A 57,671-nucleotide genomic window follows, 5' to 3' on the forward strand; every position below is an offset into this window, starting at 1 on the left:
ATCCCTCCGGGTCATCCACCAGGTACCCCGGATGCACCTTGAAAAACTTCGCCAACAACTGCCGCGTGGTGTTCGTCAGGTGCGGCCTCACGCCGCGCTCAATCTGCGACAGATAGGCCTGGCTGATCTTTCCACCCAGCTCCGCCTTCACCGCGCTCACAACTTCCTGCTGCGTCATGTCGCGCCCCAGGTTACGAAGCGTGCCTTCCATCGACCGCAAATACCGAAGCTTTTCACCTAGTGTCATAGTCGTCTATTGCAAATTGCAATAATAATATAGCAATTAGTTATATTGTCAAGAAAAATAATCGCCCTATTTTCATACGTTTATGAGCCTTATGTGGACCTTGAGCTATTTTCGAGGTGCCTGAATCGGCCGCGCCACAGATCTGCAAGGACCTGCCCCTGCCGGCCCGCCAGCTTCAGTGGTCGGTAGCCCTCATAGCGGCCAGGGCGAAAGATGGACAACGCAAGGGCGGCGTTTGCATTCGCGCGAAATCAGCGCGAACATTTACTCGTGACGGGTTCTTATGAACCACCGTGATCTCCACTTCAACGCTTCCTCTGTGTCCGCTATTCTTCTCGTCGGCTGCGCTTCTTTTCTTTTTTGTGGCTGTGACTCCGTTTTCATAGGTGGCTGCACTCTCTCAACTCCAGTTCCCAAAGTCGATTCCGTAACTCCGTCCCAGATCGACTCCCAAAATCTTCCAGTGACCATAACGGTCATTGGCAGCGACTTCCAAACCTGGTCAAAGATTCAATGGGGTTCAACTTCACTTCCGACCACCTTTGTCGACTCCCGTCATCTCTCTGTCCTCCTCACTCCTGAGATCCTGAACTCGGTCACCATCAACAACGGCACCGGGTCGATCTTTGTGTTCACGGCAGGCCAAACCACAAACACCAACTTCAGTTGCGCCGACGGCGGATCCTCCTCAACCTTCTTCATCTTTATTAACTAGAGCTCGGCCTGCATTTGCACGCATTCCTGCGGGTTGCGGATGGCGATCGCTTTTGCTAATGGCTAATTCTGCCGGCACCCGCCTCCTTGTTATCCTATTTCCTATGTCCGCCATCGACGACGTCCTCTCCGCCAACTCGCGCGCCGCCCTCTCCTACGAACCCAACAAGGTTTCGCCACGTCCCGGCAAGCACCTCGCGATCCTCACCTGCATGGACACGCGCATCACCCAGGCCGCTCTCGGTCTGCAACCCCAGGACGCGCACATGATCCGCAACGCCGGCGGCATCGTCACCGACGACGCCCTGCGCTCGCTCCTCGTTTCTCATTACATGCTGGGAACAAACGAAGTGATGGTGATCAATCACACCGACTGCGGCATGATGAAAGCTTCCGAAGAAGAAATGCACGCCAAGATCGAACGCGAAGCCGGACTCCCTCCCAGTTCACCCGTGCGCTTCTACGCCTTCCAGGACGTCGAAGCCAACGTCCGCGAGCAGGTCAAGAAACTCGAATCCCACTCCTGGGTTCGCCACGACCTCACCATCCGCGGCTTCGTCTTCGACGTCTCCACCGGCAAACTCAGAGAAGTTCACCGATAAACACGCCATCCACTTCTTTTTGTCATGCTGAAGAGCGCAGCGACGAAGCATCCCTTTAAGTACGAGGGACTCGTGTTCCATGCAGGCGCCTTGCGTACCCCACAGCTGCCGCAGTTAGCAGATGTGGGCACCTCGCAGTTCAAGTCCTTGCGCAAAATTCGAAGCCAAGCGCCCACCACTAAGTCAGCCTTACTTTAGGGGCATCAATTGTTTGTCCCTCGCGAAGTCTTGGCCAATCCTTCTACACGTGTCTGCTCTGCCTCTTGTCGACGGGACTGTTCGAGTTCTCCGCTTCCCCAAAATAGCAAGCGCAATCCGAGTACGACGAGATTGATTCCCACGATTGTCGGCCAGATTCTTTCTCCGCCGGCGAGCCAGTCATACCAGAACAGCGGAATGGCAACCATTGGTGCCAAAACTCCGCCCAGAAGCAGCAATCTAGCTCCTTTTCTGGTGATGGTCCGGTGTTCGTGCTTCTTGTTTACGATTGTGTAGAGAGGTTCAATCGCTTTACCCCGCTCGTCATAAATCTCACAGCGGACGTGCTCAATCCTCTGAACTAGTTCCCGGCAGAACTGTTTGGCCTCATCAAGGCTCTCGAAGATGTAGCAGCTTTGCTCGGCAGGTTGCGGAACCGGCAGGCCCTCACAATTCACATTCACCGACGTCCTAACGTCCAACAGCAGCACCGCGAATTGTCCTGCGTGGAGCAACTCTACCCAGTGCTTCGGGCAGCGCCGGGGATCGTAAAGAGTAACGTTCTTCATCGTCTCGTGCGGATAAGGATGCGGTTTTGTCCAGCTTACGCTAAAGACGAGTTGCCGGTGAACTGAACAAAGGCTTGTGAACCCCGCAATCAGTGCAGAGACGGTGATCAGGCTGGGATAGTCTCGCTCCTCTCGACGAGTTCCAGTTCGCGTACCGGAGTCACGGCGTGAAGAATCGGCGTTGTTGCCAGCGTAGTCACCACTGCCATTATTACAAGCATACCGAATAGGGTTGGGGAAATGACTCCCAGATCCAATCCGACGTTAAGGACAATCAGCTCCATCAGACCGCGGGTGTTCATCAGGATTCCCAACGCCGTCGACTCACGCCAGTCCAGCCCCGTCAATCGCGATGCAAAGAAAGCGCCGCCGAACTTGCCGAGCGACGCCACCGCGATAATCACTCCGCACATCGTCCATTCACCCCACCCATGCACCAGCCCGATCTGGGTTCTCATGCCGGTAAAGGCGAAAAAGACAGGAACGAAAAGCACTACCACGAGGTCCTCGAACTTGCGAACAATGTCGTGCGCCAGTTGTGAATCGTGCGGGATGGTCGTTCCGATGAGGAAGGCTCCGAACAGTGCGTGAATGCCGATGCGGTCTGTCGCGAGCGCAGCCAGCAGCAATGCTGCACAAACCACTACAACGGTGTCCTTCGTCGTGCTCAAACGCTTCTGTTCCTGGCGGCGAATGAACCATTGTGCGGCTGGTCGTACCACCAACAGAACCGAGGCAATAAATGCGCCCGTCAACGCCAGCGTTACCAGCACCTGTCCTGACTTTGCATGTGCCACGCTGACAACAAAGGCAAACAGGCACCATGCTGTCACATCGTCCACCGCTGCGCAGCCCAGCGCAATTGTGCCCATTCGCGTCTGGTGCATCCCCCAGTCCGTGAGAATTCTGGCTAGGACAGGGAACGCCGTGATCGACATTGCGACGCCAATGAACAAAGCGAAGACGGTAAACGGGACATCCTGCGTTGCGAGCCGTGGATACAGCCACAGCGCGAGCACGCCTCCGAGTAGGAAGGGGGCAATGATGCTGGCATGTGAGATCGCGACTGATGCATGGCTGCGGCTACGCAACAGGTTTGTGTCCAGTTCCACGCCCACCAGGAACATGTACAAAATGACCCCAATTTGCGCCAAAACTGACAAATACGGTGCCACTGCATTCGGCAGCAGGTGGCCGGCAGCTCCCGGGGCAATCCGGCCCAGCAGGGAAGGTCCCAGCATGATGCCCGCAATCATTTCGCCTATCACCTGTGGTTGATGGAATCTCTGGAAGATTGCACCCAGGACGCGAGCCGAGATAATGATCACGACGAGCGCCAGTAAGACGTGCATCAGTACTCCGGCGCCTTGCCGTGATGCCGCGCTGCCAAACCGCGCAGTCGCAGCCGGAGCAGCCGCCGATAACGATCGGCCTGCGGACCTGATCAATTCAAAGACGCCGATAGCTGCGCATATCAGTACTGAATAGGCGAGAAGACTTTTCTTTTCGAAATGCATTTCCCTCACTTATCTCATCGAGAGAGCTGACTGAGAGTGGTGTGGACTCCAATACGTGTGCGGTTACAAGGCAAACCCAGCTCCAAACTTACCGCTTTGGAGTCCACCTTTCCCACGAAGCTTCAGCGATCTTAAGCTGGAGAATTTTGATGCCTGGTGCACGGCGAGCGCCATACTGTCCTGACAGTATTTTGTCGGGAAAATAGGGTGACCCACCCGGTTCTGTTACGCCATGTTACGCTTTGAACGGGGTTCCTTGGAAAATTGTTGTAGTGCACAAAGAGCGAGAGAATGGTCCCTTTCTACGTTTTGTTTCCCGTGTCGCTGCTGGCCGGTTTTGTAGGTGCGATGAGTGGCATGGGTGGCGGAATTATCTTGATTCCTGCCCTGACACTGCTGGGCGTTGACATTAAACACGCAATCGCGATCAGCATTCTTTCCGTTATTGCAACCTCCAGCGGTTCAGCCTCTGCCTACGTTCGCGATCACATTACGAATCTCAAAGTGGGCATGTTTCTCGAGATGTTCACAATCGTCGGTGCCCTGGCTGGTGCAGCTATTACTCTCCGGGCATCACCCCGCCCTCTGTACATCGCCTTTGGATGTGTGCTGCTGGGTTCCTGGCTTGCACTCTTGATTGCGGGGCATGAATCCTGGCATGAGGGACCGCAGGACGCTATCTCGAAGTGGCTGGAACTCGAAGGCAGTTACTACGACCAGGCGCACGGTGAAACGATTCGTTACCGGGCGCGGCGGGCTTACCTCGGGGCGCCGCTGATGTTCGGGGCAGGGATGATCGCGGGCCTGCTGGGAATAGGCGCCGGAGCCGTCAAGGTGCTGATCCACGACCTCGTAATGGGTCTCCCGCCGAAAGTTTCCACCACGACGAGCAATTTGATCATCGGCGTTACTGCGCTCGCCGGAACCAGCGTGTATCTGGCCGCGGGCATGATCAATCCCGGATTGGTCGCGCCTGTCGTTATTGGAGTTGTCTCGGGAGCATTTCTCGGCACCAGGCTTCTGGTGCGATTGTCCAACAAATCCATCCGCTACTTCTTTCTGGTTGTTCTTATCGTACTTGCGGTCGAGATGATTGTCCGCGGTATTCGGGGGGTCTAGTGGAACAGCAATCGACCATCAGCGTGCGTCGCGAGTCTCGGCTTTCGGCGGATGCTCAACGAAGAATGGATGTGCTGCTGGGCTACGTCCTGCTGGTTGGTGTCGGCGTTAGCATGGCCTTAATCGTCGTCGGACTGCTTTGGCATTTTGTCCGAAGCGGCAATCTCATACTTGACCACCAGTTGGCCGGAATGAATCTCTTTCAGTTCCTGACAGAAGAAATTCACGTCGCGCTGCGTGAGCACATTCGACCGCGAACCCTGGTGGATTTCGGGGTCGTTGTATTGATGTTCACGCCGTATCTCCGTGTTCTCGCCTCGATGATTTATTTCATGGCGGTCCAGAAGAACTGGAAGTACTCCGTTTTCACCGCCATCGTTCTCGGTGTGCTCACGTTCAGCCTCTTTCTCCGCTGACACGGGTGTGTGGCATCGGGTCGGGTACCCGTCCAAGTCCTTGCACCCGGTACCCGGCACCCGGTACCCTTTCCTCTTGACCCGTCTAAAACTATAGGGTTCATCCTGACTCTAGTCTGATGATGACCGTCACCAAACTCGCGCGTCTCTGCGGACTCAGCCGCACCACGGTTCTGTACTACGAATCCGAAGGCCTGCTCTCGCCTTCCATTCGCACCGACGCCAATTACCGCGTCTACGGCGAAAGGGAAGTCGAGACTCTTCGACAGATTCGTCTTTACCGGGGCGTCGGCATGAGCGTCCGCGACATCCGTTCCATCCTCTCCGGCCCGAAGAACGATGTAGCTTCGGCGCTCAAGCGGCGGCTGGCGGACATCGATAAAGAGATCCGAATCTTGCGCGGGCATCAGCAGGCAATTCTGAAATTGCTTCAGATCAAATCTCTACGAAAGAGCACCAAGAAAATGACGAAAGATAAATGGGTCGCAGTCATGAAAGCCGCCGGCTTTTCCGAAGCCGACATGCACCGCTGGCATAAGGAGTTCGAGCGCTCCGCCCCAACCGACCACCAAGAATTCCTGGAATTCCTCCACATCCCCGAAAAAGAAATCGCCTCCATCCGCGAATGGAGCCGCAAGTCATAACAAAGTGCGCAATCGAAGGCTCAACGAGTGCGCGTAAGCGCACGTTAGAAAGTAGCCCCGGGCGTAAGCCCGGGGTATTTCTGCCGCTAAAGGGAGGAGTCGGCTTTAGCCGACGGCTCTCACCGCCGGTACTATTTCCCCAACAAATACTTCTCCACAAACATTACCGTCGCATAGAACTGAAAGTCCGCATTCTGCTTCTTCGAAAACCCGTGGCCCTCATTCTTCCCGACGAGGTACCACACCGGGGTGTTCTGCGCCTTCAGCGCCGCGACGATCTGGTCCGCTTCGCTCTTCGGCACACGCGGATCGTTTGCTCCGGCGACCACGAACATCGGTTTGGTTATGTTCTTCACGTGATTCATCGGCGCAATCTGTTCGAGGAATTTCCTCATCTTCGGGTCGCGTTCGTCGCCGTATTCCACGCGCCGAAGGTCCCGTCGATAACCTTCAGTGTGCTCGAGGAAGGTCCGCAAGTTCGAAATCCCGACTACATCGAGCGAGCACGCAATCAGGTCGTTGTAACGAGTTGCCGTAGCCAGCGTCATGTGCCCGCCGTAGCTTCCGCCCGTCACCATAATGCGACTGCCGTCAACTCCCGGCTGTTCTTTCAACCAGTGCAGGAGGGCTTCAATGTCTTTGTACGTATCCTCACGCTTGAAGCCATTGTCCATCGCCACGAAGGATTTTCCGTATCCCGTCGATCCGCGCACGTTCGGGAAAACCATGGCGACCCCAAGTTCGTTGAGTAGGTAGTTGTAGCGCCCGAGAAATCCCGGACGGAATTGCCCCTCAGGTCCGCCATGAATGTTCACAATGATCGGCCGCTTTCCGGGAAACTTGCTCGCAGACGGTGCATACAGCCAGCCAGAAATCTCGCGCCCATCAAACGATTTCCATTTCACCAGTTGCGGCTCGACGTTGTTGTTCGCGTTCAGACCGCCGGTTTCGCTCGTTGTCCAGCGGTCGAGTTTTCCGCTCGTCAGGTCGATCGAGTAGACGTCGGACGGCGATTTCGCCGAGGTGATATCGAACGCAAATTCGTGATTGTTCTCGCTCCATGAGATTCCGCCGATTGTGCCCAGTGGAATCTTTGGCAGCGTCATCTCTTTGCCTGTGGCTACATCGGCCACGTGCAACGTCGAAAGCCCGTTCTCATTCAGTGAATACGCAATCAGTTTGCGATTCCACGATAGCTTTGCCGAATCCACGTCCCAGGGCGTACTGGTCAGGTACTTCGGCGCCTTCGTCGCAAGGTCGATGTAAGCCAGTCGCTGGAATTCGTTATCGCGGTCGCTCGTGACGTAAATTCCTTTGCCGTCGGCGCTGAATCCCACGGCGTTGTATGCGATTTTGTCGCCACCCTTAGGCGTGATCAGGGTCTTCTTCCCACTCGCGACGTCCTCCACCCAGAGGTAGCTTTCATTCACCGAGATGTACTCTTCGACAAGCAGTGTCCTGTCATCCGGAGACCAGTCGGCAATATTCCAGCCACCACCCTGGTTCTCGACCAGCAACTTGTCGCTCGATTTATCAGCTGGATTCATTACGTAGAAGTCGAGATCGGTGCCGTTGCGACGCGTCGAAGCATAAGCAATCCTGTCACCCTTATTCGACCAGGTTGCGCCCAGGTTGCGCGACTTTCCGTCCGTCAGCAACGTGACGTCGCCGGTGCTGTTATCGAACCGGTAGTACTGGAACCACTCACCACCGCCGATATCCTTGCGGAACAGGAAATAGTTCCCCTTGTGCGGTTGATACGATGCCTCCAGGACGCGATCCGGAAAGAAAGTGACCTGTGTGCGCGCACCACCGGGAGTCACTACCTGATGGACCTGCGGCACATCGCCAAAGCGCGTTGTGATCAGCATTTCGCGTTTCGCCGGATGCCAGCCCAACACCGCCGCAGTTCGAAATTCCGTGTATCGACTCGACTTCTCGGCGATCTCCATCGGAATCGCCGGAATGCCATCAACCACTAGATTCTCATTCGGCGTAACCGCGACGTTCTGCGCCAACGTTTGTGTGAAGGATAGAGTAAGACTAACTATCAAAGAAGAGAGCGACAGCACAACCCGAAGGGCTCGATTCATGCGGTTCTCCCGGAAGCTCAGGATTTTGACGCAGAAATAGTAGCTGAGGAGACGCCAGGAAGAAAGCTTCGGGTGGACCGCGCGTCATCGCATCGGGAGCACACGCTCCCAGCGACCAAGAAGGCGCTAAACGTACCTTCGACTGAACACTGAAGTTTAGTTGCTGAGCACTACACTTTCGCCGTCTCCGCCTGCTCCAGCGCCTTCAACGACTCCGTGTACGGAGCGTTCGCCACGCCGCGCTCCGTAATGATGGCCGCAATGTACTTCGCTGGAGTCACATCGAACGCCGGGTTCCGCACGTCGATTCCCGTAGGCGCAATCTGCTTCTCTCCAACATGCGTGACCTCACGCGCATTACGCTCTTCGATCGGAATCTTGCTCCCATCCGGCGTCTCCAGATCTACGGTCGAGAACGGCGCCGCAACATAGAAGGGAATTCCATGCTCTTTAGCCAATATCGCCACCGAGTACGTGCCAATCTTGTTCGCCGTATCTCCATTAGCGGCGATTCGATCCGCGCCGACAATTACCGCCTGGATCTTTCCCTGCGACATGATGTGTCCGGCCATGTTGTCGGAGATCACCGTCGTCGGAATTCCGTCTTTCATTAGTTCCCAGGCCGTCAGCCGCGAACCCTGCAGGAACGGCCGAGTCTCATCGGCGAAAACGTGCAGCTTCTTCCCGCTCTCCACCGCCGCGCGAATCACTCCCAGCGCGGTCCCATATCCTGCGGTCGCCAGCGCGCCCGCGTTGCAGTGCGTAAGTATCGATCCTTCGGCCGGCAGCAGCACTGCACCATTGCGGCCCATCGCGCGATTGATCTCGATGTCCTCCTGGTGCATCAACCGTGCTTCGTCAATCATCCTCTGCCGAATCTCCGCCAGCGGCTTGCCCGACAGCTCCTCGAACCGCCTCTGCATCCGCCGAATGGCCCAGAACAGGTTCACTGCCGTCGGTCTCGTCTCGCCAATCACACGGCAGATGTACCCAAACTGGTTACGCACATCGGCAATATTCTCGGCCTTGATCCCTTTCACGCCCAGCGCAATCCCCATCGCCGCCGCCACGCCGATCGCCGGCGCGCCGCGAACCACCATCGTCCGTATCGCGTCCGCCACTTCCTGGTACGTGGCGCACGTCACATACACTTCTTCCGTCGGCAGCTTCGTCTGGTCGATGAAGCGCACTCCGGCATCGGTCCATTCCAGCGTGTTTACCATTCGTGCAGATCCCGCTTCAAACGTTGTATGACTCTCACAGTGTAAACGGTTCCTGAGCAAACCGCGCGTCCTCAGGGCTTCCGCAGCAAAGGCAGGAATCGCGAAGCCGTTTCCCTTCGTATCTTCGTGCCTTCGTGGTTCCTTAATCCGCGGTCGACGTTACTCCAGCTTATGCTGCGCTCGCAGTCCTCTCGCCATCTCGATGATCTGGATGTTGTACCCATCGGGATCCTGCAGCAGCGCCCAGCGCCCAAACGGTTCGGTTCGTGGCTCAATCTGCAGTCTTCCGCCACGACGCTTCAACTCGCTGGCCGCGCGCACGATGTCGTCGACATAGATGCCAATCGACATTCCCGTTGTCGGGCTGACCTTTACTTCCTCGCCTTCCGGATGCAGGCCGATGATGATATCTCCTGCCTCGAACTGGCTCCAGTTGTCCTGCTTGAACAGCAGCTTTAGTCCTACAACATCGCGATAGAACGCGACGCTACGTTCCATGTTCCGAACCACGATCATCACCAGTCCAAGCTTGCCAACTTCCATGAGTGCCTCCGAAATACCGTAACCGCGGATTCACGCGGATCTTCTCGACTTCCAATCTTACAGGGCATTGTCTTCTTCAGAATGCCTTGAGAACTCCAGTGGTCTTTGACTCCCATAATCCGCGTTACTCCGCGAAAATCCGCGGTTGCCTTTGCCTCTCAATCGTCAATCCGACATTCGTCAATCGTCAATTCTTTTATTCGTGTCCTTCCGTTCGATGCACGTCGCAGCGATACCCGCCCTGTATCGTGACGGCGATGCGGTCGCAGTAGTCGCACTTCACCGAGACGGCCATGATCATCGGTTCGTCCTTCAGTTTGCCCGCAGCCTTTAGCCGCAGGTGCTCTTCGCGAACGTCCTGGGCGGTGAAGATCGACACGAACGGCGCACCTCCAGCGGCTTTCTCCACCGAGGAGCGCCCGTGGGCTTCCTCGCGCTCCACCAGGCACGCGACACCGACGACGTCGAACCCGAACTCCTTCGCTGCCTCGATCGCCTGCACTGTCGAGGATCCGATCGTGCAAACGTCGTCTACGATGACCACTCTCGCGCCGGTCTGTCGAAAGCCTTCGATGCGCTGCGCCATTCCGTGCTGCTTCTCCGCCTTGCGCACGAGGAACCCATGAATCATCCCTGCGTGATGGAGGTTCTTATGCGCTTCCTGTCCGCTGAGGATCGCCACCGAGCAGACGATCGGATCGGCTCCCATCGTCAGTCCGCCAATCGCCAGCGGATTCCATCCGCGTCCGCGAATCTCATCGAGGAACACGCGTCCGGAGAGATATGCGCCTTCGGCATGCAGCGTGGTTGTGCGGCAGTCGATGTAGTAATCGCTGGTTCCGCCACTGGAGAGCTTGAACTGTCCAAGCTTGAAAGAGACCTGGGCAAGCAATGTGAGAAGGTCGTTACGGGCGTTCGACATAAAAGCAGGATAGCAAAAGAGGTTCGAGGTACAAGGTGCGAGGTACGCAGGAGAACTCCAAGTCCCAAGTTAGATGGTCGCGCTCGTGGCCTGATTGCGAGGTCCCCCACCCCTTATTTTGCGAATCTTTGTTTTCAAGATTTTGCGGAAATTTCCCCGATAGAATATTGAGCCCGAAGGTCTTAAATCTAAAAACATCCAGAGATCGTTTGTTTTTAGGATTTTGCGCGCGAAAAGTGTGATTTTCGCTGCGTGTTAGCGAACACTGTGGCCGTTCTTCGTTCCTCGTTGTTCGTGAAAACTTGGGGGCGGAGCCAGGCCAGGGCACCACGGGAGTCCGAAAGTCATCCGAGGATGACCGGGGTGGCCCAAGCCAAATTGGGTGAGCGTCGGGTGCGGCCGTCACCGCAGCGACGAGTGGGGATGTGAAAGAGCGGAAATGCAACCGAAGAACCGATGATCGGCTGAACCGAACAAACGGACTTCAACTGCTAAAACCAACGGCGCCCACCAGGGGCGCCGCTCGATGGAAGTCTGTCCGATTACATTATAGCAAATCGAGGGGCGATTTCTGAGGTTTTGGTCGGAACTATATTTCGAGTGCGCTGAATATTTTGCGAGGAAGTGTGATGTCTGCGCTATTGACAGGCGATAGCGCGGTCATCGACCGTTCTCCGATTTCCGTTTGTGAGGGGCGGTCCAGTGGCTGCTTCGTTGAGGGAAACAAGCGCCTCAGTATGTTCGTCTATTGGGACAGCCCCACGCGTTTCAGGAGGGACTGGAAGCGCGGGTTGCTGCGAAGCGGATCGTAGAGAGGATCGACTTTAAGCCATGTCATTGTTGTGTAGTGCTGGTCGTAGGCCCTTTCGAGCAGCGTGATGGCTCGTTCATCATGTCCCAAGGCAATGAGGCCGGGAATGAGAAGATTGGGATTCGTTTTGTCGCGTCCGTAGAGCTGTTCCATATGCCGCAACAACTGCTCAGCCTTCTGCCTTTGGCCCGCGAGTGCATAGAATCTCGCCAGCCTTGCGTTCCCCCACAGAGCGTTCTCCTCCAGTTGCTTCTGCGCATCCGCGATCGCCTCATCGAATCGCTCTTGCTGAGCATAGACATCAGCAATTATGTGAGCCCGCGGGAATTCGGGATCGATTGCCTGCACGGCGAGGAACTCGGCGACTGAAGCGTCGTACTTTCTCGCATAGTAGAGGCTTACGGCGTAATCGGTGCGGATGATGAGCGAGAAGGGATCCAACTGGCGTGCCCGGGCGTATTCGGCTGCGGATTCGTCGAACCTGCCCATGTAACTGAGAAATTCGGCATACCAATGGTGCGCGGTCGCATAATTTGGATCTAATGCAATCGCGCGCTGATACTCCCGTTCTGCCGCATCCCAGTTCCAGTCGTAATTCTGGTAGATAAGAGCCAAGGAGGTGTGCGCCTCGGCGAGGCGATTGTCGAGTTCAATCGCCTTGAGGGCAGCGGCGCGCGCTTTTTCGATGTTCTCCCTGGGCGGGCGCGGGATATATGCGGCGAGAAGGGCGTCGGCATCGGCCAGTCCGGCATATGCCTGAGCATAGCCGGGATCCCGGCTGACTGCTTTTTCAAAGTACTGCGCGGCCATGGACATATCCGGAGTGGTCCGCTTCTTTAAATATGCAAGGCCGCGCAGGTAATCATCGTGCGCCTGCGGATCGACCGTCTGGGCGGTCGTCAACCGCTCGCGGTCGGCCGGGTTCAGATTGAGCCGGACATTGTCCGCGATCTGTCTTGTGACTTCGTTCTGCAACTCGATGACATCCCGCTGCTCGCGTTCGTAGCTGGCGGCCCAAAGATAGCGGCCCGTGGAAGCCTGCACAAGCTGCACCGTAATTCGCACCTTGTCCCCGAAGCGCAATACGGAACCCTGCACCAAGCCGTCTACGTGGAGCTCCTTCGCGATTTCGGGCAGCGATTTTTCGCTCCCTTTGTACTGCATCACCGAATCGCGCGAGATAACGCGCAGGCCGGGAAGGGAAGCGAGCTTTGTGCTCAATTCGTCCGAGAGCCCCTCGGAGAAGAATTCTTCATCAGCAGAACTCGACAGGTTCTTCAGAGGAAGTACGGCAATTGAGCGGATTGGGGCCGCGGAGGTTCGGTCGGAAACGAAGTAAGCCGCAGCAATTGCAGCGACGATGAGAACGGATACAACGGTTGCGCGCAACCACTTGCGTTTCGAGGGCGCCGCGAGTGGAGACACAGGTGGACCCTGGGAGGGCGGCGCCGGTTGTTGCTCTGTGTCGAGTCGAGTAACCGGATAGGTGAATCGGTAGCCCCTGCGACCAACCGTCTCGATGAATTTCGGGTTTGCGGCTGTATCCCCGAGGGCGCTGCGCAGCTTGTTCATTGCGCTGCTGATGCCACGGTCGAAATCGACGAATGTTCCGTCCGGCCATAGTTGCTGGCGTAACTCATCGCGAGTTACGAGTTGGCCGGGCTGTGACAGCAGTATGAGGAGAATTCGGAATGGACGGTCCTGCAGCCGGATGCGGGTGCCATGCTTGCTGATCTCGCCGGCGCGTACGTCGACCGTATAGACTCCGAACTGAATCGGGTTCGACACCGGAACGGCAGGCTCCGCCATCTCTTGGGAACTCCCCTTCAGGGGAGCGAGGGTGGCAAGTTTACCACGAGCGGATACTTCACCCGCAAGTGACGAAAAGGTCAATGTTACCGTGTATCAGCCACTTACACGGTGATCGAGAAGTTCACGAAGGTTGATCGACCCAGTGTTGACAGTCGCGACACGACAAGCGATAACCGGACACTACTCAGCCGGGGGGAGGGTGAGTCGTGAGCCAAAAAGCGCGAAACTGGGGTTATGTAATCTTTGTATCGGCAGCCGTTATTCTGGCTGGGGTCAGAATGACGGCCAAGGCAGGTAGCCGCCAAAACCAATTGTTCCATGCCAACGCCAGTGGGGTCGCGGAGAGCTATTTCGCGACAGGACACTTTGACCCCGAAAGTTACTTTTTCAAGAGCCTGGGGACCAACGGGCGAAGCTGTTCATCTTGTCACCAGACCGACCAGGGCTGGACGATTACACCGGATCGCACGCAGGAACGGTTCGAGAGGTCCGGGGGAACGGACCCGATCTTCCGACCGGTGGATGGAGCGGTGTGTCCAAGCGCCGATGTTTCCACCGTGGATGCCCGCCGCATGGCGTACAAACTGCTGTTGACCCGCGGCTTGATCCGCGTCGCGACGGCGATTCCACCGAATGCGGAATTTCAATTGGTGAGCGTAGACGATCCGTATAACTGCTCCAATGCGAGCGACATCGCGATGTTTCGCCGCCCAGCGCCGGCGACGAACCTTCGGTTTCTGAGCGCCGTTATGTGGGACGGCCGCGAATCTCCCAAAGGACGTTCGCTTCATGACAACCTCATCAGCCAGGCAAGAGACGCGATCATGGGACATGAGCAGGGAGCGGTGCTTCCGACTGATGAGCAACTGGAAGATATCGTTGCGTTCGAGAGTGCGATCTACAGTGCGCAGGTAGCGGATTCAAAGGCCGGCTCACTGACCAAAGGCGGTGTGCGTGGCGGACCGGTCGAACTCAGCGCGGAGGCATTCTTCATCGGGATCAATGATCCGCTGGGACAGAATCCGACGGGAGCACAATTCGATCCGACGGTTTTCCGGCTCTACGAGAAATGGGCGGGTGGAGGAAAATGGTCTCCGGCGAGGCAATCGATCGCGCGGGGCGAACAGATTTTCAATACGAAACCGATCGCCATTGATGGCGTTGCGGGTCTCAATGATGTGCTGGGCGAGCCGGTGATCATGGGGACATGCGGCACGTGTCACGACTCTCCAAATGTTGGCGACCATTCGGTAGCTGTACCGCTGAATATCGGGATTGCTGACGACACGCGGCGAACTCCCGATATGCCGCTTTATACTTTTCGCTGCATTGCGACCGGACAAATTTTTAAGACTACCGACCCGGGACGCGCGATGATCAGCGGCAAGTGCAGCGACATCGGGAAGTTTAAAGGGCCTGTGCTGCGCGGACTAGCCTCACACCCGCCGTACTTCCACAACGGCTCGGCAGCAACGCTGGGAGATGTCGTGGATTTTTATGACACGCGGTTCAATATCGGGCTGACCGAACAGGAGAAAAAAGACCTAGTGGCGTTCCTGCAAACACTCTAAGGCTCGCGAAGTTGGACGATGGAGCCGAGCTCCGAATCAGGCTGGCAGTGAATCTGCGGCCTTGCTTTTGCCTGCCGCCAAGCGTAGTAGCCCCTGGCTATTTCGCTCAGGCGGCTTTGGTGCCGGGGGCGCGAAGCATCACGTCGATAGTCGAGATCAGTTCGCGGGCGTGGATCGGTTTCGGTGAGAGCAGGTCGACGCCGGCGGGTTTCGTGGTGCGCTGCGGGTTATCGGCGAGCATGAGCGTGGGAACGTCGCGCAGGCGTTCGAGGCGTGCAGCAAGCGGTGCTTCCTCGGGGCTGTCGAGGATGACCATGTCGACGCGGCTCGAGGAGAAGGCGCGCACGGCCTCGTCCGGCGTGTCGGCCGGGATGCAGATGTAACCGTTGGCGCGGATGATCTGTGAGAGCTGCTGCAGTTCGCGTCGATTGGTGTCGACACAGAGGATGGCGTTCATGGTCCACCTCCACGGGGGGAGTCGAGGAGTGCCCTAAGTAAGTAGATGCACCAGCGATGGGGTAGGTTGCCGAAAAACGGCAAAAGGAAAAAGCAGATCCCTCGCCGCGCTTGGGATGACAAAGTCTCGGGGAGCATCGTGGCCGGCGCTCCCAACTACGTAAGCATGCCGTGTTGGGCGACGGAGATGTTGTCGCGGGTGGAGTTCTTGACCATGTACATCATTTCGTCGGCCTGACGGATGATTTCGTGCGCGGACTTGGCGTCTTCGGGATAGGTTGCGACGCCCATACTGGCGCGGACGTTGAGGTTGAGGCCCTCTTCGCGGCAGAAGAGCGAGTTGCGGAAGACGTCGCGGATACGGCGAGCGACGACGAGCGCTGATTCCTTTCCTGTCTGGGGAAGCAGGACGACGAATTCGTCGCCACCATAGCGAAAGGCATAGTCGATCAAGCGCAGGTGCGATTTGATGGAGTATCCGATTTCGGCGAGGAGTTTGCTGCCGATGAGGTGACCGTGCGTGTCGTTGACGCGCTTGAAGTGGTCGAGGTCAAGGAAGAGCACGCTGAACTCGTATCCGAAACGTGCGGAACGGTAGACCTCGGCCTCGAGCGTCTTATAGAGATGACGCGCGTTGTAAAGGCCTGTGCAATCGTCCGTGATGGTGAGTTCCTGAATGCGTTCGACGGCGCGAGCGTTGTCGATGGCGATGGCGGCGTAGTCGGCTAGCGAGTTGAGCGCGAGGACTTCGTTTTCCGCGAAGTGCTTCATATCGACATTTATGAGCTGAATGACGCCGAGCACTCGCTGCTTGGATTTGAGAGGCAGGCAGATGATGGAGTGCGTCTGCCACTTGGTCATCTCGTCGATGCGCTTGGCAAAGCGCGGGTCGGTGTAGACGTCGGGCACCAGGAGAGGTTCGCCGTGTTTCGCGACCCAGCCGGCAATGCCTTCACCCATTTTCAGGCGAACGGTTTTGAGAGCTTCGGAGGCGTCGCCGACGGCGATGGCGAAGTAGAGTTCTTCCTTCTCTTCGTCGACCATGAGCAGCGACCAGGTGTCGGGCTCGAAGTAGGCCGCCATTTTCTCCATGATGGTTTGGAGGATGGAGTCGAGGTTCAGCGAGGACGTGAGCGCCTTGGCTACGTCGTGGAAAATGGCGAGTTCCTGCTGACTCTTGTTCGAATCCGGACCGGGTACCGATGACATGGAGGTCGTTCGCCCTTGTACTGCGAAAAATGAGGGTCGATGGCTGCGTATTATAGGTTGCGCGGCAGCGGCGAGCAACGTGATGTTCCTCTAAGGTCACTACCTAAGGCATTGCACCTTCGTTTGCAAAGTATTGAGTTCGGCACATTTGCGGGTACCGCTTTAGGGGCTAAAGTCGTTGACGCGCGTACTTGGGAAACCTATGATTCGGGAAGGCAGAAAAGCCCGAAAATGAAGCGCATCGGTGCGTCCCGAGGAAGCTCCCATCTCTGCTGAATGCGGCAGAAGTGGGACACGGAGAGACGTGAGAGGTGCGCTCGAGGTGATCGCGAGTGGGATCCTTTGGCGATAAATTGAAGCGGGAACGGGAACTCCGCGGAGTGACGCTGGAGGAGATTGCGAAGGCGACGAAGATCGGGACGCGGGCTTTAAAGGCGCTGGAAGACGAGCATTTCGAGCAGCTTCCGGGGGGAATCTTCAACAAGGGATTTGTGCGTGCGTACGCGAAGTTCCTCGGACTGGACGAGGAGCAGGCAGTCGCGGACTTTGTGGCCGCGCAGGGGGATCGCGATGCGCAGAAACCGGACCTGATGGCGTCGCTGGCGGTGAAGGCAGAGGCCCAGCGGCGAAGCGAGATCGCGGCAAGCGGCGGAGAGAAGAGCGGCTCGACCTCGACCTGGGTGACGCTGGCGATTTTGGTTCTGCTGACGGCGGGAGGGGCGGCTGGGGTTCGGTATTACAAGCTGAAGAAGGAAGCAACAGCGGCAGAGGCGAGGCGGACGCGCGTGGAGACTCCGGCGCCGCAACCAGTTGCAGCTCAGCCGGCGGAAACCGACGCGAGCCTGTCGGCAGCGCCGATGAACTCGGCAACGGCGGATCCGAGTCAGCAACCGGGGACTTCGGCGACGGGAGCAACGTCGCAGCCGGGCGTGACGCAGGGAACAACGGATCCTGTGGCGCCCGCGACCCCTTCATCGTCGGGAACTACGCCAACGAATTCAACGACAGCACCTGCTTCCAGCGCGGGCGGCGCGACGACGAAAGGCCCGCTTGAATTACAGATCCATGTGAGTAAGGCGACGTGGGTGTCCGTGCAGGCAGACGGAAAGCCAGCGACGACCGAGACTCTACGGGACAGCGCAACCAAGACAGTGACTGCTCAGGATCGAGTAGTGCTGACGACGGGTAACGCCGTGGATGTGATATGCAATGGAAAGCGACTGGGGATTCTTGGGACGGATAATCAGAGATCTCAGGTGAAGATTTCGGCGGATTGCAAAGTGAATTGAACCGACGCAGGTTGCAAGTCACAGGTCGCAAGAAGCGATTGGCAATTACCCCAGAGCGGGACGCTCCGGCGATTACCAGCGAGAGGCCGGCGCTGCCAAGTGGATCAGAGTGGAAGGTTCATCTTTTTCATAAAGGGTGCGTAGCGTGGATCGTGCTCGAGGGATCTCAGTAGGGGGTCGCCTTTCATTTCGGTGAGGCCGCCGTCGCGCTGGGAGTAGGCGCGTTCCAGCCATTCGAAAGCTTTGTCCTTGTCGCCACGGAAGGCGTAGACCTGGGCAATCTGATAAGCGTAGGTGGCGCCATTGTTAGTGATGAAATCCGTCAACGCCGCATCTGCTTCCTTTGACTGGCCCGTAGCGTGGTACCCAATCGCGAGTCCGAATCGGCGCCAGCCGGGGTCCCTCTCGAGCTGAAACTCAGCGAAAGCGTCCCGTGGGCGAGATTGTCGCAGATGGACGCGACCGAGGTAAGCGTGCGCGACGGGGAACGCCGGGTTAACTTCAAGCGCTTTTCTCAGAGCTACTGCCGCGTCCTCGTAGTTACCCGCATAGTACGCGATGTTGCCGAGATTGAGGTAAACGGTGGTGTTGAGCGGATCGATGGTGGCCGCTTGCGCGATGATTTGGCCGGCTTCTTTCAGGTTTCCGAGTGAAGCTTTGAGTCGTGCGATCTGCCAGATGGTGTCGGCATCTCCGGGGTCGAGTTGTTTGGCGCGCTCGAAGGAGGCTTCCGCCCCCACCCAATCCCAGTCGTGGACCATCTTGATGAAGCCCATGCACTGGTGAGCTTTTCCGAGATTGGCATCCAGCCGCAGGGCACGCTCGCTCGCAACGCGAGCTTTGCCGTAGCCTTCTTCAACTGGGATGTAGCCGGGATCGGCGAGATGCATATAAGCGATGGCGAGCCCCGCCCACGCCGGTGCGTAGTCGGGGTTCAGTTTCAGAGACTTGTTGTAGTACTCGATTGCTTTTCGCACATCGGCTTCGTCGCGCCGTTCGGCGAAGTACCGTCCCTGCAGGAAGGCGTTGTAGGCATCCACACTCTGGTTACGCGCTGATACCTTCTGGGAACCGTGAGCCAATAGAGACACTTTCAAGGATTCGGCGACGGAATTGGCGATCTCCTCCTGGACCGCAAAGATATCCTTCATTTCCCGGTCATAACTCTCCGACCACAGGTTGAACCCATCTGTCGTATTGATTAGCTGCACGGTGATTCGGACGCGGGTGCCGTCTTTGCGAACGCCGCCTTCGACAATGGAGCCGACGTTCAGTTTCTTGCCAATGACCTGGGGATCTTCATTCTTGTCTTTGAACTGGAAGGAAGAGGTTCGCGCGCTGACGCGAAGTTCGGGGAGCTTGGCCAGAGACGTGAGCAGTTCGTCGGAAAGGCCGTCGGAGAAGTATTGCTGGTCCCTGCCCGGGCTCATGTCGACGAAGGGGAGGACGGCGAGGGTGTGGACGTGCGACTGTGCATGCTCGGCGTTCTTCAAGTGGTTGCGATAGAGCCACAAACCGGCAGCCACTGCCAAGGAGAGGAGAACCGTAGAAATGGGGCTGATGAGTTTCCAGTGGTTGACGGTGCGCGGTTCGGCAGCGGCTTCGTGCTCGACGACGGTTGGGCCGATGAAGCGGTAGCCGTGCCGCGGGACGGTTTCGATGAAGCGGGGATTGTCGGCGGAGTCGTTGAGGGCTTCGCGCAGGCGCTTCACAGCGGCATTGAGACTGTGTTCGAAGTCGACGAAGGTATCGGTTGACCAGAGATGCTGGCGCAGTTCTTCGCGGGTTACGAGTTCGCCAGGATGTTCAAGGAGGAGTGCAAGAACTTGCAGAGGCTGATCAGCGAGATGAATCCTGGTTCCGTTCTTGCGGATCTCGCCAGAATTAAGATCAACCTCGAATGCGCCAAACCGAATCGGGCTAGTGACGCGCGGCATGGACCGTTCCCGTGTTTTACAGAACTGCCGATGCGCGAAATTTTGCCCTGCCTGGTGCGGCGAGGCAATAGGAATTTTTCAGTCACCTTGTTACCTGTTTGAGGAAGAGCTTTGTCCTTAATGGGATACGGCGTTATCGCCTTTTCTCCCCGATTTAACCTGCTTTGCATTGATGTTCTGAGCGATATGCGCGAGGGTGCGGACGTCCACCCGCCTTCAGGAGCCCTGGAGTTGGCAAGGGACCAGGCAATCCTGAGCAGCGAGTCGGACGCCAAGGAGTGTCGGCCCAAACTTCATTGCAAGGAGAATTCCTATGTTGAACCGCAGGTGGCATTTCGCTGCATTCTGCTTACTAGTCTTTGTGCTTACCGGGGTTGCTGCGGCGCAACACTCGGTTGGACCGAATCCAAACGTCTACCCGCCGAATGAGAACGTCTTCGGGATGTCATACGGAGAGTGGTCGGCGGCGTGGTGGCAGCATGTCTTAACTTTTACCAACGACAAGAGCCCAATCATGGACCCGAATGGTGACGCCTGCAATTCCGGACAGGGTGGCCCGGTTTTCTTCCTGGCGGGTGCTGGTTCGGGCAGTGCGACACGTACCTGCATAGTTCCCGCCGGAAAGGCGCTGTTCGTTCCGATTATCAATTTCGAGTGTTCCACGCTGGAGCCGGGTGACTTCCATGCTGACGACGGGCAGCAGGCACGCAAGTGCGCGACGTGGTGGGGCGAGGGGGTTTCGATCCAGTCGCTGAAATTCACCATCGATGGCAGGAGCGTGATTGGTCTCCACAATTTCCGTGTGGTCTCTCCGTTCTTCGAATTCATCATCCCAACGACCGAGAACTTCCTCGGAGTTGAGGGATACACGTCGGGTCTCTCCGCCTCGGACGGTTACTGGGTGATGGTAAAACCGCTGTCGCCTGGAATACATGTCATTCACTTCGAAGGAAAAGTCGATTCTGGTCCCGGCGCAGGCGGCAGTCAGAACGTTACGTATCAGTTGATCGTTACGCAATAACCGGAGTGTGCCCCGCATTTGCGGTGGTAAGCAGGTGCGGGTTTTCAGCAGGGGATGTCATGCGCAACCACACGAAAGGAGGCTGTTATGAAGACGCGCATATTATTCGTACTGCTGTTCACCGTTCTCCTGGCGATGTTGATGATCGGCTGCGGAGGGTCGGGTTCGAGCACTCCGCCGCCACCGCCGATCAAAGTAACGATTTCTCCACCAATAGCTTCGCTGAATGGGGGAGACACGCAACAATTTACCGCTACTGTTACCGGGACAACTTCCACAGCGGTGATGTGGAGTTGCTCGGGTACGGGATGTGGGACGATCGATTCGACTGGTCTATACACGGCTCCCACCCCGATTCCTAACGACGGAAGTGTGAGCATCGTGGCCACTTTGCAGTCGGACAGCACGAAGACGGCGACGGCCGCGGTGACGCATGTGGCGGTCGCGGTAACCATCTCGGAGAAGGCGATCACTGTTTACGAGGGAGATAGCCATCAGTACTCGGTAACGCTGAAAGGAACCAAGAATTCGGTGGTGTCATGGAGCCTCGCGGATTGTTCCTTCAGCAATTGCGGCACGATTGACGCGACCGGGATGTACAGGGCTCCCACGTCCATTCCCGTCGCCGGGTCTGCCCGTGTCATTGCTACCTCACAGGCTGACAACGCGAAGTTCGATGACGGTAGGATTACGCTCTTGGCGCCGCTGCCGATCGAGGTCGGCGTGGCGCCAAGCACGGCTAACGTGAAAGTCGGTGGGAACCAGAACTTCACGGCTACGGTTCAGAACGACAACAGCAATGCCGGGGTGACATGGTCGCTGGGTGCTTCGTGTACGCCTGACAGGTGCGGATCGCTCAGCAACATCACGAACAGCGCGGTCACGTACACGGCACCGCCTTCGGTGCCCAGTCCCACTACGGTGAACCTGACGGCAACCTCCGTCACGGATCCGGGCAAGAGCGTAACGGCGGTCATAACCGTGACCGAATCGAGTGGGCTGCATGCGGGGAATTATGTATTTGTGTTCAACGGGTGGGAGCAGAACTCTCCGTGGCCGACGAGGCTGGCGATCGCTGGACACTTCCAGGCTGACGCGGACGGCAACATCAGCAATGGAGTGGAGGATATTAACCGCGATTCTGGCGTGTCCTTGTCGGTAGCTTTCACCGGCACTTATACGCTTGATTCAAACCGGCGCGGAAGCTTGTCGATCACCACAGCGGATGGAACCGTGACGTATTCCATGTCCGTGGACACTACGGGGACGAAAGGCAACTTCATTCGCTTGGATAGTCCGATCCCGGAAAAGCCGGTATCCGGCGCCGGTTACTTCGAGGCGCAGGACACGAGCAAAGCCACACTGGCGTCGGTCGCCGGATCCTATGCGTTGGGGCTGTCCTCGAAGCCGGTCGATGGGTCCAATATGGCCTCGATCGGAAGGATGACAGTGAGCGCGACCGGGGCCTTCAGTAACGGCAAGATGGACGTGCAAACGCCGACGGTCAATTCCACCAACGCATCGCTGACGGGATCGATGGCGGCGCCTTCCGCTTCAACAGGGCGCGGCACTGCCACTATGACAGTCAGCCCGCAGCCAGGAGCGTTCTCTGGGACGATGAATTTTGTCTACTACATCGTTTCGGCAGACAAGATCGTGTTGCTCCAGAGGGACACTCGTGGCTCCACGGTAGCGGACATGAGCGGTGAGGCGCGTCGCCAGACAGAAACGTATTCGACCGCGTCGTTCAATGTGCCGGTGGTTTTCCGGATGAACGGCATGAGCGGGTACAACAACGTGGCCATCATCGGCCAACTGACGCCAGGTGGCAACGGCAACATGAACGGAGTGCGGGATCAGAACTTCGGATCGACACTCACGCTCAATGACTCCTTCATTGGGACGTACGCTGTCGATGCGAGCGGGCGCGCAACCATGACCTTGCCGACCGGCGACGCCGTCGCCTATTTCTTCGGCAAAAACGAAGGTTACATGATGCAGATCACTGTCGGGTACGTCGTGTCCGGCAGCTTTAAGCCCCAAACCGGCGGCCCATTCAGCGCCGCCTCGATTGGCGCGACCTATCGGCACGGCGAAGGGGAGGCAATCTCCACTTACTCGGAATGCGATTCCGGAGTCACTACGTTCGACGGCATGGGGGCGTTCTCCGGATCGCGGGACTACACGTACTTCAACTCCGACGGTTCCAGTTACTATTACAACGTGGGAGCATCCCAGCAGTTGAGCGGGACGTACGCGGTTGCAGAGAACGGCCGGGGTGAACTGAGCGTGTTTGGATACCCGATGGCGTTCTGGGTGGTGTCGCCGGATGAGATAGTGGCCGTCGACACGACAAGCCCGTACGATAGCCTGCCTGTACTGCTGCAGTACATGAAGTAGGATGAGGTCACTGAGGAGGACTCACTGGAGAAACGGCCAGTGGGTCCTTTTTTGTGTGTTGAATGAGGTATTAGAGGGCATCGTGGCCGGCGAGGTGCCGGCACTCCCAAACCCGGCGCTACGAAGCCTATTTATCCCGTTCAGTTGCCGCTAGTTACCATTCGGTGCAAGTGACGTTGCATGACGTACATTCGGCGGGTAAACTTCTTACATCTACTTTGCGACTGCTCTGGTTGGCAGTTGCCGGGAATGGTAACGGCCCGGCCCCACAACCGTGGGATTCGCCGCGAGAAGTGAACCACCTCGTCAGCTTCGTTGAAGTGCGATGAGGAATGCGGGCGAACACAGTTCCAGCCATCCGTCCTGAGTAACACCTAGGAGGAAAATTGTCTCGTAATCGCTTTTTGTTTACGTCCGAGTCGGTGACGGAAGGACATCCCGACAAGATTGCCGATCAGATTTCAGATGCGATCCTGGACGAATGTTTGCGCCAGGACCCTTACAGCCGCGTGGCTTGCGAAACGCTGACCTGCACAGGGTTGGTGATGATCGCGGGCGAAATCACGACGAAGGCCTATGTCGATTTCCAACAGATCGTTCGCGGGACGGTGCAGGCGATCGGGTATGACAACGCACTGTACGGGTTCGACTCGAACACGTGCGCGGTCATCTCGAGCATCAACAAGCAGTCGGGCGACATCGCCATGGGCGTCGACACCGGTGGGGCCGGGGACCAGGGCATGATGTTCGGCTATGCCTGTAACGAGAACGACGATTACATGCCCACGCCGATCTCGCTGGCACACAAGCTCACCTTGAAGCTCAGCGAGGTTCGGCGAAACGGCACACTTCCTTATCTTCGCCCCGATGGAAAATCCCAGGTCACAGTTGAATACGACGAGCACAACAAGCCAGTGCGCGTGGATGCAGTCGTCATCTCGACGCAGCACGCCGAGACGGTGACGAACGAAGAGCTTCGCGCCGACATCCTGAAGCACGTCATCCAGGCGGTGATTCCGCCGGCGATGCTGGATGCCGACACGAAGTATCACATCAACCCGACGGGACGGTTCGTGATTGGCGGCCCGATGGGCGATAGCGGACTGACCGGGCGCAAGATCATCGTGGATACGTACGGTGGACTCGGGCGTCACGGCGGTGGCGCGTTCAGCGGCAAAGACCCGACCAAGGTGGATCGCTCGGCGGCGTACATGGCGCGCTATATCGCCAAGAACATTGTTGCCGCAGGCCTGGCTGATCGTTGCGAAGTGCAGTTGGCGTACGCAATCGGCGTGGCTGAACCAGTGAGCGTCCTGGTGGATACGTTCGGAACCGGGAAGGTCGACCGCGAGAAACTGCAGGATCTCGTCCGCAAGAACTTTGCGCTGACGCCGAAGAAGATCATCGAGACGCTGGACTTGCGGCGGCCGATCTTCAAGAAGACGGCGGCGTACGGACACTTCGGAAGGAATGATCCGGACTTCACGTGGGAGAAGACCGATAAGGCCGCGGCACTGCGCGAGCAGGCCGGAGCCGGGAAAGCCGAACATCCTCACCACGTAGTGAAGAAGTAGAGCGTAATTTCACGGTGGAGTCGTGGCGCGGGGCGTTGCGACTCCATTAGTATGTTGGAAGGGTTTGGGATTTGAACTGCCGGTTCGTTGTATCCGAGGAGAGATGCAGGTCCTTCGACTCGGGTATCCCGCGCTGGAGAAAGCGCGCGGGAGCCCTCCCTCGCTCAGGATGACGGCATTCGGATATTGCTCAAAGATTTCGAATAAGAAGAGAGATTATGTCGACGACTGCTACGAGTGTTGCTTCGGATGTGAAGAGTTTCGAATTGGCTGATCTGGGAAAGAAGCGCATTGACTGGGCGAACCAGTCGATGAAGGTGCTGCAGATCATCCGCAAGGAGTTCATCAAGAACCAGCCGCTAAAAGGGATTCGGATTTCGGCGTGCCTGCACGTGACGGCCGAGACGGCGAACCTGATGATCACGCTGCGTGACGGTGGCGCCGAGACCGCGCTGTGCGCCTCGAACCCCCTTTCGACGCAGGACGACGTGGCGGCGTGCCTGGTGCGGGATTACGGGATCCCGGTCTTCGCCATAAAGGGCGAGGACAACGACACGTACTACAAACACATCATGCAGGCGCTGGACCACAAACCGCACGTCACGATGGACGACGGCGCGGACTTGGTGTCGATTGCGTTGACCAAGCGCACCGACGTGGTCGATGGCATTATTGCAGGAACGGAAGAGACTACGACTGGCGTCATCCGCTTACGCGCGATGGCGAAAGAGGGCGTGCTGAAGTATCCGATCATCGCCGTGAACGACGCCGACACGAAGCACATGTTTGACAATCGCTATGGCACCGGGCAGTCGACGATCGACGGCATCGTGCGGGCGACGAACTTTCTGCTGGCGGGATCGAAATTTGTGGTCGCCGGCTATGGCTGGTGCGGTCGCGGGTTGGCGAGCCGCGCGCGCGGACTTGGCGCCGAGGTCATCATCACCGAAATCGACCCGACGAAGGCGCTGGAAGCGGTGATGGATGGTTATCGCGTAATGGCGATGGAAGACGCGGCGAAGCTCGGCGACGTTTTCTGCACCGTCACCGGCAACAAGAGCGTGCTCCGCAAGGAACACTACGACGTGATGAAAGACGGCGCGATCATTTCGAACTCGGGCCACTTCAACGTCGAGATCGACATTCCGGCGCTGGAGGCGATGTCGAGTTCGAAGCGCACGACGCGGAACTTCGTCGAAGAGTATTCGCTGAAAGACGGACGGAAGATCAACCTGCTGGGCGAAGGACGGCTGATCAACCTGGCCTCGGCCGAAGGGCATCCGGCTTCGGTGATGGACATGAGCTTTGCCGACCAGGCGCTCTCGGTGGAGTACTTGGTGAAGAACCATGCGTCGCTGAAGAAAGAAGTCTTCAAGGTTCCGGACGAACTGGACAAGCGCGTCGCGAAGCTGAAACTGGAGTCGATGGGAATCAAGATCGACCGGCTTACGCCGGAGCAGGAAGAGTATTTGGCAGGATGGAGCGAAGGAACGTAAAACCGGTTCTCAGTTCTCCGTTCTCGGTTGAAGGCACCCCGAAGTTGAGGGTGCCTTTTTCTTATTGGGTAGCCAGTCCGATCACATCGGATGTTCATGTGGGCGTGGTAAGCTTTGCGGCGCTATGTTCGAAAGATATACAGAGAAGGCAAGGAGGGTGGTTTTCTTCGCGCGCTACGAGGCCAGTCATTTTGGTTCGCCTTACATCGAAACAGAGCATCTGTTGCTGGGTCTCTTACGCGAGGACAAGGGGCTGACCAGTCGTTTCCTGAAACAATATTCGTCTGTGAAATCAATTCGTAAGCAAATCGAAGCGAAGACGCTCATTCGCGAGAAGACTTCGACCTCTGTGGATCTTCCAATCAGTAACGAGTGCAAGCGTGTTCTGGCGTACGCCGCAGAAGAGTCAGAGCGGTTTGGGCATAAGCACATTGGGACGGAGCATCTTCTGCTCGGACTGTTACGCGAACAGGAGAGCTTCGCGGCACAAATTCTGCGAGAACGTGGGCTGCAACTGGAAGGCGTTCGAGAAGAGCTGAGAAGCAATGCCCCTGAGGAGGAGAATGGTTTGCGCATGGGACCAAAGATCAGATTCATCAATCCGGATAGGAGTCTCCTGTGCCTCGGCAGTTTGAGCAGCGGGTTAATCGTTCCGCGAGTTGGCGAATATATGACTCTCGACATTGGCGATGAAATTACCAAGTATCAAGTGGTGAACGTCACGTGTCATTACGAGAGTCAGTCGGGAACTGAGGTCCGTCTCGACATACTCGAGATCATGGTGAGTAGGGTCGATGATAATGCTGACAGCCCAGGGGGCCAACCGGTATGAACACGCGCAAGCTGCACTTTTTTCCGGCGACGCCGGACCGGTGGAAGGATATTGAAGCGCTATTTGGGGAACGTGGTGCGTGTGGTGGGTGCTGGTGCATGGCTTGGCGGTTGTCGGCGTCAGAGTTCCATGAGCAGAAGGGCGAGAAGAATCGCGCGAGTTTACGCGGGATCGTGAAGAAGGGCTCGGAGCCGGGCGTGCTGGCGTATGCCGGAGACGAGCCAATCGGGTGGTGCGCGGTCGCGCCGAGGGAAGAGTATCCGCGGCTGGAGCGGTCACGCGTGTGGGCGCGGCTGGACGATCAGCCGGTGTGGTCGATCACGTGTCTGTTTGTGAAGAAGCAGTTTCGGAATCATGGCGTTTCGGCGCAATTGATCGAGGCGGCGACAAAGCTGGCGCAGAAGCATGGGGCGAAGATGGTCGAGGGATATCCGCAGGAGTTGAAGAAGCGGTTGCCGGATGCGTTTGTGTGGACGGGATTGGCTTCGGCATTCAGGAAGGCGGGGTTTGAAGAGGTGGCACGGCGGAGCGAGCAGAAGCCGATGGTGAGAAGAGCAATTGACGAATGACGTTCGGATTGACGATTGAAACCGATATCTACATGCGACCAAGTCCACCAGAAAATTTGTAGGTTCGTGCAGTCAAAACGAGGAACACAAGGTCTTTCGACTCCGCAGTTCCGCATCTGCGATGCGGAACTTCTACGATCAGGATGATACGTCCAAGCGGCCGAAGAATAATTGCATATAGGGTGAGCGGGGGACGGAGCAACCAACAATCTCTATTTTGGAACCAGGTAGTGGATTTTCTGTTGGCCGAAGCCTTCATCGATCAGCCATCGGAGTTCGGGTTGGGAGTAGTCGAGGCCTTCGTGGGCGCCGGGTGAGTAGCTGTGAAAAACGAGGGCAGATTTGCCTTCCTCGGTAACGTGGAATATCTTGCCGTCGTTCTGAGCGACGAAGAAAATAGGTTCGTGGTAGGCGAGGCCCTGCACAACGGAGAGAGCTGGTTTCACTTCCACGGTGCGCTTCAGTTCGAAAGTATCCACGTCATAAACCCACAGTTTGCTTCCATCACAGTACGAAGTAACCCATAGCTCGCGTTTTGCTGGGAGAACGGCGACACCTGAAACTTCGACAGCGACGGGGAGATCGATAACACGGATGCGCTCGAGGGTGGCGGCGTCGAACAGGAAAATGGCCGGATTACGGTTGTCGCCACAACTGGCGTACAACTCGACGGGAACGTAGAGAAGTCCTTCGAAATAGTCGCCATCGCCAATGTGGTCGTAGCCGGTGAGGCCGTCGAAAGGATGGTCGTTGACACCGGTGATGTGCCAGGTGGCGTCGTTGGCGCGTTTGAGGATGCGCTGCGTGTCGAAGAGGAAGTGCGAAGTACCGTCGGTGGCATAGCCCTGGTGACAACCGGTGTCGGGGGACTGCCATTGATCGGTAAAGAGGTAATAGTCAAAGAGGGAATGCTTTACCCCAACTCCGCAGGCGAGCAGCAAGAGCGAGGCAAGCAGTGGTAAGAAAATCCGGAGATACCACACTACGAGATTATTAAGGCGGGCAGGGAAAACTGGAAACAGATTTCGGCAACACAGCGGCGCTTATTCCCAAAATGGGAAAAATCCTGAGAAAGTGGTAGAGGTTACTGCTTCGTGACCCCTAATCCAAGGTAGAAGCTAAGCTGCGGTGCGGAATTGCATGATCTGGCTCGAAGGTCCTGTGCCGGTTCCGGAAGCTGGCCGGAGTCGACGAAGAAGTAATAGATAGTGTTCGTTTGAAGGTTGTTGATCTGGATGCTGTGCTGTTGAGGCCGTCCGGTGCCGGTGTTGGTGTAATAGCGCCGTGAAGAAAGGTGGTATCCCTGCAGAGAGGAGGAAGAGATATGAAGAGACTTGCGCTTAGTCTCGCGCAACCCGCGCTGCTGATTGATTCGATGGAGGGGGGAAACGACGGGGTTTCATCGCACGAAGGGTCACAAAACGTGCGCTGCGCCTGCTGAAGCTACGACGTTCGAAGTACGACGTGCGAGAGAAGAGCCAAGACGGTTGCCAGCGGGGTGTTCGTGAAAACAATACAGCGATTCAGCCGACGGGTTCGGCGTCGGCGAGGTTGAGAGTTTCGTGTGGACGAGAACTGAGATAAGCCATGGCGAGGCTTACAAGAGAGACGAGTGCAAGCACCGCGACGCAGCCTTTCCATCCGGCCCAGAGCCAGAACCATCCTGTGACCCAGGCGCCGAGCGATCCGCCGAGGTAATAGAAGGTGACGTAGAGGCCGGCGGCGGAGGAGCGGGCTCGTCCGGCGATGGCGCCAGTTTGCACGGTGGCGGCGGCTTGCGCGATGAAGACTCCTGAGGAGAAGAGTGCGAGACCGGCGATGTCGGCGACGAGGACGGGGATGAGCGTAATCAGGAGACCGCCAATCATCATGGCGGTGTAGAGGACTGAAGTGCGGCGAAAGCCGTAGCGATCGAGGAAGTGCCCGGAAAGCGGCGTGATAACGACTCCCAACAGGTAGACGAAAAAGATGCTGCCCAGTTGCGCGGCGTTCAGATGAAAGGGCGGCGCTGCGAGATAGAAGTTCGTGTAGGTGAAGCATCCGACGAGGCAGAAGAGGAATGTGCCGCCATTGGCGAAGTTGGCAAGCAGGCGTGGATTCGCGAGGTGCTGGCGGGCGTCGGAGAAGGCGTGGGAAAGGTGTTCGGCACGAACGAAGTTTTTCGCGGGCGGCAGCCAGGCGCGGACAAGTACGGCGCCGATGAAGTTGAGGATGCCCAGGACGATGAACACGGCTTGCCAGTCCAAGTGCGTTGCGATGAGGCCGGAGAGGAAGCGTCCGAGGAAGCCGCCCAGCACGGTACCGGAGACGTAATAGGCCATGGCGTGGCCGAGGCCCCGTCCGGCCCACTCTTCATTTATATACGCCAGCATGACGGCGATGACTCCAGGGACGAAGAGGCCCTGGGCGAACCGCCAGAAGATGAGCACGGGGAGAGTGTTGGCGGTGGCGGCGAGAAGCGTCGGCAGACTCAGTAAGAATAAAGAAGGGACGATGACCTTTTTGCGGCCCCTGCGTTCGGCAATCAGACCAATAAAGGGAGCGACGATGGCGACGGCAAAAATTGTCGCGCCAACGGTGAAGCTGACCTCGACATCAGAAGCATGAAAGGTCTTGCTGAGGTATGGAAGCAGAGGCTGGGTACAGTAGACATTCAGAAATGTGCAAACACCGGCAAGCATGACGGCAATGAGGGGGCGGTCGAGACGGGGAGATTGGTCCGAAGACATGAACTTATAGGATACGGGAAGAATTCACGTTTGACGATTTTCACGTTGCCGATTGAAAACGGAAGACCACACGGGAGCTTCTGCAATCCTGTAATATGTTGAGCCGGTGATGGTGGGTACTCGATGAAAGATATTGCGGGTTGGGCGCTGGAGACGGCGAAGTTAAGTGGCGCGAATTTGTGCGAGGTGCGGATTGTGCATGAGCGCAATCGCGCGCTTGCGACCAAGAACGGCAGGATCGGGAACGCACAGGATGCGGAGACGATTGGCGCGGGAATTCGAGTGCTCGCTGAAGGGGCGTGGGGATTTTCGGCGACGCAGGATCTAAGTCGTGACGGAATGCAGAAGTGTGCGGCACACGCGGTGGAGATTGCGAAGGCATCGGCACGGGTGAAGACACATGACGTGCGGTTGGCAGAGGAGCCGCCGGCGCAGGTGGATTGGGGTTCACCGTGCGTGATCGACCCGTTCGGGGTTTCGGTCGAGAAGAATATTGATCTGCTGATGCGGATCGATGCGATTTTGCGGGGTGTACAGGGGATTACGCTGGCGGAGACGAATATGAATTTCCGCCGATACGAGCAGTGGTTCTTCAGCTCGGAAGGGTCGCAGATTCACCAGACGCGGACGGTGACGGGTGCGGGGTTCGCAGTGTATTCGTTCGAGGGTTCGGAGATTCAGAAACGATCGTACCCGAATTCGTTTGGCGGGCAATGGATGAATCGTGGATACGAGCTGATCGACGAATTGAAGCTCGAGGACAATGCGCGGCGGATTGCCGAGGAGTGCGTGGCGCTGCACAAGGCAGATCAATGTCCGCAGAAGGTTGGGACGCTAATATTGGATTCGTCGCAGCTTGGGTTGCAAATACACGAGTCGGTCGGGCATCCGATTGAATTGGATCGTGTGCTGGGGATGGAAGCCAATTTTGCGGGCACATCTTTCCTTACTCTCGACAAGCTGAACAATCTGAAGTATGGGAGCGACCTGGTGAACGTGGTGGCCGATGCGACCGAGCAGCATGGGCCGGGGTTGGGAACGTTCGCATATGACGACGAGGGCGTGCAGGCGCAGTGCGTGCCGATTATTCAGCAAGGTGAATTTGTAGGGTATCTTTCGTCGCGAGATACGGCGGCGATGATTGGTCGCGAGCGCAGCGGAGGTGACATGCGCGCCGAGAGTTGGAATCGTGTGCCGATTGTCCGCATGACGAACATCAGCATTCTGCCGGGCGAAAACAATATGGGGCTGGAAGACCTGATCGCAGATACAGACGACGGCATGCTATTGCAGACGAACCGCTCCTGGTCGATCGATGATAAGAGATACAACTTCCAGTTCAGTTGCGAGTTGGGTTGGGAAATCAAGAAGGGTAAACGCACGAGGATGCTGAAGAATCCATCGTATTCGGGGATTACGACGGAGTTTTGGAATTCCCTCGATGCGATTTGCGGGAAGAAAGAATGGATCCTATGGGGAACTCCAAACTGCGGTAAAGGACAGCCCCAGCAGGTAATGGGTACTGGACACGGTGCCAGTCCGGCGCGTTTTAGAAATATCAAAATCGGTACAGCTTTCTCATAGACATGCTGACTAAAGATCAAGCCTTCGATATTTTTCAGCGCGCGAAGAAGTATGCGTCTGTCGACGAAGTGGAAGTGCTCATTTCGGGCGGCCGGAGTGCGCTGACGCGATTTGCGAACAACACGATTACGCAGAATGTCGCCGACGAGAATTATGAGGTGTCGGTGCGGGTGGCGTTCGATCACAAGACGGCGCGGGCGACGACGAATCGGCTGGATGATGAAGGGTTAAAGAGTGTGGTGCAGGCGGCGGAGTCGTTGACGCGATTGCAGGAGCCCGACCCGGATTTATTGCCGATGCCGACGGCACAGGAGGCGGGGCGCGGCACGGAGCCAGACCGGTACTTCGAAGAGACGGCAGGGGTGGGGCCCTCACAGCGCGCGGAGGTGGCCGGAAAAATGGTCGGGGTAGCGCGGCGGCAGAGCCTGATTGCCGCGGGCGTTGCGGCCTCGAGTGAGCACGTGGACGCGATCTTCAATTCGAAGGGCGTTGCGGCATACCACAGGCAGACGGGTGCGGAAGTTTCCATCACGATGCTGGCGACGGATTCTTCGGGATGGCAGAAGGCGAATTCACCGAATGTGGCCGACGTTCATCCAGTGCGGCTGGCGGAGATTGCGGCGGAAAAAGCGCGGAAGTCGGCGGGACCGAAGGAACTGGAGCCGGGAAAGTACACGGTTGTACTGGAACCGGCGGCGGTGCTGGACTTGTGCGGCTTCCTGATGTGGGATTTCAGCGGGCTGGCACTGCTGGAGCAGCGATCCTGCCTGAACAATCGCATGAGAACCAGGTTGTTCGGAGAGAACATCAGCATTTTCGACGACGTTCACCATCCGCTGCAGGCTGGGCCGGGATTCGATGGCGAAGGAATGAAGCGCGAGCGGGTGGAACTGGTGAAGAATGGCGTGGTTCAGAACGTCGTATTCGCGCGGGCGACGTCTGCTATGGCGAAAAAGTCGCCGGGTGAGGGGCTGGGTGTTGAGATTCGGCCAACGGGACACGGATTTCCGCTGCCGAACGAGATAGGGGAGATTCCCCAGAACGTGGTTTTCGGTGCACCGACAGCGGGCAAGGAGCGCACGGTCGAGCAGATGGTCGCGGCGACGGAGAAAGGAATTTTGGTGACGCGGCTGTGGTACATCCGCGAGGTGGAGCCCTACGAGAAGCTGCTGACGGGGATGACGCGGGACGGCACATTCTGGATTGAAGAGGGCAAGGTCCGGTTTGGCGTCAGGAATTTCCGGTTCAACCAGAGCGTGGTGCAGATGCTGCAAAACGTGCTGGAAATGAGCACGCCGGTGCGCGCGAGCGGGGAAGAATCGTTTGACATGGTCGTACCGGCCATGAAGGTCAGGGACTTCAATTTCACGGAAGTGACCCGATTCTGACACAGGATATAAGCCCTTTGGCGGTCTTTCGTAATTTGTTGGGGGACCAAGAAGGGCGCTACTCTCGGGGCAAATGTCTACACTAGACCGATCCCCCGAGATGCGTAGTTCAGTTCGCTTCCCCCTGCATCTGCCGGTCGCAGTCCGAGCGGAGCAAACCGAGCGCAAGGCCGAGACGTTGAATATTTCGGCCGGTGGCGTTCTGATTGAGATGAACGAGGACCTCGATGTCGGCAGCCGAATCGAGTTCACCATTTACGTGCCGGGTCCCCGGCTGGGGTCCCCAAAAGATGTTCTGGTGAGTTGTGTGGGGCGCGTGGTACGCTGCTCACCGGAAGGCGAACACAGTGCCGTGGCTGCGGTCATCGATGAATATCAAATTCTTCGGTGACGGGTGGTCCGGGGTCCCCAGGTTAACTAGAGAGCAAACAGGCATATGGCGAATGACGCCACGCCCATAACCGGACACGAGTCCGTTCAAGAAGAACACAAATCCGGGTCATCCATACGGCTGATCATTGCAGACACTGAACCGATTTTTCGTGTCGGCATCCGTAAAGTGGTGGCGCTGGAAGACGATATCCGTGTCGTTGCGCAGACGGAGACGCTGCCGCAGACGCTCGCTTCCCTTAATAAATTCCCTGCAGATGTGCTGTTGTTCGGCACCACGATGACGCCGAACCCAGCCGATGCCGTGACCGAACTGATGAAAGGTCACGACAATCTGAAGATCGTCCTGGTATCGCCGGAGCTGGGTGAAGAGCAGACTGTCGACTTTCTACGGCGCGGAGTACGCGGGATTGTGACGCGATCTGTTTCTCCCGACTTGCTGGTGAAGTGCGTGAAGAAGGTCCATCAGGGCGAGACGTGGCTTGATAACCAGGGAGTTAACTGGGTAATCGAGGCGTACCGGGCGCAGGCTTCGCAACTGACCGGGCCGCGGCCGAAAGTCCGGCTAACGGAGAAGGAACTACTGATCATCGCTGGTGTGACCCAGGGCATGAAGAATAAGGATATCGCCCACGAGGTCGGGACGACCGAGCAGGTGGTGAAGAACTATCTCCGCAAGGTGTATGACAAGTTAGGAGTGTCCGACCGGCTTGAACTCGCGCTCTACTGCATGCATCACCGGCTGCTGGAAGGGTTGCGCAAAAACCAGCAACAAGCTGCGGCCACACCTGAGCCGCACGCACCCGAGCAAGTGCAGCAGTCATAGTTCTTCTTCTTCTCTTTCAAAACCCGAAAATCGGCGACGAAATAGTATCCCGCCAGCGACCCATTTTGCCTGCTACAATTTCACCGTCGTTTCTCATTAGGGAGCAGATATGAAAGGCGATAAAAAAGTCATTGAGCTGCTGAACGAAGTGCTGAAGGCAGAATTGACGGCGATCAACCAGTATTTTCTTCATGCGGAGATGTGCGAGAACTGGGGGTACGAGCGACTGGGAAAGCTGATCCGGAAGGAGTCGATCGAGGAGATGACGCACGCGGAGAAGCTGATCGAGCGGATTCTGTACCTCGATGGCACCCCGAACATGAGCGACTACTTCAAGATCAACATCGGCGCGACCGTGGAGCAGCAGTTCAGGAATGACGTTGAGTTGGAGTACACGGCGGTGAAGCGGCTGAACAACGGGATTCCGACGTGCGTTTCGGCGGGCGACAACGGTTCGCGCGAACTGCTCGAAAAAATTCTGACGGACGAAGAACACCACATCGACTGGCTGGAAGCGCAACTGCACGCTGTCGGGGAGATCGGGATCGCAAACTATCTGACGGAGCAGTTGAAGGACGAGAAAGAATAATGCAGCTGCTCAAATGGTGGTCGATTGGCGAGCGATGAGGGTGCTGTGGAGTCGCGAATTGATCGATCCGAAACCTGCCGACGGCCGATGATTTCAGAATCGAGGGTTGCATAACAATGTGTTCCCCTGGGGGCCTCCACTCTTCGCGGGCGACGCGGAGAACACGGTATCCGGACCTGATGCTGTAAAATAAAGACCAAGCCCGCGCCGAGGCGACTTGGCGCGTTCCTTTCTTCCGGAGCGGAGAGGTGGCCGAGTGGCTGAAGGCGCACGCTTGGAAAGCGTGTTTAGGGGAAACCCTAACGTGGGTTCGAATCCCACCCTCTCCGCCAGACAGTCTGGCGATAGGGACTCTCCGTATCATTTCGAGCAAAACCTTCGAAAACTCCGCCGGAAATGATGGTATTTCTTGCAAATCGGACTGCGGAGAATCCCCCCAGAGCTGGATTTTTGGGATTGCCTCAAGGCGTGTGCGAAACGCGCGAAGTTGAATCCCGATAACTGGTGGTTGCATAAATTCCGAGCTACGTTTGCAACTAGGTGTCTGCAATCAGGTGTCGATCTGCGAACGGTACAGGCTTGGCTCGGGCACAACGACTTGGAATCCACGATGCGATATCTGCGGCCGGCGCGTATCGATAGCGTACGGTCGAAGGTGAATGCCATATTTAGCTGAAACTTATGTATCGGGCAGTGATAGAAGACCGGGTTTACACTCACTATTCCTTGTCAGTTTCCGGTTTGCCGACGAACCAGACACTGAGCATGGTTGCGAAGCAAGCCCCCTGGTCCTGAACCAAGAAAGAGTCAAATTCTAAATGCTTCATTCGGCGTCGCTTAGGACTCGGAAAGCCAATCTTTTTCTCGCCTCACTTGTACCGAGTTGTACCGAATCCTGACCTTCTTGACACGGCCTTCGACCTTATAATCTCAAACCTTATCGTGGCTGATTTGAGATAGGGTATGGTAGCGTCACAGACATAGGATTTGAGCCGGACGTGATCATGGAGTGCACCGGCGTAGGACAGGTCATCTCGGAGTCCCTCGCCGTCATCGGGGCGAGCGGTGTGCTGTGCCTTACGGGTGTCGGGCATGGCGGCATGGTGCCCACAATCCCAACGGCGAATATGGCGTCTTCGATGGTGCTGAAAAATAACGTGGTTTTCGGCAGTGTCAATGCGAACAAACGACACTGGTACAAAGCGGCTAAGGCCTTGGCTCGCGCAGATCGCTCCTGGCTGGCGCGTCTGATCAATAGGAGTGAACGTCCAGAGAACTTCGCCCAAGCACTGGTTCGTAATCCCGAGGATATCAAGGTTGTCCTTCAGTTCAGCGAGGCGTAAACATCTCTTCCAACCGGACTCGTGGGCCAATGGCATCACTCGGTCGGGAACACAATGCGCGAATATGGAGCAGCTAGTGAAAAACCAGGGGTCGCGTCGATGTCGTTCTGACTAACCGCCACTCAGTCAGACTTCGTCCCTATTATTGGGAATTCCGGCAGGGATGGTGTGCCAAGTGTGCTTCTCATTAAGAAAGAAAGCGACACTCCAGTCCTGAAAGACTGATAGTTTGGCCGTGAGGAAGCTTTCGATTGCCATACATTGCCGCTTCGAGATTCTCATTGCGTGCCGTGACGCCAAGTCTCAAGCGAACGATCTTTCGGGACCAGGTGTGATCTGGCATTAATCACAGGACCGCGAGTGGCTTTGTAGACACTGCACAGCCCACTAAATTGTCCCGGGTATCTGATAACCGTCGGAAAATCCGCTTATCACAAGTAATCCAGAGCAGCGGGATTCTGGAATGTCTTCACCCAATCGTGCCGCCGTTGTTGAGTTCCGTACTAATTTCCGTGACTACCGCTTGAATATCATCCGTAGTGATTTCACGTAGCCAAAAGTGTATTTCTTCGGGCCCTTGCTGATGTTCGGAGCAACACTTTTAGGTGCGTTTCGACAAATCGTGAGTGGTATATCTCTATGATCACCTGATCCGGGGTTGCTGGATAGGGTAATAGAAGTCCTGTTCCCAACAACTATCCTGATCCGCGATAGAATTGCGTCGATGAAAACCCGGTTGCGGTGGTTTCTTCTGGCATTGGTCTGTGGAGCATCTGCTCACGCCCAGCAGTCAAGGTTTGCAGGGTGTTATGAAGTCGTTTCGCTGAGTTTCAAGCCAGCAACAAACGTGAATCAGCTGATCCCCAGTGCCTTCCGACTAAGCGACGAGCGATACAGACCGGATACTTCTGATATTTTCAGGATACGAGCACTACCGCACAGTCAACCTCTTGGCGCATTTGCGTCGACTTGGCGACCCCGGCGGAATGGGCCAATGCTGGACTTCAGCACAGGACTTGGTGGATACCGGGGGAACCTGCAACGGCTCACACAAGATGAGTACGTAGGCCAACTGAAGGCGTGGTGCGACTACCATTGTGAAGTCAAAACACAGGCCAGAATTCAGATTCGACGGATCAGCTGCGATCAGGATCATCCATCGAGCCAATAGTTAACGATAAATCTCCATCTATTACCCTATCCTGAGTAGCTGCTCAAATTAACCCTGAAAGTGAACGTCCCACTCAGGTACCCGCAAGAAGTGCGGGGCTGTTTACCTGCAACGTGGACTCTATGTCCATTCAACGGAACGGGTTCATTGAGGCGGGACTACTGGAAACTGCACGGTTTGAGGCTGGTCCACCGGTGGGGGCACTCTTCTTCGAGCAACTGAAGGGCATCAGGGCCGCCGTAATGGGTGACGATTCGCCTGTGTTTCACGGGTAACCAACTCCCGGAGAGTATTTCGCTACTGCGATGTTGCCGACGACAGCTCAATGTCTGTCTTGGAGGCATAGGAGGCAGCAGCCCAGTTGCGGCTGCGCAGCATCTGGACAGATACGGCCACATACCATAAGGCGACAAGGGGGCCTAAATCCACGAGTCCTGCATTGGCGGGCGGTGTCGGAAACGTCGCGAGATTCAAAGCTGCGAGTCCTGCTGCCAACACGAACCCCAGGACACCGAAGAATCGTCCAAATCGAGGGTGATGCAGCATGTTCCAGGCGAAGAGAACTGTGCCCAGGACAGCGTACACGTCCCATGCGACATCCAGACCCAAGTCCACTCTGCGGAACTTGGTCCAGAGAAAGTCGTCCAGAGAGGCGCGACCGCCCGCGCGGACCGACATTTGTACAAGGAGCATGGCCGTTACAAGCGCACCCGCAATAGCGTTTGAGATCGGTGCTATTTGAATGGAAACCGAATTGCGGTTCAGCGCCAGCAATTTGTATAAGCCGTAGCTCCCCACACTGAACAGTGGTCCGAAGGAAGCGGCAAGCGTTGTGCCAACCGCGTCGGGCAATGGCATGAATACCATCAATGCATAGACCACAATTGCTGTCAGCCCGCAGATTCCTCCGAGTTTGATCCATTGAAGATCAAATTTCATTTCTTCCGGCGTGCATTCTGGTGCGACTTGAGGCATAGTTCTTCTCCTCGTGGTCGACTGTCGCTGTTTCTGCCGGTAAACCGGCTGGCACTATTTTGGCCTTGATTGTCCGCAGCCGCCCCGGATCCTTGCCGGCCCTTCACCTCTCAATCGGAGTGGCTGGCCCGAGTTGGACGGCATAATCGGCAATCTCCTTCAAGCGGATTGCGCCAAAAATCGGATTGTCTTCCAACTTCGTAATGAGCAAATCGCCTGCGGGCCCACCGAAAGTCACCGTGTCTTCTGTGTCCCACACTCCGTCAACCGGGGCCTCTCCCGCGAACAGCCAAACGGCTGCGATGTCTTGCCTAGCGACACCCATGGCAGGCAGGCGCGCACCGACCGGACGCCGGCTATTGGAGTCGTACATGTAACGGCCGCCGTTCATCATATGCATTCGGCCACCATAAGCAACGATTCGCTGGGCGGGATATGCTTGTGCCGCCGCCGCGATGGCACGCGCCATGGTGTCGTTGCGCGTGTCAGTGAGCAGTAACCGCATCAGGCCGACATGCCAGGAATTCTCATCATCAGCAACGATTCTTGCGACTGCGGCGCGGTGTGTCCGGGCCCACCGCACGGTCGACCTGTAAGGTAAAACGTCCGAGCCTCTGAATGCTTCGTCAAGGGCAGACTCATCACCGGTTTCAAGATAACTATCGATCTGTTGCTGAACATGTTTGGGTAGCTCAAGTAAAAGGACCGTGCCATGGCCATCTTTTGCGTACAGGTCGTCCAACAGGCCCTGGAGCCAGACCTGCGGCTCCTGCTGGAAGTGTGCCTCTCCTATGAGGAGAACTCGCTTCCTCGCCAACTGGGATAGAAGCTCTGAACGATCCACGGCTGATGCTGCCAGCATGCCTCTAACGTGTGGCCGTTCGTTCTCGGGGACTCCGACGACATTGAGAGGCCCCATCCTGGGTTCCAAGGCGACCCGAACCGCAACGAGAATCGTGATAAAGGAAACAGCAATAACAACGGATTTCACAAAAGGTCTTTTGGCCACCGTGCAATCTCCTCTTCCAGCAGCGTGAGAGATCGAAGCTGAACACCGCCGCGGAATCTGAACCGACTGGGCCCACGAGGCACTGAGAGGAAGGATCCTTCACCAGTCATACGTCGACAACTATTGAGAAGTTCACTCATCCAGAATTTCGGTACTTGTGCCGCAACAAAATCCTGACCATTTGACCCAGCTTATTCATAGGTAGGAAGGGTGAGGCTACGATGGTGTGATAATCCTTTCGGCATGAGAAAAACGCAACGTAGGGAATGAAGTATTTCCCTGGAGCAAATGCTAAAGAAGCTGCGTCATCGCCCCTATCTTTGTCGATTCAACATCCTGGAAGTCATCTCAGCGGGCCGGTGTTCACAAGCCCCAAACGGCATACCCGCCGATAACGCGCAATGCGCTACTGCGATTGGACAAGCCGCCAGCCCGGCACATGTATCACATACGCGAGTGACCCGAATCACAGACCCAGGTGGCTCTTCGGGGCCATACATTGCGCCACAGCGTGGGCCACCGCAATTGCACGGAAAGGGTTCGACTTGGCATCGCAGGGGATTCATCCGTCTATTTCGGCAGGGCAGAAGCTTGACCATTATCGAATCGTCGAAGAAATCGGCGTGGGCGGGATGGGTGTTGTTTACCGAGCGCACGATGAACACCTCGACCGTGAAGTTGCGATCAAAGTTCTCCCTGAAGGTGCTCTTGCCAACAACGCTGCCCGGAAGCGTTTCCATAACGAAGCTCGTGCAGTTTCCAAGCTGAATCATCCAAATATTGCAACAATTCATGCCTTTGACAGCATAAGGGACCTGGATTATCTCGTGATGGAGTATGTCCCCGGGGAAAAGATGCGCGACAAAGTGGCCGCCGGCCCACTGTCACAATCCGAAATTGCGAACTTGGGCTTGCAGGTTGCGGAAGGTCTCGTTGCGGCACACCAATGCGGGATAGTGCATCGCGATCTGAAGCCGGAAAACGTGCGGCTCACACTTGACGGTCGACTGAAAATCCTCGATTTTGGCCTTGCTAAATTGATCCGCCCTTTTACGGATATAACGACAACCGACAGCAATATCTCAGGAGTGGCCGGCACATTGCCCTACATGGCACCGGAACAGTTGCTGGGCAAGGTAGTGGACCACCGCACTGACCTGTTCTCGTTTGGCGTAATGCTATATGAGATGGGCACCGGAGCGTTGCCGTTCACGGGGAGCACAGCTTCCGCGATTTCCGACGCAATCCTCCATCGCGTGCCGACGCCACCGGTGCAGATCAATCCCAAACTGAGTCCGAGGCTGCAAGAAATCATCCACAAGGCGCTGGAGAAAGCTCCGGAGTTGCGTTATCAGCATGCGGCGGATATGCGAGCGGACTTACAGCGATTGAAGCGAGATTCGCAACCAGCGCTTCCCGTAGCCGCCGCTCAGTCGCAGATATTCGCGGTTGATCCAAACGTTCGGAGCCGGCTGGCGATGCTCGTGCCAGCAGTAGTTGTTGCCGTGCTGCTGGCGATCCTGGTTGTTCTTCCCATGATACGCACGCGCATGAGTTCTCCGCCGCCCGCGCACACAGCCACCGATTTGTCCCCAGCATCGATCGCTGTGCTCCCGTTCGCTGACCTGAGTGCGAACAAAACCGAGGAATACTTTTCGGATGGATTGACCGAAGAGCTAATCAACGATTTAGCAAAAATTCCCGAGTTGCGGGTCACCGCCCGAACGTCATCCTTCCAGTTCAGGGACAAGAGTGAGGACCTGCGCACTATAGGCGAGAAACTGAATGTGGCAACGGTTCTGGAAGGCAGTATTCGCAAACAAGGTAAGCGTGTACGAATCAGCGTTGAACTGATCAAGACATCGGACGGTTTTCATCTATGGTCGGAGACCTACGACCGAGATCTCACCGACATCTTCGCTGTGCAGGAAGGAATTGCACAATCTGTGGCGGGGGCCCTGAAACTGAAGCTGCTGGGAAGAAAACCGGCCCTCACACGGGCGATGAATCCTGAGGCGTACAACGAATACCTGCAAGGAAATTACTTCTCGCAGCGAGTCACGAAGGAGAGCATGGAAAAAGCTGTGGGCTACTATCAGCACGCGATCAAACTTGATCCAGATAATGCGCCAGCATGGGCTGGGCTGGCTCGAGCCCGCGGCGTTCAGGCCGGCAATGGACTCATTCCTCTGCACGAAGGATTCCGAGAGGCGCGGGCAGCCGCGGAGCGGGCCCTGGCTCTAGATCCGAGCCTGGCCGAAGCCCATGCGGCTATGGGCTTCATCGAGAGAAACTACGACTGGGACTGGGCCGGCGCGGATGCATCTTTCCAGCGCGCCTTGGCGCTGGATCCCGGAGACGCCAATGCATTCGGAGACGCAAGCAATATGGCTGCTACCCTGGGCCGATGGAACGAAGCTATGCGATTGGTCGCCCGCAGAGTAGAACTCGACCCGCTCCGGGCACAGGCGCGCCTGCAACTCGGGGCGACCGCTTGGTACGCCGGTCGGCTAGATCAAGCCGCAGCAGCACTTCAGAAAGCACTGGAACTCAACCCAGACGGTCAGTTCGTCCATACCGAACTCAGCCGCGTGTACTTGGCAAACTCACATCCGCAAGAAGCACTGGCCGAAGCGGAACGCGAGACGCAGCCTGGGTTCCGTTTGCAAGCGTTGGCACTTGCGTACTATGCACTGGGCCGTAGGCAGTACTCAGATCGAGCGCTGGCAGAACTGATTGAGAAGTACCAAGCCGACTGGGCCTTGCAGATTGCGGAGGTGTACGCCTTTCGTGGAGAGGTCGACCTCGCCTTCGCGTGGCTGGAGCGTGCCTATGTCCAACGCGATGCCGGGCTCTCCCTCATCAAAGACGACCCGCTGCTGAAGAATCTGGACCACGACCCGCGCTACGCAGCCTTCCTGAAGAAAATGGGCCTGGCATAGAGGCTTGGGACTTTGGCTCTGTCGATCGGCTACTGTCGCGCAACTGGCGCGCTACTTCCGAATGACCACAATTCGGAAGTTATGATCAGCATTCTCCGCAGCTTAGTGGCTCTTGAACTGGCCTGATTGAACCATGTGTCCTGAATCAAAGAAGGAATTCCGGCTGGCTGAATGGACCCAGGCTCCATCACTGACGATTGCTGGGCGAATCTGGTGCGAGCGATCGTCGCACTTAGGTCCGTTTTGCCCTGTTGAGCGCCGCTCCCTTTGGATATATAAACCCGGAGTATCGTTCCCGCATCGGAGAGTATCATGGATTGGCAAGATCGTGGTCGCAGCAGTGACCTGGAAGATCGCCGTGGCGAAAGGGTTGGCCTGGGCGGCGGGCTGCCCCTCATGCTGATGTCCATGCTTTTCAGCCGTATGGGCATAGGCGGTGTGGTTTTGTTCCTCGTGCTGATGTTTTTCTTCCGCGGGAGTTTCATGAACCTCATCAGCGGCGGCTCCGGGGGCTCCTCGAGCAGCGCCCCCCGCACTGTGAATGACCCCGCGGAAGAGCCGAGAGTCCGCTTCGTCTCTTTCGTGCTCGACGACGTGCAGCAAACCTGGCAGCAGAACTTCCAGCAGCGCGGAATGCAATACCCGCATGCGCACCTCGTGCTCTTCCGTGATTCCATCCAGTCCGGCTGTGGCATGGCGCAGTCCCAGACTGGACCGTTCTACTGTCCCGCCGACCAGAAGGCTTACATCGATCTGAGTTTCTACGACGAACTTCGCAACCGTTTCGGCGCCGACGGCGATTTCGCGCAAGCCTATGTCCTCGCCCATGAGATCGGCCATCACGTTCAAGATGTTCTTGGCACGGAACGCAAGGTCCGCCGTGCCATGCAGGACAATCCCGACGAGCAGAACGCACTTTCGGTTCGTCTCGAACTCCAAGCCGACTGCTACGCCGGGGTCTGGGGACACTCGACCCAGCAGCGGAAACTCGTCAACGAACGGGATATCGCAGGTGCGCTCAATGCAGCCGCCGCTATCGGCGACGATCGTATCCAGCGAATGTCAGGCCGGGAAGTGAGTCCGGAGACCTTTACGCACGGCTCGTCAGAACAGCGCCAGATGTGGTTCAAGAGAGGCCTCGACAACGGCACGATCGAAGCCTGCAATACCTTCGCCACGCAATAGACCTTCAGCTAGCTAGCTCCAAAGCTGCACCTGCAGCGGCGAAGTTCGTTCTTTCGGCGCTCGTTCGTTGCGGACAATGGATACCGTGTCCACTGCTCGGCACTCACCGCCATCCCGAGGGGCACGCCAGAGAATTGGGCTTTGTTTGGCCTTTCGGGTCGGTTTTATCGTGGTCTGATGGAGATTAACCGCAGCAGACAAATAAGACCCGCAATGCACAGACTGGTCGTCTTTAGCTCTGATCACCACGTTACGCGAAGTGCGATCTGAATCTGTCGGGGGTCGAATGCGGCGGTTGGGACTCCGGCGACAGTATAGAGCGGATTTACGTCAGCAACATTAAACCGATTAATAACGTTGAATGTGTCGACAATTGCATCCAGGGCAAACCGTTCGCGCAACTGAACCCGACGCGATATGCGCAGGTCATTAAAGATAGTCCAGGGCTTTGCACCAGCGTTTCGCTTTAGATTGCCGTTGAAGGTCGCGTTTGGGTCTCGGTAACACGGCAGTTGAAAAAAGCCCGTCGGTGAAAAGCGGGATGCAACAACGGGATCTCCACAGGCATTAGCCAAAGTGTCCGGGCGAACCGCCATTGGCCGGTCCATTGCGACGTAGAAGTCGAAGTTCCTGTCTGTATAGGTGACGATATTAAAAGGTCTTCCTGAACTGACCTCGATGATCGGCGCCAATGTCCAACCATTCAGTAGCCGCGCCAGACCTTTCTTGAAGACGTTTCCAGATTCGAACACCGCACTGAGTACCGCTCGGTGCCGTTGATCAAACAGCGAGTTCGCACGCTCGCGTTCCGGGTGGTACGAATCCTGCGGTCCTACGCCACTTTGCAGATCGGTGCTTCCGTCATCAATTGCATGAGCCCAAGTATACGAGAGTAGAAATTCATGATGGGCGCTCGCGCGTTTACGAAGATTCGCTGTAAATCCGTGATAAGACGATGTGCCGTCGGAGAAATTGGCTGGCAGCCCGCTGAACGGAATCGGAACCCCGACCCCCAGCCCGAATTCCTTCATCGTGCTTGCCGCGTCATCAGCACAAACGGCGAATGGTGACGCTGTTCCTGTCAGGGAGGGATTCAGTCCCGAGGGTCGAAAAAAACTCACAAGCGGCGCAGGCGCGAAATTTGAAGACTCCCAGACCGGAGGTAATCCCAGTGCCCGCAGCATGGCCGGGCACGTGGAGACCGATAGCGGATCTGAAGGCCTCAATTGGTTCAGCACGGCGGTCGGAACGCCTGCCGCAGCGAGCGAATCGACAGCCGCAGAAGCACGGTCATAATTCAGCTTCAGCAAGTCACTGCGGACTCCGTTGGTTTTGTCATAAGGACGATTCAGATGTCGTCCGCCGGCAAAGTTATACTCCAGCTCCAATGCCAAGTTAGCGCCAAATGCATGCTCCACTGAGAGATTTGCCTGGTTCGAGTACCCGTACTGAAAATCGCGTCCGACCGGCATAGCAAATGGCAACATTACCAGTGACACCCCGTTTGCCAGATACTGCTGTTCTGTGAAGATGGACGGAGCGTTGGGGGCAGGATTGAATCTCTGTTCTTCCGGAAGATAGTTAAATGCAGGCGGCAGACAGTTCAGCAGTCCCTGGAAAGCGTTGGTTGCGTTTAATAAATTCCTGTTATTTGGACTGCATCCTGGCATTCCAGCGAAGAGTGTTACCAGCGGGGCCTGTGCGCCGTCTGCGACATCCGAATCGAATGCCATAGCCATGAGCGGGTGATCGAAGAAGATGCCGTAAGAAGCACGCACGACATTTCTTCCACTAGCTCGCGGATCCCATGCTACGCCGAGTCGGGGTGAAACATTGTTATAGTCGCGCGGAATGCCCTGGGTGATTCCCATCACCCTTTCCGCTGCTTGAGACATTGCATTGATTGCCTTGAATTCCGGGGTCAGTTCCACGTCATAGCGAAGGCCGTAGTTCACAGTCAGGTTCGATCGCATGCGCCAACTGTCTTGGACAAATCCAGAAAATGACCGATTCGTGAAGTGCTCACTCGGATTGCCGACACCCTGTGTGAATGATTGCGGAATTCCCAAACCATAGGCCTGCACCGGACTAAATCCCGGGATCGCTATCTTTTCCAGTCCAAATGCGGATAAATCGAGTTGATCAAGAGGATTTCCGTTTTCATCCGTGATCAACGAGCCGGCCCTGAGGGAGCCCACCGTATAAAGCCCCCCGAATTGGATTGTGTACACTCCGCTCAGTGGAAGTATGTGGACGTCGGCGCCGGTCTTAAAGGTGTGCCTTCCTTTGGAGACCGTGAAATTGTCAGAAAACTGGAATCGCTCCTCTGTTCGAGCAACATAGGAAACCGGTTCACGTCCAAAGAAAGCGTAGCCGGCGATGTTGATGCCAGGATTGCTTCCTCCCTCAGAACTCGAATTGACATATCGGAGGCCTCGATACGCATATTGCGAACGAAACTCATTGACTTTGTTGGCGCCGAGGACCCACGTATGCTGCGCCGAAACCGTCCAATCCGAGTAACGCTGATCGGCACTGCGAGACTGGGAACTCTGTCCAAGATTAGCGGCGATTTGCGTGTTCTGAATACCGGTCAGAAAGCTCGGACTGAACCCAATTCGCAACGTTCCGGTCTGGTCGTTGCTGAATCGGTTATCGAGGCGAAGAGAGTAGATGTCCGTAGCCTCCGTGACTGGGTAGTTCCCAATTAGGGATTTCAGCGGAACAAAGGATTTTTGCAACGCAGCTCCGCTGGTTGGAAAAACCGTGAGTCCGGCAGGAGCAGGTAAAGAAAACCTTGCCGCCAGACCGGCGACGACATCAATCATCATTGGCGAAGGAAGCTCTCCATTCAGTGCGACTCCGCTGCCACCACCCGCGAACGCGAGGTATGACGACATGAATCTCTGAAGTGAGGGTGCTAGCGCATTCTTCTGTGCTGCGGATAGAGAATTGAACTTGGCCGCCAAATCCGAAACAAAGTACGCCTGTTCTGGGGTGAGCAGAACGGTACCGTAAGACGTACCTCCCAACCCGAATAACGGCGCAAGAGGAGTGGTGTCATATGGTTCGAAGCCAAAATTATTCGAGCCAATGGTCGAAAAGCCCGTCTCCCGCCGGCGCGTTGCTTCATATGAAAAGAAGTAAAACGCTTTATGTTTTAGGAGAGGGCCGCCCAAGCTTAAACCCGTTTGTACACGCGTGTAGGCCGGATCTGTTTCCGTGCTGAACGCATTCACGGCCTGGAGCTTGCGATTGCGAAGGTAGCCGAAAGCACTGCCATGTGTGCTGTCAGTCCCGGATTTCGTGACAATGTTGATGAGTCCACCCGATGCCCGGCCGTACTCGGCGGCGAAGTTGTTCGTCTGAATCTGGAATTCCTGTACTGACTCCTGCGATACCGTCGAACGAACGCCATTAGTTGTGTTATCGATGGAATCGGTTCCGTCCACGTTGACCAGATTCGAGCGCGGTCTCTGCCCGCTGAAACTGATTCCGGAAGTGGGTGCGGCCCCTACGACGGGAGAGGAGTCGCGAGTCAGCCGTGAATCCATCAAGGCGAAATTGATGTACTGCCGCCCATTGATTGGAAGATTTGTGACGCTCTGTTGCCCAATCGTTGTTGCCGATGCGGAACGCTGCGTCTCGACAATGCCGGGATCTCCCGTGACAGTCACATTGTCACTGACGCTTGCTACGGCCAGCTTTGTGGAAAGCTCGGCGACCTCTCCAAGATTGAGTCGTACGTCTTTGACGAGGGAGACGGCAAAGCCCTCAGCCTGAATGGAAACGGTGTACTCATCGGGGGGTAATGCAATAAATAAACATTCGCCATTCGAGTCGGTCGTGTTCGAGCGCTCCACTTTGCGCGCGTCGTCTCTAACGGTAATGGCCGCTCCGCTGATGACAGCCCCGTCCGGATCTCTGATTGTGATTCGAAGATCGGCGCTGGCGACACTCTGGCACCAACCACTTGCGACGACCAACATCGCGAAGACAGTGACACCGGCAACTCGGGCGACCGCCATCATTGCAGTTCCTTTGCAGGCATTGACCTGTGGTCGCCAGTATTTATGAGATCGTATGAGCTTCCGTGCCCGTGATGTGAACGAGAGGGTACAAACAATCGGAACAGAACGAGGAAGGGAACGGTTACAAGAAGGATTTCGATGACCAGCAAGAGCTTCAGTAGATCCCAGGATGTCATCTCGACAAACTTCTGAACGGTGGGTCCAAAGGCAATACACGTCACGTTCAACATGCTGCCTCCCAGCCAATACTTGTGAGGGAAGTCGGGGTCCTGGCGCTTGAGTCGGCACTCACTACTGCTGACGATAAAATTATGGTGCCGGAAAAGACCAGAGAGACAGAATTAATTTCAAACGCTTGAAATACGGAGGATAAATTCCAGATTGAGATGCGCGAGATCGTGCATCCAGCACAGTTTCCGGCGAACTGATCCTTCAAGAAAGCGCGGATAGGCTGAGCCTATCCGCGCTTCTGTCGACCACCCCTGCGGAGGGTGCGGACGATCCTGCAGCTCCCGATTTAATTCATAGGGGCGTTATTCTTGGATCCGGTTCACTTCACTTCCCAGGAATAGCACTTTGTCGTGAGACACGATGTAAAAAGGCGGAAAAATGAGCGGGTGGCTTCCGATTTCACCCACAATCGAACCCTTCCCGGTTCCCCCTTCGTTGGGAGGGACAAACTGGAAACTGAATGTACCCTGACCATCAGAATACGAACCGATGGCATAGTGCGTTTCGTCCAGCAGCATCCACGGAAGACCGCTTCCCGCATATCTCCCGAACATCTCATCGGGCGGAAGCGGTTGCTGAGCGTATCCTAGGCTCCCTCCGTCCCTGTACTTGGTTGGGCTGACCAGGTACCAAACGGCCGTCACATCTGAGCCGACCCACTGCACCAGTGTGCGGCCCCATTCATCAACCGTGTAGGTCGCAGAGAAAGGAACGTTCTCTGTGAACGTGTAGCCCTCGAACATCACAAGTCCGCCAGAATCGTACACGCCACTTAGATTGCCTGCCCCATCGGATTCAAAGCGTCCCAGCATGGAACCGCTGGAGAAAATGTAAGGTCCCCTGAGCGTTGCCAGTGACACGGGACCGATCTGTCTTTCCGCCGTGCCCGCGACCGTACCCAAGCGCGTGGTCCCCATTATGAGGAACTTGTTGAGCGACACAGCGACGAAGGATGCGGCGAAGTCAATCTCGCTGCCCATGGTGGCACCGCGGATCGTGCCCGCTCCAGCGTTTCCTATCGTGAATGCCCCCGCCAGACGTACCGGAGCGCCGCCTGCTTCAAGTTGACCTCCGAGAGTCCCGTCAGCCTCCAGCCGGACCGCACCCGGGAACAAGGTGTCCGAAGAAAGGCCATCTGGCCAGCAGATGTACGCATAGCAGGGGACGGTTTCCCGGAGAACGGTCACATACGTTCCCGCGAACGTTTCATCATTGAAATCCTCAACGCTCTGGCGTTCCAGGAATCCCGCCGGACTAATTCCCTGAGCGTAGTCATTGGAGATGAGGGCCAAGCGCCAATCACTTTCCACCGGGGCCGATGATCCAAAACTTAAGTATCGGGGGTGGATCACGAGTTGGCGGTCGAACCCCAGCGTGTAGGTGCCTGTCACCGGCGTCTGCAGACGCTCAGGCGCATAATAAGACCACATGGAGTATGTTTCGGCGCTTCCCGAGATACCCCCATTCCCGTCGAACGTGATCGTCCCGATATAACCGCCCAGCTGCATTGCGAATGTGCCTCGCAACCTGGAGTTATCGTTCTCTCCCGGAGCCTTGATGGTCACGAATGCCCACGCATGGCGGTTTGGCATTACGGCTTTATCTGTTCCTGTTACGATCACAGGATTCGTATCCGGCTCCCTGTACGGCGAGCGGTAGACGTTGTCGATGATCCACCCGGAATTCGCATCGATCCTCTCCTGGCCGTTTACCGCCCAGTTTGCCGGAACCTCCGTTCCACTCCGCAGGAGCTTAAATTCCTGTCGTTGAGCCAATCCAAGGGTCAACTCGGACGGAGACAGGCTCAGCGCTTCCTGTGTGTTTCCTGTAACACTGAGTTGCGTCGAAAATGTACCGGATGTGATGTCCTGGAATGCCGCGGTCACCGTCACCGGCACCGCAGGAACACTCGCCGGCGGATAGTACCAAACCTGATCCTGCTCCGAAGACGGAACGATCACCCCTGCTTCCGCGCTTCCCCTCGCCACACCATCGACGCTCCAGGTAACTCTTGGATAAGAGAAATGGCAAGTGTCCTCGACCTTCAGCACCAGCGGAAGCCGTCCGTTCAACTCTACGGACGTTCCCTCCGGAGTATGTAGTGCCGCCCGCTGATCACAGGCAAACAGAAGCGTTACGGTCGCGCTGTAGCGTTGATCTGAGGCGAGCACCGCTGTGACGCTGGTGTATGACGTCGGAGCTTCAGTGGGAGCCGTGTACAGTCCCGTCTCGGATATCGTTCCCCACATCTTGTTGCCACCCGGAACTGAAGCGACTTGCCAGATTACCTTGGTATCGGCTGCATTCTGGACCGATGCTGAGAACTGCAATGTTCTGGGCGCATCTGGGAAACTGATTGTGACGGTTGCGTCCGCCGGTGTGATCGTAATCGTTGGATTCGGCTTCACCGGGTCGTCGTTCGGTTGAACCGGAATTCGATACGTCGTCCCTCCGCCGCAACTCATCAGACCCAGCGATAAGACCAGTACAATCCCTATGAAATTTGCGTACCTCAAGGAAGCCTTGCTCGAACACGAGAAGAAGGACAACCGATTGCATTTCATAAGTGCCTCCGCAGAATCGACACTGCCTTTCTACCGTGAAAGTGACACGAGATTCCTGAACGTGACTTCAAGCTTTTATCAGGAATGGATCAGGGGATCGTCCGGTTAAAAACAGCATGGCCGGGAAGTTCCCGGCCATGGTTTCTATCTAGCTCGAGTCAATTAGCTCGCTCCAGAAGGCACGACATTGGAGAGATGTAATCCGTCTTGTACCCATTTGCCAGTTCCAGTTGCAGCGGCATCAGGAAGGCGCCCTTTCCGTTGTCGAAAGTGACCACGGAGTAGAGCATCTTCGCCCCGGCCGGCAACAGGCCCGGTATGTAGAGGTAGCCATTCCCAGTGCAATCGGGATCGACGGTCATCTGTCCCTTGACCGGGATTACACTTGACTGGCTCTCAATACGGTTAAACAGGTTACCGTTGATCTGACCAGCAGTGATGTCAAAGTGCATCATGGCGGCAGTACTGAAAGTTTGGGAACCGGAGTACAGAAGGCTTCCCGTGCAGGTTGCAACGTATTTGCCAACCATTGTCTGCGCGCCACACCGCGGGGCAGGATCAAATGCACGCGTCACCCGTTTGGCGACGAAGACAGATGTAGTGGGAGAATTCGCGGCTGTGTGAACGAAACGAATCTCATTGCCATTGTCCCAAGCTATGAACTTGTCCACCGAGTCGGGCGTCCCGGGTAGGCCTGGGTACTGAATCGTTCCACCACAGCCGAGCACCAGACCGTCGGAAGTCTTTTCCAAGCCAATGGACGCAACCTTTGCTGGACTGATGAACCCAGCAGGATCGGTGCCGGTGCGGTACGGCCCCATTGCCATCCAGGAACGAGTGTCGGCAGTGTAGTCCGGGTAAATCGTAATCATGCCAACGTGACTGCCCGCGAGAAATGCTCCCGTTGCGTGCAGCGGCAAGATGCCGGCGGCGGGATTGGGAGTGGTAGTGAGAGAGTACGGTGGACCCCCAACAAAACTCTGGCCGATACCGCGGAACATGTATGTTCCGGTAATTGTATGAATCGAACATTCCTGCGCAGCTGAGGTCATTGCAAACAGGAACACGGCAGCAAGTACGAAGAAGAGCTTCCTTTTCATAGCATCCTCCACTAGTTGGCAACGTTAGGCGACTGCGTGTCTGCAGCCGTTCCTCCGTTTCACTGCCGGCGCGGGGGATTTCCATTCGCCTCCGCAGTGTCAACGTCGTCGTTATAGCGCGCACGTTCTGCGAATTCCTGACCAGGTTTTCAAGATTCCATCAGGATTTGTTCAGGATTTCCGTTGCATGCATCCGAGGGTTGCGTATCATGGACGCGTAAATTCTTTCGATTCCCGCAGTGGACGCCATGGGACAAGCGGTCCTACATCCTGCTTCTGCGGAAGATTTCTTCGTCGGGGAGTGGCTCGTTCAGCCGAGCCTCGGTGTTCTTACACGCCGGCCATCCTCGACGCACCTCGAGCCTAAAACGATGCAGGTGCTCGTGTGTCTCGCTGCGCATTCAGGGGCGGTCGTCTCAAAAGATGAACTCCTGAGCGCGGTTTGGCCGAATACATTCGTCACCGAACATGTTTTGACGCAGGCCATTTGGCAATTACGGCAGGCCTTCAATGGGACAGAAATCATCCAAACCATCCCGCGCCGCGGATACCGACTTATCGCTACCGTGCGCGCTGCGGCCGCGGAGAGCACGCCCTCGATCGCCGTACTACCGTTGGAGAACCTATCGGCTGACCCGGAACAGGAATATTTCGCTGATGGAATGACCGAAGCTCTCATTTCCGCCCTGGCGCAAATCGGTGCCCTGCGCGTGATCTCGAGGACCTCGGTAATGCGATATAAGCGGATGGGAAAATCGGTTCCGGAGATTGCCACCGAATTAAAGGTCAATCACATTATCGAAGGTTCCGTAATGCGATCCGGCGACCATGTCCGTGTTTCCGTGCAACTGATCGCTGCTGCCAATGACCAGCATCTCTGGGCCAAGGCTTACGATCGTGAACTCCGGGACGTGCTCGCATTACAGGATGAAGTTGCCCGCGCCATCGCAAGTCAAATCCGCGTCACGATCACGCCCGAGGAAGACGCCCGCCTGACACGTCCGCGCCATGTTGAACCAGCGGCGCAGGAGCTTTACCTCAGGGGCCTGTATCTGCAATCGCGCACCACGGAACAGGCTCTCCGGGCGAGCATCGAGAACTTCAAGCAAGCGATTGCAATCGATCCCGCTTATGCCCTGGCGCACATCGCGCTGGCACGGTCCTTCTCGTGGCTATCTCTCGACGTTGTAGCTGCGATTCCGCCCATTGAGGCCGAGAAGACGATCCGTCCCGCGGTCATGCGTGGGCTCGAACTCGACCCCAATCTCCCGGAAGCCCACCAGATGCTGGGGTGGACGAGATTGATTTGCGATTGGGACTGGAAAGGTGCCGAGGAAGCATACAGGCAAGCACTCGCGCTGAATCCAAATTATCCCCTCGGATGGGTTTCACTCTCATGGATACATCTGGTTCACAGAAGGTATGAGGAAGCGATCGCTGCGTTTCGGAAAGCAGCTATCCTGGACCCGCTCGCGCTTTTCCAGCAGGCCCTGTTTGGTTCGACGCTGGCGGTAGTCGGACGGATCGCGGAGTCCATTGAGCAGTTGCAGAAGACAATTCGGCTGGAGCCGAACTATTTCTTCCCGTACAGTTTGATGGGAGGCATTCTCTCCCTTGTCGAACGGCATCAAGAGGCGATCGTCGCCGCCGAAAAAGGAGTTCAATTGTGCGGCGACCCTGTTCCCAGTGCTTATCTCGCATTCGTCTATGCTCGTGCTGGACGCCCCGATGAGGCGCGGCACATCCTGGGAGATCTACTGGAGCTGGCAAAGACTCGTTATGTGCCCCCGAGCCTTGCGTCGGCGATCCTTCTTGCTCTTGGCCAGCACGAGGATGCTTTGGACTACCTCGAAAAATCGCAGCAGCTGCACGAGTCATTCATGTTGCTGATTCATCTCTCACCGCAGTGGAAACCTCTGTACGGCAATCCGCGATTTCAGCAGATCATCCGCAATATGAATTACCCGACCGACTGAAGGAGCAGAGGTGCTCATTTTAAGCCGAGCGGAGTCGAGATTGTGAGATGTGCTGCTTTCCGCGGAAGAGAATGAGAGAGCCCACACCAACTGCCGCTGCCACTGCGAAAAAGCCATACCGCAGGGAGCCCGTTCGGTCGGCAATATAGCCAATCACGGGCGCCGATGCAGCGTCGCCCAAAAGGTGAACCGCAACTGCCTGAATTGCGAACGCTGTAGACCGCAGCTGCGGGCCAACCGACTGCACAATGGCGACTCCCAGAGGAGCGATAGTAATCGTCAGAAAGAAGTGCGCGATGAAGACGGCTGGGAACATAGCCGGCCGAGATATTGAGACAGCCAGAATCGTCAGCGGCACTGCGATCACCATAGCGGCAGCAGGCACTGTGTAATCCGCGTCACGTCGACGTCGTCGTACACGGTCGGTGAGCCAACCGCCGATTAAAGTGGCACCAATGCCATTCACGATTGCAATTGTCGCTATGAATTCCGCTGCGCCAAGTAGCGTAAGCCCGTGAACACTCACTAGAAAATCGGGCATCCAGACTTGGGCGCCACCGAGGGCAAACGTAACCATCGCCAGTCCGAGAGTAGCGGAGACATAAGCGCCGTTGCGTCTGAGCCCGCGAATTGTCCCTTCTTCTAATGTGTATCCGAGGTGGTCCTGGGCGCCTCGTTGCGGTTCCCGCGTCAGGAACAGAAGAACCGCAGCAAGCACGCCGGGAACAGCGACAATATAAAATGGAGCACGCCACCCATAGTAATGGCCGAAGAAACCTCCGATCAGGTAACCTATTGCGGTCCCGGCGGGAGCAGCCGTGAATAGCACTGCCAGCATCCGCCCTCGCCGGTTCTGTGGGAAAAGATCAGCAACATAACCTGGAGCGGCAACCATGCAGGCTTCACCAATCCCCACGATTGCGTGCCGGATGAGCAGTGTCCAGAAATTCCAGGTGGCAGCGGTCAGCAATGTCGCTACACTCCACACGACTGCCCCGACCACGATGATGGGGCGGCGCGGGTAACGGTCGGCTAGAGCCCCCAGCACCGGAGCTGCAACAATGAAACACAGCATGAAAGAGGTCGTGAGCAGCCCGATCTGCATCTTGGAAACGTGGAATTCCGCCTGGATCAGCGGTTGAACCTGGAAGAGAATCGAACGGTCAATGAAGTTTAGAAAATTGAGTATTGTCAACACCGCCAGCGCCGAACCTGGGTGTGCACGGAAATGCATGGCTGTAACGCTCAGGCGGAATATAGCAGTGCGAGAGTCCTCTGCCTAGATGTGACGCATTGTCGTATGAATACTTTGGTGTGAATTACTTCGGCTCTTCATTTGACCATGGTCTAGCGGGCGGTACATTGACGGATTTGTACCAGACAAGGGTTCCTCCGGAATCCCGACGCGGCGCACCAGGTCGTGGAATCTCGGGTCCGAGCTCAAGCGATCCTAAGCTGGACTAGTGGGATGAACAGTCCTTCCCGATCCAATTCCTGCTGCCAAGTGCAACAGTCGAAATCTCCTGCATTGAGCGAGCGGAGCAATTCTCCTTCAACCGGCATCGATTCCTCTGTATCTGGCCGTTTAGGCTCGTCTCCACGCTTTCCTTTCGAGTAGAATTTGTTCACTCTTCTCCGGAGTGGGGATTGGGCCTTTCTAACGGAACTCGACTGGGTCCCTATGAAATCGTGTCGGCACTCGGCGCCGGCGGCATGGGAGAAGTGTATCGCGCAAGCGATACGCGTCTTGATCGCACTGTCGCCATTAAGGTCTTGCCTGCGCACCTATCCGATAACCCCGACGTGAAGCAGCGTTTCGAGCGCGAAGCGCGGACGATCTCTGCGCTTAACCATCCCAACATCTGCACGCTGCACGACATCGGACACGACAGCGGAATCGACTACCTGGTTCTCGAACTCATCGAGGGCGAGTCGCTGGCGCAGCGGATATCGAGGGGACCGTTGCCGGTGAAGGATGTGCTGCGCATAGGCAGTGAGATCGCCGATGCGCTGGATAAGGCGCACCGGGCGGGCATCGTGCACCGCGATCTCAAACCCGGCAACATCATGCTCACAAAAAGCGGCGCCAAGTTGCTCGACTTTGGACTTGCCAAGCCGCAGGCCGGATTGCTGGCAGCCTCGGCAATTCATGGGGCGGTGACACAATCGAGTCCGGTCGGTCCGGCGTCTCCGATCACTGAGCGTGGGACGCTGGTCGGGACCTTTCAATACATGTCGCCGGAGCAGGTGGAGGGGCGCGAGGCGGATGCTCGAAGTGACATTTTCGCCCTGGGCGCAGTGCTATACGAAATGGCGACGGGGAAACGGGCGTTCGACGGCAAGAGCCAGATTTCTGTAGCGTCGGCGATCCTGGAAAAGGATCCGGAGCCGATTTCGGCGGTGCAGCCAATGACGCCGCAGGCGCTTGATCACGTGGTCCGCACGTGCCTCGCCAAAGACCCGGAACAGCGCTACCAAACCGCGCACGATATTGCTCTGAATCTGAGATGGATTTCGCAGAGTAGCTCGCAGGCTGAGATCGCAGCATTTCCGATGAAGAGACGCAGGGCGCTGCGCTGGTTGCCATGGGCGGTCACCGCCGTAGTCGGCATCGCCGCAATGATGCTCGGCTGGTGGCTGCGTCCGCGACAACCCGAACCAGTGCTGCGGGCCATCATCCAGTTGCCGGCTGAGAGCACGGTGGGCGACGGCGATACTTCAGTAGCCTTTTCTCCCGATGGGCGCAGGCTCGCCATCACACTACGGACAGAAGGAAACACGCGCATCTGGTTGCGCTCGCTCGATAGCGGCACGGCGCAAGCACTGAGCGGCACGGATGGCGCCACCTATCCGACATGGTCACCCGACGGGAAATCGATCGCGTTCTTTGCCGATCACAAGATCAAGCGGATCGAAGTCGCCAGCGGAATGGTGCAGGCCATTTGTGCAGCGGACGACGGTCGCGGGCTCGCGTGGGGACCGAACGATACCATTGTCTTTTCCCCGGGTCCGTTCACCGGGTTGTTCACAGTTCCAGCCAGCGGAGGAACGCCCGCGGAACTCACCAAGCCCGCAATCGCTGGTGAAACGCACCGGTTACCGCTTTTTTTACCAGGTGGTAGAAATGTGCTGTTCTTCGATACAAGCGGCGATCGCCAACCCACGCGCGGGTTGAATGTGGTTTCGCTGGCGAGCAAGAAGATTAACCACGTGCTCGACACCAATAGCGGAGCACGTTACGTTGCGCCAGGATACCTGCTTTATGTGAAAGATGGCAGCCTCGTCGCGCAACGCTTCGACGCCGCATCCCTGCAGGCCGTCGGCGAGCCAATCCCATTAGCCGAGCAGGTGCAGTTCGCCCAATTCCGCTGGACGGGCGCCTGGGACGCATCTCCAGATGGCTCCCTGGTATTCGAACAGCAGACCGGAGGCGGCAAGTATCAATGGACCTGGGTCGATTCCCAGGGAAAAGAGTTGAGCAAGATCGGCCAACCGACAAGTCTGGGCCTTCTATCTGCGAACATTTCTCCTGACGACCGGCGGGTTGCAACCTCATACAAGGATGCCATCTGGCTCTACGACCTCGCTAAGGGCGTGCCCACTCGCCTGACGTTCGGCAAAGGAACTCAACTTGATCCCTTGTGGTCACCTGATGGCAAATCCATTCTCTACGAAACCCCGGTCGCTCCTGGGAACTGGACGATTTCCCTGAAGCGAGCGGATGGGGGCGGCGCGGACGAAGTGATTTATAAGGCCAACTTGCAGGTGATTCCGAGCAGTTGGTCCCCCGACGGAAAATTCGTGGCGATGGCCGTCAGCGGTACCACTTCTTCAGGCAAGGACGAGATCTGGAT

Annotated in this window: 43 protein-coding genes, 1 tRNA gene and 1 pseudogene (2 of these 45 cut by a window edge); 25 read left to right on the top strand and 20 right to left on the bottom strand. The window is 56.7% G+C overall.

Annotation, left to right across the window (positions count from 1 at the left end; genetic code table 11):
* A protein-coding gene (locus ROO76_05605; protein ID MDT8067627.1) for a helix-turn-helix transcriptional regulator crosses the window boundary here: on the bottom strand, positions 1-247 show its start. It extends 263 nt beyond the left edge of the window; 247 of the gene's 510 nt are visible here — the first part of the coding sequence; it begins with the start codon at positions 245-247; its stop codon lies off the left edge, out of view.
* Positions 248-710: 463 nt separating this feature from the next.
* Here ROO76_05605 and ROO76_05610 point away from each other — a divergent pair, with 463 nt between their 5' ends.
* Positions 711-962 carry a hypothetical protein gene (locus tag ROO76_05610; GenBank protein ID MDT8067628.1) on the top strand — a complete coding sequence of 84 codons (252 nt, stop codon included), beginning with the start codon at positions 711-713 and terminating at the stop codon, positions 960-962.
* Positions 963-1,020: 58 nt separating this feature from the next.
* Positions 1,021-1,563, top strand: coding sequence for a carbonic anhydrase (locus ROO76_05615; GenBank protein ID MDT8067629.1), 543 nt, complete (start codon positions 1,021-1,023; stop codon positions 1,561-1,563).
* Positions 1,564-1,766: 203 nt separating this feature from the next.
* Here the strand turns inward: ROO76_05615 and ROO76_05620 are convergent, their stop codons facing one another.
* Complete coding sequence (locus ROO76_05620; GenBank protein MDT8067630.1) at positions 1,767-2,330, bottom strand: hypothetical protein; 564 nt, start codon at positions 2,328-2,330, stop codon at positions 1,767-1,769.
* Positions 2,331-2,437: 107 nt separating this feature from the next.
* A complete protein-coding gene (locus tag ROO76_05625; GenBank protein MDT8067631.1) occupies positions 2,438-3,682 on the bottom strand; it encodes a cation:proton antiporter in 1,245 nt (414 codons plus the stop codon).
* 456 nt (positions 3,683-4,138) lie between these two features.
* On the opposite strand from ROO76_05625, the gene ROO76_05630 reads away from it, so the two are divergent.
* From ROO76_05630 to ROO76_05640, 3 genes are all read left to right on the top strand, one after another.
* Positions 4,139-4,966: a sulfite exporter TauE/SafE family protein gene (locus tag ROO76_05630; protein ID MDT8067632.1), complete on the top strand. Its 828-nt coding sequence runs from the start codon at positions 4,139-4,141 to the stop codon at positions 4,964-4,966.
* The gene (locus ROO76_05635) at positions 4,966-5,382 is read left to right on the top strand and encodes a DUF1634 domain-containing protein (protein MDT8067633.1); all 417 of its coding nucleotides are present in this window, start codon (positions 4,966-4,968) and stop codon (positions 5,380-5,382) included. Before ROO76_05630 ends, ROO76_05635 begins: the two co-directional genes overlap by 1 nt.
* A 119-nt stretch (positions 5,383-5,501) precedes the next feature.
* Positions 5,502-6,026 carry a MerR family transcriptional regulator gene (locus tag ROO76_05640; GenBank protein MDT8067634.1) on the top strand — a complete coding sequence of 175 codons (525 nt, stop codon included), beginning with the start codon at positions 5,502-5,504 and terminating at the stop codon, positions 6,024-6,026.
* A 131-nt stretch (positions 6,027-6,157) separates the two neighbouring features.
* Here ROO76_05640 and ROO76_05645 read toward each other — a convergent pair whose 3' ends face one another.
* The 5 genes from ROO76_05645 to ROO76_05665 form a co-directional block, all read right to left on the bottom strand.
* Positions 6,158-8,119, bottom strand: a complete 1,962-nt coding sequence (locus tag ROO76_05645; GenBank protein MDT8067635.1) for a S9 family peptidase — start codon at positions 8,117-8,119, stop codon at positions 6,158-6,160.
* Between the two features lie 170 nt (positions 8,120-8,289).
* Entirely contained in the window at positions 8,290-9,342 is a 1,053-nt protein-coding gene (mtnA, locus tag ROO76_05650) for an S-methyl-5-thioribose-1-phosphate isomerase (protein ID MDT8067636.1), read from the bottom strand.
* A 159-nt stretch (positions 9,343-9,501) separates the two neighbouring features.
* Positions 9,502-9,885, bottom strand: a complete 384-nt coding sequence (locus ROO76_05655; protein MDT8067637.1) for a VOC family protein — start codon at positions 9,883-9,885, stop codon at positions 9,502-9,504.
* Between the two features lie 196 nt (positions 9,886-10,081).
* Entirely contained in the window at positions 10,082-10,807 is a 726-nt protein-coding gene (locus ROO76_05660) for an orotate phosphoribosyltransferase (GenBank protein ID MDT8067638.1), read from the bottom strand.
* A 745-nt stretch (positions 10,808-11,552) separates the two neighbouring features.
* Positions 11,553-13,427: a winged helix-turn-helix domain-containing protein gene (locus ROO76_05665; GenBank protein ID MDT8067639.1), complete on the bottom strand. Its 1,875-nt coding sequence runs from the start codon at positions 13,425-13,427 to the stop codon at positions 11,553-11,555.
* A 281-nt stretch (positions 13,428-13,708) separates the two neighbouring features.
* On the opposite strand from ROO76_05665, the gene ROO76_05670 reads away from it, so the two are divergent.
* On the top strand, positions 13,709-15,001 hold the full coding sequence (locus ROO76_05670; protein ID MDT8067640.1) for a hypothetical protein: 1,293 nt from the start codon (positions 13,709-13,711) through the stop codon (positions 14,999-15,001).
* 106 nt (positions 15,002-15,107) lie between these two features.
* Here ROO76_05670 and ROO76_05675 read toward each other — a convergent pair whose 3' ends face one another.
* Together ROO76_05675 and ROO76_05680 are read right to left on the bottom strand one after the other, a co-directional pair.
* Positions 15,108-15,458, bottom strand: a complete 351-nt coding sequence (locus tag ROO76_05675; GenBank protein MDT8067641.1) for a hypothetical protein — start codon at positions 15,456-15,458, stop codon at positions 15,108-15,110.
* 155 nt (positions 15,459-15,613) lie between these two features.
* Entirely contained in the window at positions 15,614-16,666 is a 1,053-nt protein-coding gene (locus tag ROO76_05680) for a sensor domain-containing diguanylate cyclase (protein ID MDT8067642.1), read from the bottom strand.
* Positions 16,667-16,998: 332 nt separating this feature from the next.
* Here ROO76_05680 and ROO76_05685 point away from each other — a divergent pair, with 332 nt between their 5' ends.
* Entirely contained in the window at positions 16,999-17,955 is a 957-nt protein-coding gene (locus ROO76_05685) for a DUF4115 domain-containing protein (protein ID MDT8067643.1), read from the top strand.
* Between the two features lie 104 nt (positions 17,956-18,059).
* Here the strand turns inward: ROO76_05685 and ROO76_05690 are convergent, their stop codons facing one another.
* A complete protein-coding gene (locus ROO76_05690; protein MDT8067644.1) occupies positions 18,060-19,892 on the bottom strand; it encodes a winged helix-turn-helix domain-containing protein in 1,833 nt (610 codons plus the stop codon).
* A 313-nt stretch (positions 19,893-20,205) separates the two neighbouring features.
* Between ROO76_05690 and ROO76_05695 the strand changes: the two genes are divergently transcribed.
* The 6 genes and pseudogenes from ROO76_05695 (at position 20,206) to ROO76_05720 (ending at position 27,784) form a co-directional block, all read left to right on the top strand.
* A complete protein-coding gene (locus ROO76_05695) occupies positions 20,206-20,913 on the top strand; it encodes a hypothetical protein (GenBank protein MDT8067645.1) in 708 nt (235 codons plus the stop codon).
* An 87-nt stretch (positions 20,914-21,000) separates the two neighbouring features.
* Positions 21,001-23,313 (top strand): Ig-like domain-containing protein, encoded by a 2,313-nt coding sequence (locus ROO76_05700; GenBank protein ID MDT8067646.1) that lies wholly within the window; start codon positions 21,001-21,003, stop codon positions 23,311-23,313.
* Positions 23,314-23,699: 386 nt separating this feature from the next.
* The gene (metK, locus tag ROO76_05705) at positions 23,700-24,887 is read left to right on the top strand and encodes a methionine adenosyltransferase (protein ID MDT8067647.1); all 1,188 of its coding nucleotides are present in this window, start codon (positions 23,700-23,702) and stop codon (positions 24,885-24,887) included.
* 218 nt (positions 24,888-25,105) lie between these two features.
* Positions 25,106-26,383, top strand: coding sequence for an adenosylhomocysteinase (gene ahcY, locus ROO76_05710; protein ID MDT8067648.1), 1,278 nt, complete (start codon positions 25,106-25,108; stop codon positions 26,381-26,383).
* Between the two features lie 124 nt (positions 26,384-26,507).
* Positions 26,508-26,924, top strand: a pseudogene (locus tag ROO76_05715) (Clp protease N-terminal domain-containing protein).
* A 287-nt stretch (positions 26,925-27,211) separates the two neighbouring features.
* Positions 27,212-27,784 (top strand): GNAT family N-acetyltransferase, encoded by a 573-nt coding sequence (locus tag ROO76_05720; protein MDT8067649.1) that lies wholly within the window; start codon positions 27,212-27,214, stop codon positions 27,782-27,784.
* Positions 27,785-27,996: 212 nt separating this feature from the next.
* Here ROO76_05720 and ROO76_05725 read toward each other — a convergent pair whose 3' ends face one another.
* The 3 genes from ROO76_05725 to ROO76_05735 all read right to left on the bottom strand — a co-directional run bounded on the left by ROO76_05725 (position 27,997) and on the right by ROO76_05735 (position 30,513).
* Positions 27,997-28,767 carry a hypothetical protein gene (locus ROO76_05725; GenBank protein MDT8067650.1) on the bottom strand — a complete coding sequence of 257 codons (771 nt, stop codon included), beginning with the start codon at positions 28,765-28,767 and terminating at the stop codon, positions 27,997-27,999.
* 101 nt (positions 28,768-28,868) lie between these two features.
* Positions 28,869-29,138 carry a hypothetical protein gene (locus ROO76_05730; protein MDT8067651.1) on the bottom strand — a complete coding sequence of 90 codons (270 nt, stop codon included), beginning with the start codon at positions 29,136-29,138 and terminating at the stop codon, positions 28,869-28,871.
* 169 nt (positions 29,139-29,307) lie between these two features.
* Positions 29,308-30,513 carry an MFS transporter gene (locus ROO76_05735; GenBank protein MDT8067652.1) on the bottom strand — a complete coding sequence of 402 codons (1,206 nt, stop codon included), beginning with the start codon at positions 30,511-30,513 and terminating at the stop codon, positions 29,308-29,310.
* A 123-nt stretch (positions 30,514-30,636) separates the two neighbouring features.
* Here ROO76_05735 and ROO76_05740 point away from each other — a divergent pair, with 123 nt between their 5' ends.
* The 8 genes from ROO76_05740 (at position 30,637) to ROO76_05775 (ending at position 38,079) form a co-directional block, all read left to right on the top strand.
* Positions 30,637-32,097 carry a TldD/PmbA family protein gene (locus ROO76_05740; protein ID MDT8067653.1) on the top strand — a complete coding sequence of 487 codons (1,461 nt, stop codon included), beginning with the start codon at positions 30,637-30,639 and terminating at the stop codon, positions 32,095-32,097.
* A gap of 2 nt (positions 32,098-32,099) precedes the next feature.
* Positions 32,100-33,485: a TldD/PmbA family protein gene (locus ROO76_05745; protein ID MDT8067654.1), complete on the top strand. Its 1,386-nt coding sequence runs from the start codon at positions 32,100-32,102 to the stop codon at positions 33,483-33,485.
* Between the two features lie 100 nt (positions 33,486-33,585).
* Positions 33,586-33,876, top strand: a complete 291-nt coding sequence (locus ROO76_05750) for a PilZ domain-containing protein (protein MDT8067655.1) — start codon at positions 33,586-33,588, stop codon at positions 33,874-33,876.
* Positions 33,877-33,921: 45 nt separating this feature from the next.
* Complete coding sequence (locus tag ROO76_05755; GenBank protein MDT8067656.1) at positions 33,922-34,701, top strand: response regulator transcription factor; 780 nt, start codon at positions 33,922-33,924, stop codon at positions 34,699-34,701.
* A gap of 109 nt (positions 34,702-34,810) precedes the next feature.
* Positions 34,811-35,290: a bacterioferritin gene (bfr, locus tag ROO76_05760; protein MDT8067657.1), complete on the top strand. Its 480-nt coding sequence runs from the start codon at positions 34,811-34,813 to the stop codon at positions 35,288-35,290.
* 242 nt (positions 35,291-35,532) lie between these two features.
* Positions 35,533-35,622, top strand: a tRNA-Ser gene (locus ROO76_05765).
* Positions 35,623-36,270: 648 nt separating this feature from the next.
* Positions 36,271-36,633 carry a hypothetical protein gene (locus tag ROO76_05770; protein ID MDT8067658.1) on the top strand — a complete coding sequence of 121 codons (363 nt, stop codon included), beginning with the start codon at positions 36,271-36,273 and terminating at the stop codon, positions 36,631-36,633.
* A 1,293-nt stretch (positions 36,634-37,926) separates the two neighbouring features.
* Entirely contained in the window at positions 37,927-38,079 is a 153-nt protein-coding gene (locus ROO76_05775; GenBank protein MDT8067659.1) for a hypothetical protein, read from the top strand.
* Between the two features lie 22 nt (positions 38,080-38,101).
* Here ROO76_05775 and ROO76_05780 read toward each other — a convergent pair whose 3' ends face one another.
* Positions 38,102-38,779, bottom strand: coding sequence for a hypothetical protein (locus tag ROO76_05780; protein ID MDT8067660.1), 678 nt, complete (start codon positions 38,777-38,779; stop codon positions 38,102-38,104).
* Positions 38,780-38,882: 103 nt separating this feature from the next.
* Positions 38,883-39,788, bottom strand: a complete 906-nt coding sequence (locus ROO76_05785) for a hypothetical protein (protein MDT8067661.1) — start codon at positions 39,786-39,788, stop codon at positions 38,883-38,885.
* 545 nt (positions 39,789-40,333) lie between these two features.
* Here ROO76_05785 and ROO76_05790 point away from each other — a divergent pair.
* Both ROO76_05790 and ROO76_05795 read left to right on the top strand, forming a co-directional pair.
* The gene (locus tag ROO76_05790) at positions 40,334-42,730 is read left to right on the top strand and encodes a protein kinase (GenBank protein ID MDT8067662.1); all 2,397 of its coding nucleotides are present in this window, start codon (positions 40,334-40,336) and stop codon (positions 42,728-42,730) included.
* A 312-nt stretch (positions 42,731-43,042) separates the two neighbouring features.
* Complete coding sequence (locus ROO76_05795; protein ID MDT8067663.1) at positions 43,043-43,915, top strand: neutral zinc metallopeptidase; 873 nt, start codon at positions 43,043-43,045, stop codon at positions 43,913-43,915.
* A 242-nt stretch (positions 43,916-44,157) separates the two neighbouring features.
* On the opposite strand, the gene ROO76_05800 is transcribed toward ROO76_05795, so the two are convergent.
* From ROO76_05800 to ROO76_05810, 3 genes are all read right to left on the bottom strand, one after another.
* Positions 44,158-47,946: a TonB-dependent receptor gene (locus ROO76_05800; protein ID MDT8067664.1), complete on the bottom strand. Its 3,789-nt coding sequence runs from the start codon at positions 47,944-47,946 to the stop codon at positions 44,158-44,160.
* Between the two features lie 533 nt (positions 47,947-48,479).
* Positions 48,480-50,741, bottom strand: a complete 2,262-nt coding sequence (locus tag ROO76_05805; protein MDT8067665.1) for a hypothetical protein — start codon at positions 50,739-50,741, stop codon at positions 48,480-48,482.
* A gap of 158 nt (positions 50,742-50,899) precedes the next feature.
* A complete protein-coding gene (locus ROO76_05810) occupies positions 50,900-51,841 on the bottom strand; it encodes a hypothetical protein (GenBank protein ID MDT8067666.1) in 942 nt (313 codons plus the stop codon).
* 248 nt (positions 51,842-52,089) lie between these two features.
* Between ROO76_05810 and ROO76_05815 the strand changes: the two genes are divergently transcribed.
* Positions 52,090-53,817: a winged helix-turn-helix domain-containing protein gene (locus ROO76_05815; protein MDT8067667.1), complete on the top strand. Its 1,728-nt coding sequence runs from the start codon at positions 52,090-52,092 to the stop codon at positions 53,815-53,817.
* A 19-nt stretch (positions 53,818-53,836) separates the two neighbouring features.
* Here the strand turns inward: ROO76_05815 and ROO76_05820 are convergent, their stop codons facing one another.
* A complete protein-coding gene (locus tag ROO76_05820; GenBank protein ID MDT8067668.1) occupies positions 53,837-55,051 on the bottom strand; it encodes an MFS transporter in 1,215 nt (404 codons plus the stop codon).
* A gap of 413 nt (positions 55,052-55,464) precedes the next feature.
* On the opposite strand from ROO76_05820, the gene ROO76_05825 reads away from it, so the two are divergent.
* On the top strand, positions 55,465-57,671 hold the 5' portion of the coding sequence (locus ROO76_05825) for a protein kinase (GenBank protein MDT8067669.1). 448 nt of this gene lie beyond the right edge of the window; 2,207 of the gene's 2,655 nt are visible here — the first part of the coding sequence; the start codon lies at positions 55,465-55,467; its stop codon lies off the right edge, out of view.

It is taken from the genome of Terriglobia bacterium (assembly GCA_032252755.1).
Taxonomy (GTDB): domain Bacteria; phylum Acidobacteriota; class Terriglobia; order Terriglobales; family Acidobacteriaceae; genus JAVUPY01.

What these genes read in the sequence shown, in the direction of transcription:
- ROO76_05775 (MDT8067659.1), top strand. Translation starts at nt 37,927, where the DNA reads ATGTCCATTCAACGGAACGGGTTCATTGAGGCGGGACTACTGGAAACT.
- ROO76_05810 (MDT8067666.1), bottom strand. Translation starts at nt 51,841, where the DNA reads ATGAAAAGGAAGCTCTTCTTCGTACTTGCTGCCGTGTTCCTGTTTGCA.
- ROO76_05615 (MDT8067629.1), top strand. Translation starts at nt 1,021, where the DNA reads ATGGCTAATTCTGCCGGCACCCGCCTCCTTGTTATCCTATTTCCTATG.
- ROO76_05820 (MDT8067668.1), bottom strand. Translation starts at nt 55,051, where the DNA reads ATGCATTTCCGTGCACACCCAGGTTCGGCGCTGGCGGTGTTGACAATA.
- ROO76_05750 (MDT8067655.1), top strand. Translation starts at nt 33,586, where the DNA reads ATGCGTAGTTCAGTTCGCTTCCCCCTGCATCTGCCGGTCGCAGTCCGA.
- ROO76_05800 (MDT8067664.1), bottom strand. Translation starts at nt 47,946, where the DNA reads ATGATGGCGGTCGCCCGAGTTGCCGGTGTCACTGTCTTCGCGATGTTG.
- ahcY (MDT8067648.1), top strand. Translation starts at nt 25,106, where the DNA reads ATGTCGACGACTGCTACGAGTGTTGCTTCGGATGTGAAGAGTTTCGAA.
- ROO76_05695 (MDT8067645.1), top strand. Translation starts at nt 20,206, where the DNA reads ATGTTGAACCGCAGGTGGCATTTCGCTGCATTCTGCTTACTAGTCTTT.
- ROO76_05795 (MDT8067663.1), top strand. Translation starts at nt 43,043, where the DNA reads ATGGATTGGCAAGATCGTGGTCGCAGCAGTGACCTGGAAGATCGCCGT.
- ROO76_05620 (MDT8067630.1), bottom strand. Translation starts at nt 2,330, where the DNA reads ATGAAGAACGTTACTCTTTACGATCCCCGGCGCTGCCCGAAGCACTGG.
- ROO76_05675 (MDT8067641.1), bottom strand. Translation starts at nt 15,458, where the DNA reads ATGAACGCCATCCTCTGTGTCGACACCAATCGACGCGAACTGCAGCAG.
- ROO76_05645 (MDT8067635.1), bottom strand. Translation starts at nt 8,119, where the DNA reads ATGAATCGAGCCCTTCGGGTTGTGCTGTCGCTCTCTTCTTTGATAGTT.
- mtnA (MDT8067636.1), bottom strand. Translation starts at nt 9,342, where the DNA reads ATGGTAAACACGCTGGAATGGACCGATGCCGGAGTGCGCTTCATCGAC.
- ROO76_05735 (MDT8067652.1), bottom strand. Translation starts at nt 30,513, where the DNA reads ATGTCTTCGGACCAATCTCCCCGTCTCGACCGCCCCCTCATTGCCGTC.
- ROO76_05740 (MDT8067653.1), top strand. Translation starts at nt 30,637, where the DNA reads ATGAAAGATATTGCGGGTTGGGCGCTGGAGACGGCGAAGTTAAGTGGC.
- ROO76_05630 (MDT8067632.1), top strand. Translation starts at nt 4,139, where the DNA reads ATGGTCCCTTTCTACGTTTTGTTTCCCGTGTCGCTGCTGGCCGGTTTT.
- ROO76_05700 (MDT8067646.1), top strand. Translation starts at nt 21,001, where the DNA reads ATGAAGACGCGCATATTATTCGTACTGCTGTTCACCGTTCTCCTGGCG.
- ROO76_05815 (MDT8067667.1), top strand. Translation starts at nt 52,090, where the DNA reads ATGGGACAAGCGGTCCTACATCCTGCTTCTGCGGAAGATTTCTTCGTC.
- ROO76_05665 (MDT8067639.1), bottom strand. Translation starts at nt 13,427, where the DNA reads ATGGCGGAGCCTGCCGTTCCGGTGTCGAACCCGATTCAGTTCGGAGTC.
- bfr (MDT8067657.1), top strand. Translation starts at nt 34,811, where the DNA reads ATGAAAGGCGATAAAAAAGTCATTGAGCTGCTGAACGAAGTGCTGAAG.
- ROO76_05680 (MDT8067642.1), bottom strand. Translation starts at nt 16,666, where the DNA reads ATGTCATCGGTACCCGGTCCGGATTCGAACAAGAGTCAGCAGGAACTC.
- ROO76_05720 (MDT8067649.1), top strand. Translation starts at nt 27,212, where the DNA reads ATGAACACGCGCAAGCTGCACTTTTTTCCGGCGACGCCGGACCGGTGG.
- ROO76_05755 (MDT8067656.1), top strand. Translation starts at nt 33,922, where the DNA reads ATGGCGAATGACGCCACGCCCATAACCGGACACGAGTCCGTTCAAGAA.
- ROO76_05690 (MDT8067644.1), bottom strand. Translation starts at nt 19,892, where the DNA reads ATGCCGCGCGTCACTAGCCCGATTCGGTTTGGCGCATTCGAGGTTGAT.
- ROO76_05660 (MDT8067638.1), bottom strand. Translation starts at nt 10,807, where the DNA reads ATGTCGAACGCCCGTAACGACCTTCTCACATTGCTTGCCCAGGTCTCT.
- ROO76_05640 (MDT8067634.1), top strand. Translation starts at nt 5,502, where the DNA reads ATGATGACCGTCACCAAACTCGCGCGTCTCTGCGGACTCAGCCGCACC.
- ROO76_05625 (MDT8067631.1), bottom strand. Translation starts at nt 3,682, where the DNA reads ATGCACGTCTTACTGGCGCTCGTCGTGATCATTATCTCGGCTCGCGTC.
- ROO76_05745 (MDT8067654.1), top strand. Translation starts at nt 32,100, where the DNA reads ATGCTGACTAAAGATCAAGCCTTCGATATTTTTCAGCGCGCGAAGAAG.
- ROO76_05670 (MDT8067640.1), top strand. Translation starts at nt 13,709, where the DNA reads ATGACGGCCAAGGCAGGTAGCCGCCAAAACCAATTGTTCCATGCCAAC.
- ROO76_05780 (MDT8067660.1), bottom strand. Translation starts at nt 38,779, where the DNA reads ATGCCTCAAGTCGCACCAGAATGCACGCCGGAAGAAATGAAATTTGAT.
- ROO76_05655 (MDT8067637.1), bottom strand. Translation starts at nt 9,885, where the DNA reads ATGGAAGTTGGCAAGCTTGGACTGGTGATGATCGTGGTTCGGAACATG.
- ROO76_05805 (MDT8067665.1), bottom strand. Translation starts at nt 50,741, where the DNA reads ATGAAATGCAATCGGTTGTCCTTCTTCTCGTGTTCGAGCAAGGCTTCC.